The 55872-nt window shown below is 71.6% G+C and carries 55 protein-coding genes, 1 pseudogene and 1 riboswitch (2 of these 57 only partly in view); of the genes and pseudogenes, 25 read left to right on the top strand and 31 right to left on the bottom strand.

Features of this window, described 5'->3' with window-relative positions; translation table 11 throughout:
- Window positions 1-609 carry the 3' portion of a class I SAM-dependent methyltransferase gene (locus WHN02_RS07440; RefSeq protein WP_434742661.1) on the top strand. It extends 150 nt beyond the left edge of the window, so 609 of the gene's 759 nt are visible here — the last part of the coding sequence; its start codon lies off the left edge, out of view; it ends in the stop codon at window positions 607-609.
- Window positions 610-692: 83 nt separating this feature from the next.
- Here the strand turns inward: WHN02_RS07440 and WHN02_RS07435 are convergent, their stop codons facing one another.
- From WHN02_RS07435 to WHN02_RS07415, 5 genes are all read right to left on the bottom strand, one after another.
- A complete protein-coding gene (locus tag WHN02_RS07435; RefSeq protein WP_434742660.1) occupies window positions 693-1568 on the bottom strand; it encodes a DUF3152 domain-containing protein in 876 nt (291 codons plus the stop codon).
- A gap of 245 nt (window positions 1569-1813) precedes the next feature.
- The gene (locus WHN02_RS07430) at window positions 1814-1987 is read right to left on the bottom strand and encodes a CsbD family protein (RefSeq protein WP_434742659.1); all 174 of its coding nucleotides are present in this window, start codon (window positions 1985-1987) and stop codon (window positions 1814-1816) included.
- A 111-nt stretch (window positions 1988-2098) separates the two neighbouring features.
- The gene (locus WHN02_RS07425) at window positions 2099-4357 is read right to left on the bottom strand and encodes a heavy metal translocating P-type ATPase (RefSeq protein ID WP_434742658.1); all 2259 of its coding nucleotides are present in this window, start codon (window positions 4355-4357) and stop codon (window positions 2099-2101) included.
- A gap of 11 nt (window positions 4358-4368) precedes the next feature.
- Complete coding sequence (locus tag WHN02_RS07420; protein ID WP_434742657.1) at window positions 4369-5334, bottom strand: hypothetical protein; 966 nt, start codon at window positions 5332-5334, stop codon at window positions 4369-4371.
- 89 nt (window positions 5335-5423) lie between these two features.
- Window positions 5424-5633, bottom strand: a complete 210-nt coding sequence (locus tag WHN02_RS07415; RefSeq protein ID WP_434742656.1) for a heavy-metal-associated domain-containing protein — start codon at window positions 5631-5633, stop codon at window positions 5424-5426.
- Between the two features lie 119 nt (window positions 5634-5752).
- On the opposite strand from WHN02_RS07415, the gene WHN02_RS07410 reads away from it, so the two are divergent.
- The 3 genes from WHN02_RS07410 to WHN02_RS07400 all read left to right on the top strand — a co-directional run bounded on the left by WHN02_RS07410 (window position 5753) and on the right by WHN02_RS07400 (window position 9024).
- Window positions 5753-6055 (top strand): metal-sensitive transcriptional regulator, encoded by a 303-nt coding sequence (locus tag WHN02_RS07410; RefSeq protein ID WP_434742655.1) that lies wholly within the window; start codon window positions 5753-5755, stop codon window positions 6053-6055.
- A gap of 310 nt (window positions 6056-6365) precedes the next feature.
- Window positions 6366-7715 (top strand): YibE/F family protein, encoded by a 1350-nt coding sequence (locus WHN02_RS07405; RefSeq protein WP_434742654.1) that lies wholly within the window; start codon window positions 6366-6368, stop codon window positions 7713-7715.
- A 166-nt stretch (window positions 7716-7881) separates the two neighbouring features.
- Window positions 7882-8012, top strand: a riboswitch (cyclic di-AMP (ydaO/yuaA leader).
- Between the two features lie 4 nt (window positions 8013-8016).
- On the top strand, window positions 8017-9024 hold the full coding sequence (locus WHN02_RS07400) for a coiled-coil domain-containing protein (protein WP_434742653.1): 1008 nt from the start codon (window positions 8017-8019) through the stop codon (window positions 9022-9024).
- A gap of 127 nt (window positions 9025-9151) precedes the next feature.
- Here the strand turns inward: WHN02_RS07400 and WHN02_RS07395 are convergent, their stop codons facing one another.
- Window positions 9152-9814 (bottom strand): carbonic anhydrase, encoded by a 663-nt coding sequence (locus WHN02_RS07395; protein WP_434742652.1) that lies wholly within the window; start codon window positions 9812-9814, stop codon window positions 9152-9154.
- A 180-nt stretch (window positions 9815-9994) separates the two neighbouring features.
- Here WHN02_RS07395 and WHN02_RS07390 point away from each other — a divergent pair, with 180 nt between their 5' ends.
- A complete protein-coding gene (locus WHN02_RS07390) occupies window positions 9995-10732 on the top strand; it encodes a hypothetical protein (protein WP_434742651.1) in 738 nt (245 codons plus the stop codon).
- A 69-nt stretch (window positions 10733-10801) separates the two neighbouring features.
- On the opposite strand, the gene WHN02_RS07385 is transcribed toward WHN02_RS07390, so the two are convergent.
- Window positions 10802-12019, bottom strand: coding sequence for a helix-turn-helix domain-containing protein (locus tag WHN02_RS07385; RefSeq protein WP_434742650.1), 1218 nt, complete (start codon window positions 12017-12019; stop codon window positions 10802-10804).
- On the bottom strand, window positions 12009-12251 hold the full coding sequence (locus WHN02_RS07380; protein ID WP_434742649.1) for a hypothetical protein: 243 nt from the start codon (window positions 12249-12251) through the stop codon (window positions 12009-12011). The genes WHN02_RS07385 and WHN02_RS07380 overlap by 11 nt, the downstream gene beginning before the upstream one ends.
- Before the next feature lie 321 nt (window positions 12252-12572).
- Between WHN02_RS07380 and WHN02_RS07375 the strand changes: the two genes are divergently transcribed.
- The 8 genes from WHN02_RS07375 to WHN02_RS07340 all read left to right on the top strand — a co-directional run bounded on the left by WHN02_RS07375 (window position 12573) and on the right by WHN02_RS07340 (window position 19667).
- On the top strand, window positions 12573-13787 hold the full coding sequence (locus WHN02_RS07375; protein WP_434743858.1) for a helix-turn-helix domain-containing protein: 1215 nt from the start codon (window positions 12573-12575) through the stop codon (window positions 13785-13787).
- Between the two features lie 94 nt (window positions 13788-13881).
- On the top strand, window positions 13882-15183 hold the full coding sequence (locus WHN02_RS07370; RefSeq protein ID WP_434742648.1) for a hypothetical protein: 1302 nt from the start codon (window positions 13882-13884) through the stop codon (window positions 15181-15183).
- Window positions 15184-15618: 435 nt separating this feature from the next.
- Window positions 15619-16443 (top strand): transposase family protein, encoded by an 825-nt coding sequence (locus WHN02_RS07365; protein WP_434739292.1) that lies wholly within the window; start codon window positions 15619-15621, stop codon window positions 16441-16443.
- Between the two features lie 45 nt (window positions 16444-16488).
- A complete protein-coding gene (locus WHN02_RS07360) occupies window positions 16489-17226 on the top strand; it encodes a hypothetical protein (protein WP_434742647.1) in 738 nt (245 codons plus the stop codon).
- A 134-nt stretch (window positions 17227-17360) separates the two neighbouring features.
- Window positions 17361-17720 (top strand): hypothetical protein, encoded by a 360-nt coding sequence (locus WHN02_RS07355; RefSeq protein ID WP_434742646.1) that lies wholly within the window; start codon window positions 17361-17363, stop codon window positions 17718-17720.
- A 255-nt stretch (window positions 17721-17975) separates the two neighbouring features.
- Complete coding sequence (locus tag WHN02_RS07350) at window positions 17976-18767, top strand: hypothetical protein (RefSeq protein ID WP_434742645.1); 792 nt, start codon at window positions 17976-17978, stop codon at window positions 18765-18767.
- Between the two features lie 137 nt (window positions 18768-18904).
- A complete protein-coding gene (locus WHN02_RS07345) occupies window positions 18905-19249 on the top strand; it encodes a DUF1232 domain-containing protein (protein ID WP_434742644.1) in 345 nt (114 codons plus the stop codon).
- A 7-nt stretch (window positions 19250-19256) separates the two neighbouring features.
- A complete protein-coding gene (locus WHN02_RS07340) occupies window positions 19257-19667 on the top strand; it encodes a PPOX class F420-dependent oxidoreductase (RefSeq protein ID WP_434742643.1) in 411 nt (136 codons plus the stop codon).
- Window positions 19668-19781: 114 nt separating this feature from the next.
- On the opposite strand, the gene WHN02_RS07335 is transcribed toward WHN02_RS07340, so the two are convergent.
- The 3 genes from WHN02_RS07335 to WHN02_RS07325 all read right to left on the bottom strand — a co-directional run bounded on the left by WHN02_RS07335 (window position 19782) and on the right by WHN02_RS07325 (window position 22079).
- Window positions 19782-20012: a ferredoxin gene (locus tag WHN02_RS07335; RefSeq protein WP_434742642.1), complete on the bottom strand. Its 231-nt coding sequence runs from the start codon at window positions 20010-20012 to the stop codon at window positions 19782-19784.
- A gap of 14 nt (window positions 20013-20026) precedes the next feature.
- On the bottom strand, window positions 20027-21232 hold the full coding sequence (locus WHN02_RS07330; protein WP_434742641.1) for a cytochrome P450: 1206 nt from the start codon (window positions 21230-21232) through the stop codon (window positions 20027-20029).
- Window positions 21233-21908: 676 nt separating this feature from the next.
- On the bottom strand, window positions 21909-22079 hold the full coding sequence (locus WHN02_RS07325; protein ID WP_434743857.1) for an antitoxin: 171 nt from the start codon (window positions 22077-22079) through the stop codon (window positions 21909-21911).
- Between the two features lie 167 nt (window positions 22080-22246).
- On the opposite strand from WHN02_RS07325, the gene WHN02_RS07320 reads away from it, so the two are divergent.
- Entirely contained in the window at window positions 22247-23503 is a 1257-nt protein-coding gene (locus tag WHN02_RS07320; RefSeq protein WP_434742640.1) for an AI-2E family transporter, read from the top strand.
- A gap of 13 nt (window positions 23504-23516) precedes the next feature.
- Here the strand turns inward: WHN02_RS07320 and WHN02_RS07315 are convergent, their stop codons facing one another.
- Window positions 23517-24170: a dienelactone hydrolase family protein gene (locus WHN02_RS07315; protein ID WP_434742639.1), complete on the bottom strand. Its 654-nt coding sequence runs from the start codon at window positions 24168-24170 to the stop codon at window positions 23517-23519.
- Between the two features lie 238 nt (window positions 24171-24408).
- On the opposite strand from WHN02_RS07315, the gene WHN02_RS07310 reads away from it, so the two are divergent.
- Window positions 24409-24582, top strand: coding sequence for a hypothetical protein (locus WHN02_RS07310; RefSeq protein ID WP_434742638.1), 174 nt, complete (start codon window positions 24409-24411; stop codon window positions 24580-24582).
- Between the two features lie 58 nt (window positions 24583-24640).
- Here WHN02_RS07310 and WHN02_RS07305 read toward each other — a convergent pair whose 3' ends face one another.
- The 7 genes from WHN02_RS07305 to WHN02_RS07275 all read right to left on the bottom strand — a co-directional run bounded on the left by WHN02_RS07305 (window position 24641) and on the right by WHN02_RS07275 (window position 35103).
- Window positions 24641-27004, bottom strand: coding sequence for a glycoside hydrolase family 65 protein (locus tag WHN02_RS07305; RefSeq protein WP_434742637.1), 2364 nt, complete (start codon window positions 27002-27004; stop codon window positions 24641-24643).
- On the bottom strand, window positions 27001-27771 hold the full coding sequence (locus WHN02_RS07300) for a beta-phosphoglucomutase family hydrolase (RefSeq protein ID WP_434742636.1): 771 nt from the start codon (window positions 27769-27771) through the stop codon (window positions 27001-27003). Before WHN02_RS07300 ends, WHN02_RS07305 begins: the two co-directional genes overlap by 4 nt.
- A 120-nt stretch (window positions 27772-27891) precedes the next feature.
- Window positions 27892-29253, bottom strand: a complete 1362-nt coding sequence (locus WHN02_RS07295; protein ID WP_434742635.1) for an ABC transporter ATP-binding protein — start codon at window positions 29251-29253, stop codon at window positions 27892-27894.
- 58 nt (window positions 29254-29311) lie between these two features.
- Window positions 29312-31525 (bottom strand): bifunctional glycosyltransferase/CDP-glycerol:glycerophosphate glycerophosphotransferase, encoded by a 2214-nt coding sequence (locus tag WHN02_RS07290; protein ID WP_434742634.1) that lies wholly within the window; start codon window positions 31523-31525, stop codon window positions 29312-29314.
- Between the two features lie 18 nt (window positions 31526-31543).
- A complete protein-coding gene (locus WHN02_RS07285; protein ID WP_434742633.1) occupies window positions 31544-33535 on the bottom strand; it encodes a DUF5941 domain-containing protein in 1992 nt (663 codons plus the stop codon).
- On the bottom strand, window positions 33532-34275 hold the full coding sequence (locus tag WHN02_RS07280; protein WP_350898465.1) for an ABC transporter ATP-binding protein: 744 nt from the start codon (window positions 34273-34275) through the stop codon (window positions 33532-33534). Before WHN02_RS07280 ends, WHN02_RS07285 begins: the two co-directional genes overlap by 4 nt.
- The gene (locus WHN02_RS07275) at window positions 34276-35103 is read right to left on the bottom strand and encodes an ABC transporter permease (RefSeq protein WP_434742632.1); all 828 of its coding nucleotides are present in this window, start codon (window positions 35101-35103) and stop codon (window positions 34276-34278) included.
- Between the two features lie 278 nt (window positions 35104-35381).
- On the opposite strand from WHN02_RS07275, the gene WHN02_RS07270 reads away from it, so the two are divergent.
- Window positions 35382-35591 carry a PspC domain-containing protein gene (locus WHN02_RS07270; RefSeq protein WP_350898463.1) on the top strand — a complete coding sequence of 70 codons (210 nt, stop codon included), beginning with the start codon at window positions 35382-35384 and terminating at the stop codon, window positions 35589-35591.
- 148 nt (window positions 35592-35739) lie between these two features.
- On the opposite strand, the gene WHN02_RS07265 is transcribed toward WHN02_RS07270, so the two are convergent.
- From WHN02_RS07265 to pdxH, 6 genes are all read right to left on the bottom strand, one after another.
- Window positions 35740-36480 carry a DUF4230 domain-containing protein gene (locus WHN02_RS07265; protein ID WP_434742631.1) on the bottom strand — a complete coding sequence of 247 codons (741 nt, stop codon included), beginning with the start codon at window positions 36478-36480 and terminating at the stop codon, window positions 35740-35742.
- Between the two features lie 127 nt (window positions 36481-36607).
- Window positions 36608-36913, bottom strand: a complete 306-nt coding sequence (locus WHN02_RS07260) for a type II toxin-antitoxin system VapB family antitoxin (protein ID WP_350898461.1) — start codon at window positions 36911-36913, stop codon at window positions 36608-36610.
- 204 nt (window positions 36914-37117) lie between these two features.
- Complete coding sequence (locus tag WHN02_RS07255; protein ID WP_434742630.1) at window positions 37118-37720, bottom strand: nitroreductase family protein; 603 nt, start codon at window positions 37718-37720, stop codon at window positions 37118-37120.
- A gap of 16 nt (window positions 37721-37736) precedes the next feature.
- Entirely contained in the window at window positions 37737-38666 is a 930-nt protein-coding gene (locus WHN02_RS07250; protein WP_434742629.1) for an aldose 1-epimerase family protein, read from the bottom strand.
- Window positions 38667-38712: 46 nt separating this feature from the next.
- A complete protein-coding gene (locus WHN02_RS07245) occupies window positions 38713-39975 on the bottom strand; it encodes an MFS transporter (protein ID WP_434743856.1) in 1263 nt (420 codons plus the stop codon).
- Window positions 39976-40085: 110 nt separating this feature from the next.
- Window positions 40086-40751 carry a pyridoxamine 5'-phosphate oxidase gene (gene pdxH, locus WHN02_RS07240; protein ID WP_434743855.1) on the bottom strand — a complete coding sequence of 222 codons (666 nt, stop codon included), beginning with the start codon at window positions 40749-40751 and terminating at the stop codon, window positions 40086-40088.
- 274 nt (window positions 40752-41025) lie between these two features.
- On the opposite strand from pdxH, the gene WHN02_RS07235 reads away from it, so the two are divergent.
- From WHN02_RS07235 to sepH, 3 genes are all read left to right on the top strand, one after another.
- Entirely contained in the window at window positions 41026-42132 is a 1107-nt protein-coding gene (locus WHN02_RS07235; RefSeq protein ID WP_434742628.1) for a citrate synthase 2, read from the top strand.
- Between the two features lie 200 nt (window positions 42133-42332).
- Window positions 42333-43460, top strand: a complete 1128-nt coding sequence (gene serC, locus WHN02_RS07230; RefSeq protein ID WP_434742627.1) for a phosphoserine transaminase — start codon at window positions 42333-42335, stop codon at window positions 43458-43460.
- A gap of 231 nt (window positions 43461-43691) precedes the next feature.
- Window positions 43692-44771 (top strand): septation protein SepH, encoded by a 1080-nt coding sequence (gene sepH / locus WHN02_RS07225; protein WP_434742626.1) that lies wholly within the window; start codon window positions 43692-43694, stop codon window positions 44769-44771.
- A 126-nt stretch (window positions 44772-44897) separates the two neighbouring features.
- Here the strand turns inward: sepH and WHN02_RS07220 are convergent, their stop codons facing one another.
- The 3 genes from WHN02_RS07220 to WHN02_RS07210 all read right to left on the bottom strand — a co-directional run bounded on the left by WHN02_RS07220 (window position 44898) and on the right by WHN02_RS07210 (window position 48453).
- On the bottom strand, window positions 44898-46181 hold the full coding sequence (locus tag WHN02_RS07220) for an MFS transporter (protein WP_434742625.1): 1284 nt from the start codon (window positions 46179-46181) through the stop codon (window positions 44898-44900).
- A gap of 140 nt (window positions 46182-46321) precedes the next feature.
- Window positions 46322-46771, bottom strand: a complete 450-nt coding sequence (locus tag WHN02_RS07215; protein WP_434742624.1) for a MarR family winged helix-turn-helix transcriptional regulator — start codon at window positions 46769-46771, stop codon at window positions 46322-46324.
- A 203-nt stretch (window positions 46772-46974) separates the two neighbouring features.
- Entirely contained in the window at window positions 46975-48453 is a 1479-nt protein-coding gene (locus WHN02_RS07210; RefSeq protein ID WP_434742623.1) for an NCS2 family permease, read from the bottom strand.
- Between the two features lie 115 nt (window positions 48454-48568).
- On the opposite strand from WHN02_RS07210, the gene WHN02_RS07205 reads away from it, so the two are divergent.
- Window positions 48569-48823: a DUF2530 domain-containing protein gene (locus WHN02_RS07205; RefSeq protein ID WP_434742622.1), complete on the top strand. Its 255-nt coding sequence runs from the start codon at window positions 48569-48571 to the stop codon at window positions 48821-48823.
- Window positions 48824-48839: 16 nt separating this feature from the next.
- On the opposite strand, the gene WHN02_RS07200 is transcribed toward WHN02_RS07205, so the two are convergent.
- Window positions 48840-49679: a DUF3027 domain-containing protein gene (locus tag WHN02_RS07200; protein WP_434742621.1), complete on the bottom strand. Its 840-nt coding sequence runs from the start codon at window positions 49677-49679 to the stop codon at window positions 48840-48842.
- Between the two features lie 98 nt (window positions 49680-49777).
- On the opposite strand from WHN02_RS07200, the gene WHN02_RS07195 reads away from it, so the two are divergent.
- The 4 genes and pseudogenes from WHN02_RS07195 (at window position 49778) to WHN02_RS07180 (ending at window position 54439) form a co-directional block, all read left to right on the top strand.
- Window positions 49778-51496: an MFS transporter gene (locus WHN02_RS07195; RefSeq protein ID WP_434742620.1), complete on the top strand. Its 1719-nt coding sequence runs from the start codon at window positions 49778-49780 to the stop codon at window positions 51494-51496.
- Window positions 51493-52140: pseudogene (locus tag WHN02_RS07190) on the top strand (futalosine hydrolase); the annotation flags it as partial. The gene WHN02_RS07195 and the pseudogene WHN02_RS07190, both read left to right, overlap by 4 nt.
- A 351-nt stretch (window positions 52141-52491) precedes the next feature.
- A complete protein-coding gene (locus tag WHN02_RS07185; protein ID WP_434742619.1) occupies window positions 52492-53304 on the top strand; it encodes an SAM-dependent methyltransferase in 813 nt (270 codons plus the stop codon).
- 295 nt (window positions 53305-53599) lie between these two features.
- Window positions 53600-54439, top strand: a complete 840-nt coding sequence (locus WHN02_RS07180; RefSeq protein WP_434742618.1) for a 1,4-dihydroxy-6-naphthoate synthase — start codon at window positions 53600-53602, stop codon at window positions 54437-54439.
- Here WHN02_RS07180 and WHN02_RS07175 read toward each other — a convergent pair.
- Together WHN02_RS07175 and WHN02_RS07170 are read right to left on the bottom strand one after the other, a co-directional pair.
- Window positions 54400-54786: a cold-shock protein gene (locus WHN02_RS07175; protein ID WP_350897530.1), complete on the bottom strand. Its 387-nt coding sequence runs from the start codon at window positions 54784-54786 to the stop codon at window positions 54400-54402. The genes WHN02_RS07180 and WHN02_RS07175 overlap by 40 nt on opposite strands.
- A 29-nt stretch (window positions 54787-54815) precedes the next feature.
- Window positions 54816-55439 (bottom strand): HAD family hydrolase, encoded by a 624-nt coding sequence (locus tag WHN02_RS07170; protein WP_434742617.1) that lies wholly within the window; start codon window positions 55437-55439, stop codon window positions 54816-54818.
- Window positions 55440-55522: 83 nt separating this feature from the next.
- On the opposite strand from WHN02_RS07170, the gene WHN02_RS07165 reads away from it, so the two are divergent.
- Window positions 55523-55872, top strand: the 5' portion of a protein-coding gene (locus tag WHN02_RS07165) for a helicase-associated domain-containing protein (RefSeq protein ID WP_434742616.1). 2122 nt of this gene lie beyond the right edge of the window; 350 of the gene's 2472 nt are visible here — the first part of the coding sequence; the start codon lies at window positions 55523-55525; the stop codon falls past the right edge of the window.

The following is a 55872-nucleotide window of genomic DNA, read 5'->3' as shown; positions in this document are numbered from 1 at the left end:
CTGGCCGGCGGCACCGGGTCGATCAGCCTGCGCGCCCTGGACCGGTTCCCCGAGGCCCGGCCCACACTCGTCGACCTCGACCCGGTCCTGCTCACCATCGCCGAGGCGTCCCTGGCCGACCGGGCCACCATCGTCACCGCCGACCTGCGGAACCCCGACTGGGCGGACAACCTGCCGCAGACCGGGTACGACGCGGTCTGCACCGCCACCGCCCTGCACTGGCTCCCCGCCGACCGGTTGACCACGCTGTACGCCGAGATCCGGGCGGTCCTGCGTCCGGGCGGGATCTTCGTCAACGTCGACCGCATGCCCGACGACGGGCTGCCCGGCCTCACCGAGCGGCTCACCGGTCAGGCGCGTGACCGGCGTAACGCCCGGTACCGGGCCGGTGCGGTGCTCTCCTGGGACGACTGGTGGAAGCAGGTCGAGACCGACCCGACCCTCGCCCCGCAGGCCGAGAAGCGCCGACAGATCTACCCGGGCGACCACAGCCAGGAGTGGCTACCGCCGGTCAGCTGGCACCTGGACGCCCTGCGTACGGCGGGCTTCTCCGAGGTCGGCACGGTCTGGCGGGGCGGGGCCGATGCCGCCGTCGCGGCCCTGCGCTGACCGTCCACCGGCGGTCGGCACCCACCGACCCCACCGGCCGGTCGGCACCCACCGACCTCGGTGGCGGTCGGCGCCCGCTTCGGTCAGCTGCCGGTGGGGATCGGGTCGTCGTACTGGCCGGAGGGGCCGGTGTGCGACCGGCCGGAGACCATCGGCCAGGCGTTGGGGGCGCAGCCGTGCAGGCCGAGCGTCTGCTGCTGCATCACCGGTGCCGGGCCGCCCGCGCGGGGGCACAGCTCGTGTCCGCGCCCGAGGCGGTGCCCCACCTCGTGGTTGACCAGGTACTGCCGGTAGGTCTCCTGGTCGCCGTCGAAGTGTGGGACCCCGTCGACCCACCGGGCCACGTTGAGCACCACGTCGTCGCCGTTGCGGCAGGAGGTGTAGAGGTCGGTGAGGTCCCCGCAGAGCCGGCTGCGGGTGACCGGGGTGGAGAGCCGGACGGTGAAGTCGGCGGCACCGTCCGGGCCGACCCGTTGCAGCCGCCACCGGCCGTCGGCGGTCCAGCCCCGCTCGTCGGCGAGGATCGCGGCGACCTCCCGGCCGAACCGTTCCACGTCGAGGTTCTCGATTCCCTCCTCGACCGTCACCCGGTAGCGCAGGAGTCGGCCGCCGTTGCCGGCGACAGCGCCCCGGGCGGTGGCGGTGTAGAACCGCCCGGTGCCCCGGCGGGGGAAGGTGACGGCGGGCTCGGGTGGCGGGGTCGTCGCGGCCGCCGACGGGACGGGGGCGGCCGTCACCGGTTCCGTGGGTGGGGGTGGTGCCTGCGCCCGGACCGGTCCGGGGGTGGTCACGCCGTCGAGCAGGAGGGCGTCGAACCCGCCGTTGCCCGCCGTCCAGACGCCGCCGCCGATCAGTACCACCGCCGCGACCAGCGCCACCGGCAACGCCCCGACGCCCCTGGAGCGACGACGGTGTGAGCGGGGCAGAGCCCTCTCGCTGTCGGTACGTCTGCCCGCCATGAGTCCCGTCCTCGTCCACACCGCCGATGACCTGGGGTACGGATTCGCCGACGGAATCGGTTGCCCGGCAACCGGTCTCCTCGCCACACCTCACCCGTGGACCCACGACGCGAAGCCGTCTCACGCCCTGCGTCGGAGGTGGACGCTACACGGGAAGCGGGACGGTCACCGGAGCGGGCACGGGGGACGACGACACGTCGGGCCGACCACTCGCCAGTGGTCGGCCCGACGTCGTACGGGATATGTCAGCTCTTGAAAGCGTCCTTGATCTTTTCGCCGGCCTGCTTGAGCTTGGCACCGGCCTGCTCGTTACGGCCTTCGGCCTCAAGGCGCTCGTTGTCGGTGACCCGGCCGGCCCCCTCCTTGAGCTTGCCCGAGGCGTTCTGACCCGTGTTCTCCACCTTGTCGTCGAAACCCATCGGAAGACCTCCTCGCTGTCAAGCTCTCAACGTCTCGCTTGCTCTGTTCCTTACCCTCCCGCGCGACGGCAAACCCTGATCTGCGATGTGAGCAGCGCCAACCTGCGGGCCTCAGCCGGTGGCGGCGGTGAACCGGCGCAGGCGGAGGCTGTTGGCCACCACGAAGACCGAGGAGAAGGCCATCGCGGCCCCGGCGATCATCGGGTTGAGCAGACCGGCGGCGGCCAACGGGATGGCGGCGACGTTGTAGGCGAACGCCCAGAACAGGTTCCCCTTGATGATCCGCAGGGTGCGTCGGGCCAGCCGGATCGCGTCGGGGGCGGCCAACAGGTCCCCTCGGACCAGGGTCAGGTCGCCGGCCTCGATCGCCACGTCGGTGCCGGTGCCCATCGCCAGTCCCAGGTCGGCCTGGGCGAGGGCGGCGGCGTCGTTGACCCCGTCCCCGACCATCGCCACCACCCGCCCCTCCTGCTGGAGGCGCTCGACCACGGCGACCTTCTCCGCCGGGAGCACGTCGGCGATCACCTCGTCGATGCCGACCTCGGCGGCGACCACCCGGGCGACGGTGGCGTTGTCCCCGGTGAGCAGGACCGGTCGCAGTCCGAGGGCGCGGAGCCGGGCCACTGCGGCCCGGCTGGTGGGCTTGACCGCGTCGGCCACCACCAGCACTCCCCGGGCCTGCCCGTCCCAGGCGACGAGCACCGCCGTCCGTCCCGCACCGGCCGCCTCGGTCGCCGCCCCGGAGACCTCCGACGGTACGTCGACGTCCCGCTCGTGCAGCAGTCGGAGGCGACCGACCAGCACGGTACGGCCCTCGACGGTCCCGGTCACGCCGAGCCCTTCGACGTTGGCGAAGCCGGTGACCTCCGGTACCGGACCCTCCTGCGTCGCGGCGGCGACGACGGCCCGACCGATCGGGTGTTCGGAGCCGGCCTCCAGCGCCCCGGCCACCCGGAGCAGTTCGGCCCGGTCCTGCCCGGCGGCGGGCACCACGTCGACCACCGACATCCGGCCGGTGGTGACGGTGCCGGTCTTGTCGAGCACGACGGTGTCCACCTGCCGGGTGGACTCCAGCACCTGGGGTCCCTTGATCAGGATCCCGAGTTGGGCTCCCCTGCCGGTGCCGACGAGCAGGGCGGTCGGCGTGGCGAGCCCGAGGGCGCAGGGGCACGCGATGATCAGTACGGCCACCGCTGCGGTGAACGCCGCCGCCGGCCCGGCACCGGCCCCCCACCACCAGCCGAGGGTGCCGACGGCGAGGGCGATCACGACGGGTACGAAGTTCCCGGAGATCCGGTCGGCGAGTCGTTGCACGGCGGCCTTGCCGCTCTGCGCCTGCTCCACCAGACGGGCCATCTGGGCCAACTGGGTCTCCGCGCCGACCCGGGTCGCGGTGACCACCAGTCGGCCGCCCGCGTTGACCGTCGCCCCGACCACCGCGTCACCCGGCCCGACCTCCACCGGCACCGACTCGCCGGTGAGCAGGCTCGCGTCGACGGCGGAGGTGCCGTCGGCCACCACCCCGTCGGTGGCGATCTTCTCGCCGGGACGCACCACGAACCGGTCTCCGACGACGAGTCGGTCGGCCGGGATCCGGGTCTCCATCCCGTCGCGGAGCACCGCCACGTCCCGGGCGCCCAGCTCCAGCAGCGACCGCAGGGCCGCCCCGGCGGTGCGCTTGGCCCGCGCCTCGAACCAACGTCCGGCCAGGACGAGGGCGGTGATCCCGGCCGCCGCCTCCAGGTAGACGTGCCCGGACCCGTCGGTCCGGCTGACCACGAGGCTGAACGGGTGGGTCATGCCGGGCTCCCCGGCGGTACCGAGGAAGAGCGCCCAGAGCGACCACCCGAACGCGGCGAGGGTGCCGAGGGAGACCAGGGTGTCCATGGTCGCCGCGCCGTGTCTGAGGTTGACCCAGGCGGCCCGGTGGAACGGCAGCCCGCCCCAGACCACCACCGGGGCGGCCAGGGTGAGGGAGAGCCACTGCCAGTAGGTGAACTGGAGGGCCGGGACCATCGCCAGGACCACCACCGGCACGGAGAGGACCACCGAGACCCAGAACCGGGTCCGCAGGGTACGCAGTTCGTCCACCGGCTCGGCGGGGGCCGGGGCGTCGGCCGGGGCGGGTGGGGGTGGCAGGGCGGCGGTGTAGCCGGTCTTCTCCACCGTGGCGATGAGCTCCTGCGGGGTGACGCCGTCGGGGTAGTCGACGGTCGCCTTCTCGGTGGCGTAGTTGACCGTCGCGCTCACCCCGTCCATCCGGTTGAGCTTCTTCTCCACCCGGGCGGCGCAGGAGGCGCAGGTCATCCCGCCGATGGCCAGCTCGATCCGGTGCGGCGCGGTCTGCCGGGGGTCGTTCGTGGTGGTCATCGCGACTCCTGTCAGTCGTGCCGGTGGCCGGGGGACCCGTGCCCGTCGTCGGGCTCGGCGGATGCCGTCGTCGCCGGTGGGCCGTCGGTGGCCGACCCAGTCGGTGCCGGTCCGTCCGGGTGCGGCGCGACCACTGTGAACTCCGCGGTGCGGACGGTGCCCCCGTGCTGGAAGTCGAGGTACAGCCGGTAGGTCCCGGGGGACGGGGCCGCGACGTGGAAGGTCACCTCGGGACCGGCGGGGGTCCGTCCGTCACCGGGGGTGCCCTCCGGGTGCGCGTGCAGGTACGCCAGGTCACCCTGGCGCAGCGCCACCAGATGACCGTACGCCCCGAGGTAGGGCTCCAGGTCGGTGACGGGTACGCCGTCCCTGCTCACGGTGAGGGTGAGCCGGGAGTCGTGGCCGGGTCGGAGCCCCCCGTCGAGGGTGACGTCGTACCCGTCGACGGCGACGGTACGGGTGGGCGGGGGCAGCGGGGTCGGGGTGACCGGGCCGGGCACCGTCACGTCGACCCCGAGGGTGAGCGGGTCCGCTCCGGTGGGTTGGAAGTCGGCGAACGCGCGCCAGGTGCCGGGCTCGCCCATCGGGGTGGGGAGCCGCCAGGTCCCGTCCTCCGACAACCGGGGGTGGACGTGCCGGAATCCGCTGAGGTCGCGCCGGGCCACGATCAGGTGCATGGGCCGGTCGTGGTTCACGTCGTACCCGGTGACGGCCTGTCCGTCCGGCCCGGTGATCCGGAAGGCGAACTCCCCCGGCGGGGCGGTGACCGGGTCGAGGGTGTAGCCCTGCTCGGAGACGAGCAGCCCACCCGGTGTCCCGCCGACCGGGCCGCCGGGGTCGCCGTCGTGGCCGCCGTGCTGGTGTTCGACAGCGGCCGGCGGGCCGATCGGCCCGACCAGGTGCCCGACGCCGTACGCGGCACCGAACACCCCCACCAGACCGAGGACGAACCCGGTCATCCTGCCCACCGTCCGCATCCCTCTCCCCTTCCACCCTTCCCGCCCGACCCGACACCCGCCCGCATTCACCGACCCCTGAGCCCTGAGCCCGTGCCGGGGTGGGTCGGTCAGGCGTCGACCAGTTCGTAACCGGCTTCGTCGACGGCGGCGCGCACTGCCGCCGGGTCGAGGGGGCGACTGCTGGTGACGGCGACCTCACCGGCGGCCAGGTCGACCCGGACGTCGTCGACCCCGTCGAGCGCGCCGACCTCGTCGCTGACCGACTTGACGCAGTGTCCGCAGGTCATGCCCTGCACCCGGTAGGTGGTGGTGACCATGTCCCGTTCTCCTCTCGACAGGCTTCCGTGTGTCTCCGGCAGCCTATCCTACTCATACCCCGTACGGGTATGTCCCGCAACCACCTCATACCCGTCGGGGGTAGGCGTACGCTGGCTTCATGACCACTCCTGCACCCGGCACCTCCCGGGGGTACACCGCCAGCAAGGACCAGCTCCTCGCCCGGCTGCGCCGGGTCGAGGGCCAGGTCAGGGGAATCGAGAAGATGGTGGACGAGGACCGCTACTGCATCGACGTCCTCACCCAGATCTCCGCCATCCAGGCGGCCCTGGACAAGGTGGCCCTGGGCCTGCTCGACGGACACACCCGGCACTGCATGCACGAGGGGGCCGCCGACGGCCGCGCCGAGGACATGGCCACCGAGATGATGGCCGCCGTCGGCCGCCTGATGAAGCGGGGCTGACCCCCGCCCACCCCTCCACCCCCTGCCACTGAGCCGCCGGCCGCCCACCGCCGGCCACCCACCCCCGCCCCTGCGCGCCCGCCGCCCACCCGGGGCCGGCGTGTGGCGACCTCCACCACCAGCCCCGACCCGTCCCCGCGACCACATCCGGTGACTACCATTCCCGGTTGGACCTCCGGGCACCTCGCATTCCGGTCACCCTGGGTGATCGAGGGGTACCCGACTGCGCCGTTGCGGGCATTTTCACGGGCGGGGTGAACCGACCGGCGTACGCACACGTAATCCGCCGTGGATCGTTTGGAGAGTCGCAATGGGAGCCGACCACACACGTCACGCCCCGTCCGCCCCACCCCGGGTCCGACGGGTCCTCGTCGCGACGGTGGTTCCCCTCTTCGTAGCCACCCTCGTCGCCGCCCTGCTGCTCTGGCCGGAGCGGACGCCGACGGCGGACGGGGGTGAGGACGTACCCCGCTATCACGGGACCGTCACCCAGGTGTTGACGGTGCCCTGCCCGCCCGTCGAACCGGGACCGGAGGGCACCCCGGAACGGGCCGACCGGCCCTGCGGAACGGTGACCGTCCGGGCAGACAGCGGCCCGGACGCCGGGCAGGAGGTCGAGACCCCGATCCCGGACGGCCCGGGCGCCCCCCGGGTGGCGGTGGGTGACGAGATCATCCTGGTCGAGCTGGTCGACCCGGCCGATCCGGAGACCAGCAGCTACAACATCGCCGAGCACCAGCGCGGCAAGCCCCTGATCTGGCTGGTGGTCCTCTTCGCCGCCGCGATCGTGGCGTTCGGCCGCTGGCGGGGCCTGGCCGCCCTGGGCGGGCTGGCGGCGAGCTTCGCCATCCTGCTCACCTTCGTGGTGCCGGGGATCAGCGCCGGCCGGTCCCCCCTGCTGATCGCCGTGGTCGGATCAGCACTGATCATGTTCATCGTGCTGTATCTCACCCACGGGATCAGCGCCCAGACCTCGGTGGCGGTCCTGGGCACCCTGGGCAGTCTGGTGCTCACCGGACTGCTCGCCGCCGCCGCCACCGCCGCCACCCACCTGACCGGGTTCGGTGACGAGGACGCCACCACCCTGTCGATGTTCCAGTCCGACGTCGACCTGCACGGACTGCTGCTGGCCGGGATCGTGATCGGGTCCCTGGGCGTCCTGGACGACGTCACCGTCACCCAGGCCGCCACGGTGACCGAGGTGGGCAACGCCAACCCGAAGCTGACAGCACTCCAGCTCTACAAGGCGGGCACCCGGGTCGGGCGGGCCCACATCGCGTCGGTGGTCAACACGATCGTGCTGGCGTACGCGGGTGCCTCACTGCCACTGATGCTCCTGCTGGTCGCCGACTCCCGGCCCACCGGGCAGGTCCTGACCAGCGAGTTCCTCGCCCAGGAGATCGTCCGCAGCGTGGTCGCCACGCTCGGACTGGTCGCCGCCGTACCCCTGACCACAGCCCTGGCCGCGGTGGTCACCGCCGCCGGACGCCGTACCCCCGAGAAGAAGACGGGCCGGCCCGACGGCGCCCCCCGACCCCGGCCCCCCGCTCAGCGCGACGACGCCCTCGAAGCCCTGAGCGACCCCCGGGCCGGAAGTCAGTCCCCCGACGCCCCCGCAGGGTGGCGCAATCGAGAAGGAGGTTCCGACCCCGCATGGTGACACTCCTCAGTGTGACCGCCGACGCTTCCCAGAATGAGAAGCTCATCACTGGTCACCCGCCGCTACGGCGAAAATACGCGTTTAGTCGGCTTCCGGACGTAGATCCCAGAGTCGACTCTCGGGTAACCTCGCTGCCGGTCACCGCCGAAGGCGCGCACCGGCGCCAGCGGGACCGCCGCCCAATCGCCGCGAGGCGAATCGGGGACCCAGGTACGTGGGGTGAATCCGCGCAAGCGGTAGGGGCCACTTCCGTCCCGAACCCGTCAGCTAACCCGGTCGGCGGCCGACGGAAGGGACGACTGTGACGGCACCCCTACGCCGCTGGCTGACGCCGGTGGTGGCCGTGATCACCGCGCTGGCCATCTTCTCCGGGTCAGCGCCGGCCATGGCCCAGCCTCGGCCCTCGGGGCACGAGGACGGTGACTCGAAGCTCCTCAACGATGTCATCGAGACGACCAACCGCAACTTCACCCAGGCCCAGAACAAGCTTGAGAAGTCCAAGAAGCGGCAGCTCCAGCTCGACCTGGAGGTCCGTCGGGCGCAGAGCGAGCTGGACCGGTTGGCACCCCAGGTGGGGCAGATCGCCGCCCAGTCGTACCGCAGCGGGCGGATCGGCGCGATGGCGATGCTCCTCGACAGTGACCAGCCCGACTCGTTCGTCAAGCGGGCCCAGGCGCTCGACGAGCTGAACATGGTCAACGCCCGGAAGCTGGCCCAGGTCCAGGAGGTCAAGGACGAGGCGGCCGAGGCCAAGGAGCAGCTCGACGCCGAGGTCACCGAGCAGCAGAAGCAGCACGCGCTGATGGCCAAGCAGAAGCGGGACGCCGAGAAGTCGCTCGCCCTGGTCGGCGGCACCGGCCTGACCGGCGGCCTGGTGGTGGCCGAGTCACCGGTGGCGAAGGTCGCGCCGGGGCGGGATTCCAACGGCAACTGGCGGCCGCAGGGTTGCACCGAGAACGACCCCACCACCTCCGGCTGCATCACCCCGCGCACCCTCCACATGTACAAGGAGGTCAAGCGGGCCGGGTTCGACAGGTTCGTCGGTTGTTACCGCCCCGGTGGCCCGTGGGAGCACCCCAAGGGCCGGGCCTGCGACTGGTCCCTCCAGAACCGCGGGTTCTCCCCCTGGCACAACAACGACACCCGGATGTACGGCAACAACCTGACCGCGTTCCTGGTCCGTAACGCCGACCGGCTGGGTGTCTACTACGTCATCTGGAACCGGCAGATCTGGTTCCCGGCGACGGGCTGGAGTTCCTACAGCGGCCCGTCCAACCACACCGACCACGTCCACGTCTCCCTGCTCTAGCCGGGCGTCGTAGCGAAACCGGGCCGCCCCCCTTCCTTCGGGGGGCGGCCCGTTCGTCGTCGCAGGCGCAGACCGGTTCGTCGTGAGGGGCGCGCGGCCCGGTTCGCGATCCGGCGCGAAAGACCGGTCAGAGGGTACGCGGAACCGCCGCCACAGTCCGGACCCGACCGGCGTTGAGCTGGTACGACATCCCCACCACGGCACACCGTCCGGCAGCGATCTCACCGGCCAGGACTGCCGAGTCGCCGACCAGTTCGTTGACGGTCTGGGCGATGTGGACGTCGATGATCCCCGCCGGGTCCACGATGCCCTGGGCGGCGGCGTGCCGGAGGCTGGGCAGGACGGCGTCGACCACTGCCCCGAGGTGTCCGGCCGGGCGGAGCCCTCCGGCGGCCACCGCACCGGCCGCCGCCACCGCCCCGCAGGAGTCGTGGCCGAGGACCACCACCAGGGGGGTGTGCAGCACCGTCACCGCGTACTCGACGCTGCCCAGCACCTCGGGGCCGGTGGTGTGCCCGGCGGTCCGGACGACGAAGAGGTCCCCCAGCCCACGGTCGAAGATGATCTCGGCGGCCAGACGGGAGTCGGAGCACCCCACGATCACGGCGAAGGGGTGCTGCTCCCCGGCGACCGCCGCCCGGTGGCCGGCGTCCTGGTTGGGGTGGCGGGGTGTCCCGTCGACGAAACGCTCGTTGCCTGCCTGAAGCTCGGCGAACGCCTCCTGGGGAGTCTCCGGCTGACGCAAGGTCCCACCTACCCTTGAACGAACTACCTGGTCAAACCCCCACATCAGGGGACAGGGTCCGGTCCTCACCGTCACACGCAGCGTGAGGCACGTCAAGCTACAAGTGATCTACGTTTCAGCCGCCCGACCGGGTCCCGGGATACGGGAAGGCCGGTCGGACCTGAACCGGGGACTCCTTCCGACCGTCGTCAGGTCGCCCGACCCCCTACCGAGGAGGAGACCACGATGCCCCCGACGAATGACCCCCGGAAGAGACTTGAGGACGCCCTGTTCATCGAGGACAAATTCATCGTCTCGAATCTGACCTCGGAACAGGCGGCCGACATCGCGAACACCGTTTCGAGGGATCTCGAACGGGCGGAGAGAGAGCGTGCTGCTTTCGCCGGCACGCCCGCGTGGGAGCTGAACAGGCCGGATCCGAATCACCACAAATCCCCCACCCAAGAGACTCTCAGCAACAAGGTGTGCGACATCATCGAGTCGCGGAAATACAACATGCCGAAGAACCCCTGGAGGGCGGAGAACGCCGAGGCGCGAAAGGAAGAAGTCGGACGGAACGCCAGGGACCGACTTCAGGCCGCCCTTCCGTCGACGCACCGCCACATGGTGACGTACCTGACCCCGAGTACGGCCACGAAGCTCCAAGCGGCCGTCATCGACCAGTTCCGCGAACTCAGTCAGGGTCACCGCACCGACAACACCGAGGAGGTGGGGAGGAGGCTCGTCGCCGACCTCACCACCGACAGGATGAAGGCGTTGGGACTACCGATTCCGACGAACCCTGCGGCCACCTCGTCGACGGCGGCCGGACGGGGGACGGAGTCCACGTCGGCCCAGGCCATGACGGCTGGTGTCGCAGGTCTCGGGCTCGGTGGCGACCGGCCCGCCACCCATTCGGGGTCGGCCGGGCCGGTGACTGACAGGTTCTCTTCCCCGGTGCAGGCCCAGGGGCGGTCCCGCTAGACGAGGCCCCCGCCCATCATCCGAGCCGCCGTGCCGATCGACCCGCCGACGGGCGCCCGGCACGACGGTTCAAAGGGCTATCCGGAGAGTTTCGGCGAGGCGGGTGAGTTCCGGGTCCGGGCGGGACGCCCGGCGAAGCAGCGTACGCAGGGTGGCGAGGGCGGTGGGACGATGGCGTACCTCGGTGGGGGCGGTCCGGTCGGCGAGCAGCAACGCCCGCGCGGCCTCGGGGAGGTCGTTGCGGCGCAGACACCCCCGGGCCACGTCGACCAGGTACGCCGCCCTCCGTTCCACGGTCAGCCGGGCGAAGGCCACGGTGTCGAGGACTTCCCGGTGTGACCGGAGCGGATCGCGGTCCCGGTCGAGGGCGAGTGCGGTGGTGACCCGGGCCAGCCCGACCGCCGTCGGACCGAAGCTCGTCCGGCAGTGGTGGTCGTCGCCGAGTCGGGCGGCGACGGCGGCGGCCTGGTCCAGCAGGTCGACGGTTCCCGGGTGGTCACCACTGGCGGCGGCGGCCCGTGCGGCCTGCACCAGCAGGGTTCCGTACCCGCAGTGCCGCTCTGGTGTGGCGGTCTGCGGATCGGGTGGGCCGATCCGGTGCGCCACGGCGACAGCGACCTCCAGGGCGTGCCGGGGCCGGTCCAGTGCCCGCAGGACCCGGGTCAGGGTGACGGCGGCCGACGTCGGGTCGGCGGTCCGGCGGCCGATCGTCATGGCCCGGTCGGCGGCCAGCCAGGAGGTGGCCAGCTCGCCCAGCTTGCACAGCACCGCCGAGACCAGTTGGGTGACCTGCCCCAGCAGGTGGACCGCGACCGGGTCGTCCGGGTGGGCCGCCCGGCTCAGTTGTGCCTGGCAGAGCAGCCCCGGAAGGATCCGCACCAGTAGCCGGTAGTCGGCGTGCCCGTACGCCGACCAGGCGTGCTCCACCCCCGCCCGGAGCCGGTCCGGCGTCGGGCCGGTCGGGTCGACCCCGGCCAGGGCGGCGTCGAACCGGAACAGGGCCGCCCGCAACGGGTCCAGCTCGGCGCCGGTGAGCGGCCCGTCGGCCTGGTCGGCCCGCGCGACGGGTGCCGCCGGGCCGGTGCCGAGCAGGAGGTCCACGTCGATCCGGAGCGCCCGGGCGACCTCCCGCAGGGTGGAGAGCCTGTCCAACCGGCGGACACCCCGCTCCACCTTGTCCACCCAGCTCTTCGACATGCCCAGCGCGTCGGCGAGGGTCTGCTGCGACCATCCCCGCCGACCACGCCAGTACGCCACCCGCCGCCCGACGGGCAGGTCACCGCTCACAGCGGTATCCCCGCCGCTGTCCGTACGTCAGCAGTGGGGCCTGCCTGGTCAACGGGGTGAGCCGGATCGTCGGCCCGTCGTTCCACCGGTGCCGCCCCAGGTCCTCGGGGGTGCCCCGCTGTCGGCCCACCTCGGGGGCGTCCCGCCGCCACCGGTCTTCGGGGGTGCCCCGCTGTCGGGCGGCTTCGGCCAGGATCCGGCGCTTCGCGGCCTCGTACTCGGCCTCCTGCATCGCCCGCCACCTGTCGTCCGACCGCCTCGTGTGGCGGCCTCGACACCAGTTGCGGAATCTCGTCCACATGAATTGACCACCCTCTTCTTCTTCGGCTGTGCATGGGGTTATGGTGAGACGACTTCCTGGTTCCTCGGCGCGCCAACGCCAAGATCTGCCAATCACCCGGAATTCGAAAGCGTCTCACTTTCTTGGAGGCTGCCACGGCCGGACGGGGGCTCTCCCACCAGCGGCGACACGGACAGCGTCGCCGAGGCGGCGACGTGCCGGACAGCGGTACACCGTTGGCACACAGACCAGGAAACGGAGTCGAGGGTGACCATGGAAAAGGTCGGGGACATTCTCCGGAGGCACCGCAATGCCCGCCATTTGTCTCTCCGACAACTCGCGAGCGCCGTCAACTTCACCTACACCCACATCTCCCAGGTCGAGAACGGAACGAAGCGCCCGTCGGCGCAGTTCGTCGAGGCCTGCGACCGAGCCCTACAGGCCGACGGCGCGCTGATCGCGGCGTACGTCAACCAGGAAGGAGATCCGGACATGCGTAGACGCACGGTGTTGTGGTCGATGAGCACCCTGGCTGCCGTATCGGCGGCCGGTTCCTCGGAGGGGTTGGAGGCCCTCCGGCAGATGCTGAGCGACGCGGTCCGGGCCGGGCACGACGAGTGGGACCAGATCGTCGCCGACTACGGGGTGGCGAACTACCGGCTCTCCGCCGAGGAGCTGACGGACCACCTGCGGATCGACCTGGCCGTCCTGCACGGCCTCCTCGCCTCGTCGACCGAGCCGGCCCGGTCACGCCTGTTGCAGGCCGCCGCCCGGCTCTCCCTCCTCGTCGCACTGAAGACGACCTCCACGGGGCAGTCGATGCTCACCCGCCGGTGGTGGTCGACGGCCAACCGCCTCGCCGACGAGTCGCAGGACCCGGAGACGATGACACTGGTCCGGGGCTGGGAGGTGGTGGACGGCTGCTACGGGGGCCGGACCCCGGAGCAGCTGGTGGCCCTCTCCGACCGGGTCCTGCCGATCCTCACCACCGATCCCACGGTGGCGAACTGCAAGGTCCTTTCCGGTCGTGCCCAGGCCCTGTCGGCCGCGGGTCGGCACGCCGAGGCGGTGGCGACCGTCGAACGGCTCGGCGACCTCACCGAGAAGCTCCCCGCCTCGGTCCTCGGCAACGACGAGTCCCTCTGGGGATGGGCCGAACACCGGCTCCGGCACACCCAGTCGTGGGTCTACTCCCACAGCGGGGACCTCGCCCGGGCCGAGGCCGTCCAGGACCGGGCCGCCCAGCTCTACCCGCAGTCACACCGCCGACTCCGGGCCCAGGTCGAGCTGCACCGGGCCGCCTGCCTGGTCCGGACCGGGCACCTCACCGACGGGCTGCGCCACGCCACCGCCACCCTCGACGGCCTCCCCCGGCAACACCACAACGAGTTGGTACGCCGAGTCACCCGCCAGGTCACCGAGGCGGTCCCCGCCACCGAACGCACCCGCGCCGACTACGACGACCTGCACCAACGCCTCAACGCCTGACCCCGGTCCGGCCGTCTCCCACCGGTGACCAACACCATCGGCATGTCCTGCACGACGACTGAACCACCACCGACTCCTGCTCGTCGGTCAGGGCATGCCAAAGGAGACCCCGGAAACCTTCGCGAAGCTTCACGCCGCACTCGAAAAGCATCTGAACGCCGATCCCAGGCACTGGCACGAACCCCTACCGTCGACCGGAAAGGAGGTCGATGGAATCAACCTGAGCATGAAGGTGGCCCACTACCGAAGAACGAAGATCCCGGACGCCTGCCCCCTGCCGACACGAAACCTCATTGCGACCTACCTCAACGTCGAGGCAGAACTGAGAGGCGGCCCTCGCCAGTGGGAGTTCCTCCACAACGGGCTCGTCACCCACTTCGACAACGCGTACGAATGGGGCCGACCGCTGCCACGCTATCTCAAGTCGGCGGTGCTGGCCCTCATCAGAACCGATCCCGGTCAGGTGGGCTACCCGACGAGCACCCGAAACGTGGTCGCAGGCTACGTCGCCATGAAGGCGATAAACAGGCATTTCCTGCCGCAGGAGGCAGCGGTGACCCAGTTCCTGGCCGCTGCGGAGCAGAGTCGGGGCGAGGTCACCGACCTCTCCGGCCCCCCTGCACCCATGGGCGACCCGTCCGCGATCAGCGGTCACGGTGCACTGACGTTCCGTCCACCGCCACCCGCAAGCCCCCCTTCGCCCCGGATCTCCGAAGAACAACGACGGGTGGTCAGAACGACTGGTGAATGGGAGGAGTATCAGGATGCCATTCACCGCCACCTCTGCGCCGATGACAGGAACCGGCAAGCCTCGCTACCGGAGAGGCTGACCACGAGGAGCGGGCAAACCATCTTCCCTCGACGAAACGTCGACCACTGGAGAGATTCGGGCTTCCCGGCGGCCATGCCCGAAAGCCTTCGAGACCTCATCACGACCTACCTGGAAAGGGGTAACTCACCCGACAAGATCGTCCGCAACTGGACAGATCTCGGTAACGTGCTCAACAACCACTTCGACGACCCGAACAACTGGGGTGAACGCTTACCCGACCAGGCGGTCGACGCACATGGCAGACTGATCCACCCGTACAGCATGGTCATGAACATCGTGGTCAGCGGATCATATCCACAGCTGTGCCCGATCGACACGCGGTTGGCCATCCACGAGTATCTGAGCAGCGGAGCGATCGACGTCGCCCCTTTCGAGGAGGCACACGCTCGACTCATGGCTGCGGGCCGACCCTCGGGAGCCCACCACCATTCGCATGTCGCCACCCTGCAGACCCCGACGGGGGCCGGCCCCGGACCGGCGACCTCCACCTCCGCGACCCGACCGGCCGCCGTCCCCCAGTGGCCCGGTGCCACCGGGGCGCACCACCCTCACCACTCCCGATGACCTCCGCCGACCCGGGTGACCAGAAATCCGCCTCCTCGACTGAACCAGCGCCCGGGTCGACACGTCGGGACGAACATGCCCTTGAGAACCAAGGAACAGTGGAATGCCCTTGAGGCGTATGTCGTGGATCGCCTCAGCACCCCGGACAACTGGCAGAGAAGCATGCCGAGCACGGCAACAGTGAACGGCGTGTCGCTCGTCCCGAACTCCGCGATTCACTATTTCAGAACCCGCGGTTTCCCGACGGCCTGCCCGTCGGAGCTCCGGGAAATCTCCAGTGAGGTGATCTCAGCAACGCAAAGGGTTTGATTGGTGCGACACGGGCGAAGGACGCGAGTCGGGCGGCAGTGGAAACAGGCGTGGAGCCATCGATAGACATGTCCTTGCGACAGATCCACGTCTTCGAGAGGGCTCCACGTGATTGCCTATCGTGCCATGGTCGACGTCCCGAGGGAACTCGTGCAGCACCTCGCGCATCTGTTGTACGCACAGCGACGGGCCTGCGGTACCCGCCGTGGCACCCGGGCGTTGACCTGCTTCTACCAGGCCTTGATGGTGCTCGTCTGGTTCCGCAAGGCCGAGGACATGGCCCTGCTCGCCGCCGGCTTCGGCATCTCCAGGGCGACCGCCTACCGCTACCGCGACGAGGGCGTCGCCGTGCTCGCCGCCCAGGCCGGCGACCTGCATGCCGCTCTGCGTCGGGCTGCGGCCGACGACTGGTCGCATGTGATCCTCGACGGCAAGCTGTTCGACTGCGACCGGCTCACCGAGACGACCCTGTCGGTCAAGGGCGAGGTGATCGATGCCTGGTTCTCCGGAAAGCACCGCGACTTCGGCGCGAACGTCCAAGCGATCATTCGACCCGACGGGCTGCCGATCTGGACATCGGCGGCGCTGCCCGGGCATCTACACGACACCAGTTGCGCTCGCGAACTCGGGATCACCGCTGCCCTGAACTGGTCCGCCGCCGAACTCGACCTACCGACCCTGGCCGACTCCGGCTACGAAAGCGCAGGTCACGGCATCATGACCCCGGTCAAGCAACCCGCCGACGGCCGCCGACTCGCACCTGACAACCGCGCCTACAACCGACTGCTACGCGGTCTACGTTGGCAAGGAGAACGAGGATTCGCGATCCTGATCGGACGCTGGAAGACGCTACGCCACACGACCGTCAGCCCACGCCGAATCGGCGACATCGTTACCGCAGCCCTGCACCTGACCCACTTCGAGTACAAATACCTACCGCAAAGTCGCTGAGATCACTTCAGTGCCTACATCACACATCACGAGAATGACGGCTTCGTGGCAGCTCAGGACGACCCCGCAGAGTGGGCCGCCCTGCAGGTGGCCCTGCACCGGCACATCGGCGATCCGAGCACGTCGAACAGACCCCTGCCCCACTACGTGGTCGTCGAACCCGGAAGGTGGGTGGATCCCAACTGCGCTGTCGAGAGCATCCTCCGGGACGGCAGGTTCCCGTCGTCCTGCCCGGTGTTGGCCCGCATCCTCATCAAGGACCACCTGCAACGGAATTACTTCGACCGAAACGGGGTGGCCCGGGATCCCCGGGCCTCCACCATCGTGCCCGACCCACTCGGGCGGACGAGCTCAAGCCGCCTGAACAGCTGGATGCTCCTGCACGAATACCTGCTCAGGCGTTTCGACGATCCTGCCAACTGGTCCACGCCGCTACCGGCTGTCGTAGCCGTCACACCGAGCGTTCAGATACGCACGGAGACCATGATCCAGCACGCCGTGGTCGCCGGAGGGTTCCCGGCGAACTGCCCGGTGGACACGCAGCAGCTCATCAGGAGCTACCTGCGGATGGGCATCATCGATGTCGGCCCTCTCAGGGGGCACCCGGGACACGGGAGGCTCCTGTGGCCGGAGCTGCACGTCTCCCCCTCCCAGGTCTCCGACCTCGGTTCCCCCTTCGGGCAGACCCCCGGACCGGCCTCCCCGCCGTCCGCCACCCGCCCGGGCACCCCCCATCAGTGGCCCGGTCCCCCCGGCCCGCAACACCCCCACCACTCCCGCTGAACCTCACGCACCGGACGGCAGGCGCCACCCGTTCGTCCTCAGTGGACCGACGGAGGGTGGTGCCGTGGCCGCAGTCACGTAACGGATCCCCGCTGCCGCATGCGATCCACGCGCCGTACCGCTAGGTTGTTCAGATGCCTCCCGCGACAGCCACCCATCCGACGTGGTGGGCGGCGCTGTGCGCGCTGCGGGATCTGACCCGCCTGGCGGCGACCGTCCTGGTCCTCGCCGTCGGCCTCGGAGGTGCGACCCTCGCCCTGACCGAGGCCACCGCCACCGCGTCGGTGGCCCCGACTGTGGTGACGAGTCACGTCGCCGACCTCCGCCCGGAGCCGTCGGCGGTGACCACGGCCGCAGAGCCGGCCCCGCAGGACCAGTCGACGGCAGGCGAGCCCGAGTCGCCGCCGCCCGCGATCGTCGCCGAGGCGGCCCAGCGGGCGGGGTCGCCCCTGACACCGGGGGTTCCCGACCGGCGCGGCCCGCCGCAGCACTGACCGGCGGTCGCCACCGCAGCACTGACCGGCGCGGCCCGCCGCAGCACGGACCGCCGCAGCACTGACCGGCGGTCGCCGCCGACCAGGAGCAGCCCCCCGACACCACCGGCGACCGGTCGCCGACCGTCGCCCGAGGGGCACCCCGCTGACGAACGCACGGCCCGGTGTCCGCCCGTCCGGGACACCCCGATTCTCTTGTTCTACCCGCCCTTTCCCCGCCGCCCTTCCCCCTCCGTCGAACCCGAGGTGCTGGTGATGCAGACCGTCCTCTCATCCTTCATGATCGATATCCCGCAGGCCGCCGTGATCTGGCTGGCGCTGCTCACAGTGGTCGGCGTCGCCGTCGCCGCGCTCCTGGCCCGCCCCGGAAGACTCCGCCTCGGCGTGGCGAGTCGGATCAGCCAAGCCGCCATGCCGAGCAGGCGCGACGACGACGGGGCCGACGAGGAGGAGCGGGAACGGGACCGCTACGCCCAGGAGATCGCGGTGGCTGCCGACCGGGCGGGCACCACCGCCCAGCGGCGTCGGGCCGAGTGGCTGGCCGCCCAGGAGGAGGTCGAGTCGGCCTGGACGGCGTACCAGGAGTCGGAGGAGAACGTCGGTCGGCTCATCACCGCCGCCTCGATGCCCCTGCCCCACACCGCCCAGACCCCCTCCGAGTACGCCGACCGGGAGCGTTTCATGCACCGGACGGCGCTGGACGCGTACTGGCGGCGGGAGATCTCCGTCGAGCAGCTCAGCGACGTCTTCGGACACCGCAACGGGTGGGACCCGCGTCGGCACCCCGTCGAGCAGGAGCTGTTCCTGCACCAGGCGGTACGCGACAACCTGTTCGCCCGCCACGAGGCGGCCCGGGAGCAGGAGCAGGCCGCGTGGCGGACCGCCGAGATGGCAGTCGCCGCCGCGAACAGCCTCCGCGCCGAGGCGATCGCCGCCGCCGAGCCGGCCCCGGTCGCCGAGCAGCCGTTGCTGCCCTTCTCCGACACCATGGAGGTGCCGGTGGTCGCCCCCCGCCGACGGGGACGCGCCACCGCCCCGGCCTTTTGACGAGGTTGGACGCACCCGGGCGGCGAAGTCCGCCCGGGTAGAGGACGGGCGAGCTGACGACGGGCAGACGGGGGCGCGGGGGCCGGAAGGCGCGGCGTACCGGTGGCGGTGTCGGTGGGCTGAGTTAGCGTGGTGTCATGTCCCAGGAGACGTGGCTGTTCGTCGTTCTCGGTGGTGTCCTGGCCGTGGCGACGCTCGTCGGTGCGGCGCTGTTGGCCTTCCGGCTGTGGAAGACCCGGCAGATGCTCGGTGCCCTGGGGGCCAAGGGGAAGGTGGCCTTCTACGGCGCGCTGGCCTACACCATCCTGCCGGTCGACCTGCTGCCCGACCCGATCTACCTGGACGACATCGGGGTGCTGGCCGCCGCCCTGCTCTACCTGGCCCGGCTGGCCCGCAAGCGGGGCGATGCCAACCCCACCGACTCCGCCCGTCCAGTCTCGGCCGCGCCGGACGCCGGACGGCTCACCAGGCCCGTGCCATGATCGGTAGATGTCACCGAACCGGGCCGACCACCGGCTGGACCCGCGCGACGACCGGGTCACCCGGTTCTGCGCCGAACGCCACCTCGCCACGCTGACCACCCTGCGGCAGGACGGGACGCCGCACGTCGTACCGGTCGGGGTCACCTTCGACGGCGAGTCCGGCATCGCCCGGGTGATCACCTCGCGGACGTCGCTGAAGGCCCGCAACGTCGCGGCCACCCCGCAGTCCCCGGTGGCGGTCTGTCACGTCGACGGGCGGCGGTGGCTGACCATCGAGGGCCGGGCCGTCGTCCGCGCCGACGCCGACTCGGTCCGCGAGGCCGAGCAGCGGTACGCCGACCGTTACCGCACCCCACGCCCCAACCCGGACCGGGTGGTCATCGAGATCACCGTGACCCGCCTGCTCGGCAGCCTCTAGCGACACGTCTCACGCACGTCACCCCGAGGAAACCCGGCCCGGCGACGACGGTCGGCGCGCTGACAGGGTTCCGGTGGGACGACCCGGCCTGCCCGGTGGCAGGCCGGGTCCGACTCAGGGTTGCGGGGCGACAGGGTCGCCGGTCTCCGCGTCGGTGACGGTGATCGCCTCCATCGGGCAGGAGTCGGCCGCGTCCCGTACCTCCTCGGCCGGGTCGACCAACCCGGCCAACGGCTGTGACAGCCCGTCGACGAGTCTGAAGTGGGCCGGGGCGGTGCTGGCGCAGATCCCCGCCCCGATGCACTGGGCCTGGTCGACGCGGACCCGCCAGTCGTTCTCCCCCATCGGGATCCTCCTCGCTACCAGGCGACAGGCAGGGCGGTCAGGCCGCGTACCAACAGCCCGGTCTTCCAGGTCAGTTCCGACTCGGGCACCGCCAGGCGCAGGTCCGGGGTACGCCGTACCAACGTTTCGAGCATCACCTGCAACTCCATCCGGGCGAGCTGAGCCCCGACACAGTGGTGTGCCCCGTGACCGAATCCGACGTGCGGGTTGACCACCCGGGACAGGTCGAGGGTGTCCGGGTCGGTGAAGACCCGCTCGTCGCGGTTGGCCGAGTGGATCGAGGCGATCACCGGTTCACCGGCCCGGACCAGGACCCCGCTCAGCTCGACGTCCTCCAGTGCGTACCGGGGGAACGCGGCGGTCGCGCCCAACGGGATGAACCGCAGCAGCTCCTCGACCGCCCCGGGGATCAACTCCGGCTCGGTACGCAGACGCTTCCAGCCGCCCTCCTCGGTGAGCAGGACGTACACGAAGTTGGGAATCTGGGTCACCGTGGTCTCGTGCCCGGCGGCCAGCAGACCGGCGGCGAGCTGGACGACCTCCTCCTCGGTGAGCCGGTCGGAGTCGGCGTCGCGGGCCTGCACCATCGCGGTCAGCAGGTCGTCGGTCGGCTCCTGCCGACGGCGGGCGATCAGCCCGGCCATGTAGTCGAAAAGGTTCTGGATGTACGTCTGCGTCTGCTCGGCGCTCAGCGAGGTGGTGGAGACGATCGCCTCCGCCCAGGTGTGGAACCTGTCCTGGTCGGTGACCGGGACACCGAGCAGGTCGCAGATCACCCGGATCGGCAGCGGCGTGGCGAGGTGTGCCACCAGGTCCGCCGGGGGACCGGCGGCGAGCATCCCGTCGACCAGTTCCTCGGCGACCGCCCGGGTCCCCTCCCGCAGCCGCTCCACCCGGCGGGCGGTGAACGCCTTGGCGATCAGTCGACGCAGCCGGGTGTGGTCCGGCGGGTCCATCCCGAGCATCCCGGAGGCGGGGAGACGCTCGGTGTTTCGGGGCTCGTCACGTCCGGCGGCGGCGGCCCGGCTGAACCGGGGGTCGCCGAGGACGGTTCGCACGTCGGCGTACCGGGTGGCGAGCCAGACCGGCTCACCGTAGGGCAGACGCACCCGGACCAGCGGCTCGTCCCGACGCAGCTGGGCGTACCGGGGGTCGAGGTCGAGCCGGTGGGGCGGGCTGAACGGGTAGCTGGGCGCAGCGGTCTGGGGTGCAGCTGTCAACGAGGACTCCCTGTGGCTGTGCGGCACCGTCGATGGGCGGCGTCGGTCCGTCGACACGACCCCACAGTGGGTCATGCCTCGACTGCGCATGGTAGCGACAGTCCTCGATCGCCGCCAGGGCGTCATGACCCGGCGGCCCGGGTGGTGACCCGGCGGCCTGCGTCCTGATCCGGCGGCCCGCCTCCTGGCTGGGCGGCCCGCGGCCTGGCCCGGCGGCCTGGCCCGGCGGCCTGGCCCGGCGGCCTGGCCCGGCGGCCTGCGTCATGGCCCGGCGGGGCCGTCGGCGGGCCATGCTGACGCCTCGGGTCGTCCTTCCCCGCCGACATGTCGTCCGTGCTCACTGTGGAGCTGCCCTCACGAACGGGGCGACCCACAGATCCCTTTAAGAAGGGGGCGTTCGGGGCAAACGTGAATGCAGTAGCCGCTACCCGGGTCAGCCGACTCGGCGTCGGCGGACACGGTCACAGCGGGAAGCACCCACGCACCGGGCGGGCCGGGAAACGCGGCCGCCGTCGACAGTATTGGTGGCGGTCTCACAGACGGGGCAGCTCCACAGCGAGCCGACGACGTGTTCCCCGCCGCCGGCTCGCGGGGAGCGAAGGCGGGGAACGAAGGTCCGGTGTGAGGTGCGAGGTGTGAGGCCCCGCGAGGGCTCGGGAGCAGCCGGGCGGCGAACTCAGCGCGCCTGGTCACCGTCCCCGGTACGCCGCTGGGCCTGGTCCACGCCCTTGTCGATCTGCTCGTCGTACTTGCCGCCGGTCCGCTTGTCCGCCAGGTCCCCGGCCTTCTCCAGCCCCTGGTCGACCTGCTTGTCGTGCTTGTCGGCGACGTCCTTCGCCCGGTTCATGAAATCGCTCACGACGATCTCCCCTCAGCTCGGTTCCGACAAATGCCTTCCCTGCCCGGGATTCACGAAACCCGCTGCCCGATCGGATCGGACACCCGACCGTCGCTGTGGGTGTCGACGGTACTCCGGGCGGGTAACGCCATCTCCGGACACCGAGGAGGCCCGGCGTGAAGCGGGACGATTCAACGGGGCGTAGGCCCGGCACGGCGGGGACAGACACCTCCGCGACGTCCGCCGACCCGTCGGCGGAGAGCGACGCGACGCGCACCGAACCGTCGGAGGCCGGCGAGGCGACGCCACCCGGCCCGTCGGAGGCAAGCGACGCGACGCGCACCGGCCCGTCGGTGGCGGCCGGGTCGCCGCCCGAGGTGGTCGACGGGACCGGGCCTCGGCAGACCTGGGCCGCCCTGCCCTGGCTGGTACGCACGGCGGTGGTGTGGAGCACCTGCCTGGTGCTGATCGCCGCCGGGCTCTACCTGGTCGGCAGGATCGCGGTCCTGCTCGCCCCGCTGGCCATCGCGCTGGCCGTCACCGTCTTCCTCACCGCCCTGCTCGACCCGGTGCAGTTGCTGCTGCGTCGGCTCCGGCTGCCGGGTGCGCTGGCCGCGCTGCTCACCGTCCTCCTCCTGCTCGGGATCCTCGGCGGCGTCGGCGCCCTGGTCTGGACCCTGACCGCCGACCAGTTCGGCGAGCTGAGCGACGAGTTGGGGCAGGGGCTGGAACGCACCCGGGACTTCGTCACCTCGACGCTGCCGGTGACCGACGAGCAGCTGAACCGGGTGGTCGAGCAGGCCCGGCAGGCGTTCGGGCAGAGTTCGCTGGACCCGGTGGCCGGGGTACGGACCGCAGGGGAGGTCCTCGGAGCCACGCTGCTCGCCCTGGTCCTCTTCTTCTTCATGCTCAAGGACGGCCGGTCGATGTGGCAGTGGGTGCTGCGTCGGATGACCGGCCCGAACCGGGAGGTCACCGCCGAGGCCGGTCGGGCGGGATGGCGGACCCTGGGGGCGTACAGCCGGGGCACCCTGGTGATCGCGGCGATCGACGCGATCGGCATCGGACTGGCCCTGGTCCTGCTCGACGTGCCGCTGGCCCTGCCACTGGCGCTGATCACGTTCTTCGGCGCGTTCGTCCCGATCATCGGAGCGACGGTGGCCGGGGCGTTCGCGGTCCTGGTGGCACTCGCCGCGCAGGGTCCGACGGTGGCGCTGCTGACCCTGGGGGCGGTGATCCTGGTCCAGCAGACCGAGGGTAACTTCCTGGAGCCGTTGATCATGAAACGGCAGGTCCGGCTGCACCCGGCGGTGATCCTGGTGGTCGTCACCGCAGGCACCCTCGTCGGCGGGATCGCCGGGGCCTTCGTCTCGGTGCCGATCGCGGCGGTGGCCTACCGGGTGGTGGACACCGTGCACCGCCACCGCCGGTGACGAACGGGGCACCTCACCCCAGGTGACCGGCGAACCAGTCGGCGGCGTCGTCGGCCACCCGGTCCAGGGTCCCCGGCTCCTCGAACAGGTGGGTGGCGCCCGGCACCACCCGCAGCTCACCCACCCCCTCCGGGAGCTGCGCGAGCGCCTCCTCGTTGAGCGTCAGCACCTGCTCGTCGAGGCCGCCCACCAGCAGGAGGGTCGCCGCGCGTACCTGGGTCAGGGCGGGACCGGCGAGGTCGGGCCGTCCACCCCGGGAGACCACCGCCGCCACCGTGTCGCTGCGACGAGCGGCGGCGACGAGCGCCCCGGCCGCCCCCGTACTGGCCCCGAAGAGCCCCACCGGCAGTCGGCGGAGAGCCGCCTCGGTCCGCATCCAGTCCACGGCTGCCGTCAACCGGTCGGCCAGCAGGTCGATGTCGAACCGCAGTTCCGCGGTCCGGGCGTCCACGCGTTCCTCCTCCGGGGTGAGCAGGTCGACCAGGACCGTGCCCAGGGAGCGTCGGTGCAGCACCCGGGCCACCGCCGTGTTCCGTGGGCTGTGCCGGGAGCTGCCACTACCGTGCGCGAAGAGGACCACCCCGGTCGCGTCGGTGGGCAGCACGAGGTCGGCCGGGAGTCCCGCCCCGGCCACCGGGATCGGCACCGCGCTGGTCAACGTGTCCATCTCCGACCTCCGCAACCACCGGCCGCCAGTCGGCCGCGCCGGGGTTACCCGCCTCGGGCCTGGAACTCACCAGTCATCCCACCCCGGGCCGATCCGGGTCCACCCGGCCCGGGAGTGGAACCCGTCCGGGCGGTACGCCCCCTTCCCGCCGACGGCTGGTCCCGTTTGCCGGGTCCACCGACGGGTAGGCCCAGTCGTCCCCGATCGGGGACGACTCGTCAGGAGCGGGGGATCGGCGATGGCGAAGCGACAGGGCAAGGACCGTAAGACCGACGACCAGGAACAGCGCCGGATCGACGCCGAACGCGGCCGGGACTGGGCGGACGAGGCCGCGCAGGCGCGGACCGCCGACGACCCTCGGGCCGTGGCCCCGCACGACGCCGCCGGACGCCCCTCCACCGGCGGACGCTGACCGCCGCCGGACGCCCTTCACGGCACGGACGCCGCCCGCCGTCGGGTCCGGCGCGCCGTCACTCCGGGGCGTGAGTGAGCGGTGCCCGACCGGCGGGCTGCTCGGGTACGGGTGCCGACGGCTCGGCCGGCGGATTCGGCAGGATCGTCGGCTGTGCCCGGGTGACCTGCACCGACTCCCCGTGGTGACGCAGCTCGATGGCGGCCACCGGACCACCGGGACGCAGGGCGTACGTCGTCTGGTGTGACCGCACGTCGACGTGCACCCGAGACTGCCGCCACTGGAGGGAGAACTCCAGTCGGGTCAGCCCGGAGGGCAGCCGGGGCGTGAACGAGAGCGTCCCGTCGTGGTCACGGAGCCCGCCGAACCCGGCGACCAACGCGATCCAGGCACCCGCCAGGGACGCCATGTGCACCCCGTCGCGGGTGTTCTCGTTGAGGTCGTGCAGGTCCATCAGGGCGGCTTCCCGCAGGTAGGCGTGGGCCAACTGGAGGTCGCCGACCTCGGCGGCCAACACCGCCTGGGTGCACGCCGACAGGGACGAGTCCCGCACCGTACGCCGCTCGTAGTAGTTGAAGTTGCGGGTCTTCTGCGCGGCGGTGAACGCGTCCCCGCGCCAGTGCATCGCCAGGACCAGGTCCGCCTGCTTGACCACCTGCTTGCGGTACAGGTCGAAGTACGGGAAGTGCAGCAGGAGCGGGTACTTGTCGGCCGGGGTGTGCTCGAAGTCCCACTCCTGCAACCGGGTGAAGCCCTCGACCTGCTCGTGGACGTCCAGTTCCTCGTCGTACGGGATGGTCATCGAGTGCGCCGCGTCCCGCCAGGCGGCGGCCTCCTCCTCGGTCACCCCCAGGTCCAGCGCCTCGTCCCGCAGCCGCATCGCCACCTCGGCGGCGGTGAGGAGGTTCCGCTGGGCCATCAGGTTGGTGTAGATGTTGTCGTTCTTGACTGCGGTGTACTCGTCGGGTCCGGTGACCCCGTCGATGTGGTACCTGCCGTGCCGGTCGTGGTGGCCCAGCGACCGCCACAGTCGGGCGGTCTCCACCAGCAGCTCCAGCCCGATCTCCCGTTCCAGCTGGGTGTCCCCGGTGGCCTGGACGTAGCGGCGGACCGCGTCGGCGACGTCGGCGGCGATGTGGAAGGCGGCCGTCCCCGCCGGCCAGTACGCCGACGACTCGGCTCCCTCGATGGTGCGCCACGGGAACGCGGCCCCGCGCAGGTTGAGCGTCCGGGCCCGGTCCTGGGCCTGGTCGAGGGTGGAGTGCCGCCAGTACAGGGCGTCGCGTACGGCGTGCGGCTGGGTGTAGGTGAGCACCGGGAGGACGAACATCTCGGTGTCCCAGAAGGCGTGTCCGTCGTACCCGGGACCGGTCAGGCCCTTGGCCGAGATGGGTCGCCGTTCGGCCCGCGCACCGGCCTGGAGCACGTGGAACAGCCCGAACCGGACGGCCTGCTGCACCTCCGGGTCCCCCTCGACCCGGACGTCGGCGGCGTCCCAGAACTCGTCCAGGTGCTCCCGCTGCGCCCGACGCAGCCCGTCCCAGCCGTCCAGTCGGGCCGCCGCCAGTGCCGCCCCGACCTGGTCGCGCAGCGCCGGCAGGGACCGCCGGGAGGACCAGCCGTAGGCGAGGTACTTGACCACCCGCAGCTTCTGTCCGGGGGCGAGGACACATCCGATGGTGGTACGCACCCAGTCCTCGTACCCCTCGCTGTCGACGGTGGTGTGCTCCGGGCCGGTGACCTCGTGCGCCATCGCGGCGGCCACCCGCAGCCCGGAGACCTTCGTCCGGTGGATCAGCAGACCCCCGTCCTTGGTGGTCAGCTCCTCCTCGGCCAGCAGGGGTGATTCGAGGACCGCCGCCACCCGGGGGTCCTTGCTCTGCGCAGGCAGCGCCTCGTTGGCCACCAACTGCGACTGGAGGATCAGCCGCAGGGGGCCGCCGACGGCCTCCACCTCGTAGCTGATCGCGGCGACCGACCGCTGGGTGAAGGAGACCAGCCGGGTGCTGCTGACCTTCACCTCCCGTCCGGCCGGGGAGCGCCAGTGCAGGCGCCGGTGCAGGGTGCCGACCCGCAGGTCCAACACCCGCTCGTGGTCGAGGAGTTCGCCGTACCTGACGTCCAGCGGCTCGTCGTCGACGAGCAACCGGATCAGCTTGCCGTTGGTGACGTTGACGACGGTCTGCCCGGACTCGGGAAACCCGAACCCCGCCTCCGCGTACGGCAGCGGACGCAGCTCGTAGAAGGAGTTGAGGTACGTCCCGGGCAGGCCGTGCGGCTCGCCCTCGTCGAGGTTCCCGCGCAGCCCGATGTGCCCGTTGGAGAGCGCGAAGACCGACTCGGACTGGGCCAGGACGTCCATGTCGAGCCGGACCTCCCGGACGTGCCACGGATCGACCGGATAGGCCCGCTCGCGGATCATGTCCCGCCCCCCTCGCCCTGCGGTGTGCCGTCGTCGAGCAGGTCGGCCAGGTCCGTGACGACGACGTCGGCACCGTGTGCCCGCAGTTGGTCGGCCTGACCGACCCGGTCGACCCCGACCACGTACCCGAATCCTCCGGCCCGTCCGGCGGCCACCCCGGCCTGGGCGTCCTCGAAGATCGCCGCCTGGGACGGGTCGACCCCGAGCACCTCGGCGGCGCGCAGGAAGGTGTCCGGGTGCGGCTTGCCGCGCAGCCCTTCGGCGCGGGCGACCAGGCCGTCCACCCGTACCTCCAGCAGGGGTGCCAGCCCGGCGGCCTTGACCACCTGCTTGCAGTTGGCGCTGGCCGAGACGACGGCCCGCCGCATCCCGGCGGCGGCGACCTCGGTGAGGTACCGCACCGATCCGGGATAGACCTGCACGCCGTCCCGGTTCAGCCGGTCGAGCAGGACGGCGTTCTTGCGGTTGCCGAGCCCGTTGACGGTCGCGGCGTCCGGCGGGTCGTCGGGGCCGCCCTCGGGCAGCACCACCCCCCGGGAGGCGAGGAAGGCCCGCACACCGTCGGCGCGGGGCCGACCGTCGACGTAGCGGTGGTAGTCCGGCCCCGGGTCGAAGGGCACGAACGGCACGCCGGTGGCCTCCGCGTGGGCGCGCAGGAACGTGTCGAAGGTCTGTTTCCACGCGGCGTTGTGCACGAGGGCGGTCTGCGTCAGCACACCGTCCAGATCGAAGAGACAGGCGGTCACACCAGCGGGTAAGCCCAGCACGGTCTGACACTATCCATCCGACGGACCCGGCAAACGCCGTTCGGGCCTTGATCACCCAGGGTGTCGCCTCCGGCACGGCGCGTCCGGGAGGTCCCGCGACCGGCGACGGCGTCGTCCCGCTCACCGCCGACCGACGTCGATGCGCTCCCCCCGCTCACCGAAGAAGTGCACGGCGTCCATCCGGACCGCCACGGCCAGGGGGTGTCCGCCGGAGACCGCCGGGTACGGGGCGAGCCGGACCGCCAGTTCGGCGGGACGGCGGTGGTGGCGGCCCCCGTCGTCGAGGACGCTCCCGCCGTTGCCGCCCCCGGTCCGACCCGGCTGCTCCGCGGCGGGGGCCTGTCGTCCGGTCAGCCGGGACATCACCTTCCCGAACCGGCGCAGTCCCCGCTGGCCGGGCACCCCACCCGACACCGGGCCGCCCATCTCGTCGACGAGGACGGCGGTGGCCCCGATGTCGAGGTACGCCAACGACTCGTGTCCGTGGTGCTCCAGGTAGCGGATGCGGCCCCGCAGGACGTCACCCTGGGCGTCCGGGACCACGGGGGTCAGCGCCTCGGCCCGCATCCCGACGACGATCCGCTCGCCGTGGTAGTGGGCCACGGCCCGACTGCGGATGTCGGTCCAGGGCAGGTAGAGCGACTGCTCACCGATCCTGAGCTGGACGTACCGGTCCAGGTGCACGTAGACCGACGCCTCCAGCAGGTTCATCCGGGGACTGCCGAGGAAGGCCGCGACGTGCAGGGTGGCCGGACGGCCGTACACCTGGGTGGGGGTGCCGACGTCCTGGAGGACCCCGCGCCGCATGATGGCCACCCGGTCGGCCATGGTGAGCGCCTCGGCCTGGTCGTGGGTGACGTAGATGGTGGTCACCCCCAGCTCCCTGGTGAGGGCGGAGATCTCGGCCCGCAGCTCGGCCCGGAGCCCGCTGTCCAGGTTGGACAGTGGCTCGTCCATCAGGAACAGGCCCGGCCGACGGACGATCGCCCGACCCATGGCGACCCGCTGCCGCTGCCCGCCGGAGAGCTGGCTCGGCTTGCGTCCGAGCAGGTCACCGATGCCGAGGGCGGCGGCCACGTCGGCGACCCGTTCGCCCCGGGGCGCCGGTTGGACCCCGGAGAGCCGGAGCGGGAACGCGATGTTCTCCCCCACCGTCATGTGCGGGTAGAGCGCGAAGTCCTGGAAGACCATGGCGATCCCCCGGTCCCCGGGGGGCAGGTCGTTCGCCAGTTCACCGTCGAGGAGCACGTCACCGCTGGTCGGTTCCTCCAGCCCGGCGACCATCCGCAGCAGGGTGGACTTCCCACACCCTGAGGGTCCCAGCAGGACCATGAACTCGCCGTCGGTCACGTCCAGGTTGACAGCGTCCACCGCCAGTGCTCCACCCGGGAACACCTTGGTGACGTCCTTCAACGCGACGGTGGTCACCGTCACCTCCCCGCAACTGGTCGCCGAAATTGGAATGACTGTGACCAGTTTCATGTCATCCGCACATCGGGTGAACGTGCCATGTTGCCCGCGTGACAGCCGTATTACGGATCTACCCCTCGGTAGCCGACAGCTCACCGAGGAAGACCCGGCGTACCACCCGTTCGGCCGCGTGCCCGTCGTCGAGACCGCAGAACCGCTCCCGGAACCGGTGCCGGGCCGCAGCCGCCGCCGCCGACCACACCCCACCGGACCGGAACAGGTCGAGCAGCCCGTCGAAGTCGACGGCCACCGCCCCCGGGGCCTCGGCGACCACGTCGAGGTAGACCCCCCGGGCCGCCCGGTACGCGTCCCAGTCCGGGGCGTACACCACGATCGGCCGGTCCAGGACCGCGTAGTCGAACATCGCCGACGAGTAGTCGGTGACCAGCACGTCGGCGACGAGATAGAGGTCCTCGACCCGGTCGTGGTCGCTGACGTCGAGGACCCGGCCGGTGGACACCTGCCGACGTCCCCGCTCCCGGTCGTGGAAGTAGTGGCTGCGCAGCAGGAGCCGACCGGTCGGCCCGAGGACGTCGAGCAACGCCTCCGGACGCAACGGCGGGTGGTACCGGGGCAGGTGCTCGCGGTGGGTGGGGGCGTACAGCACCACCGGGCCGGGACCGGTCAACCCGAGCCGGGCACGGATCCGGTCCACCTCCTCGGCGGTGGCGGTGACCAGCCGGTCGTTGCGGGGGTAGCCGTACTCCAGGGTGGTGTACGCCGCCGGGTACGCCCGCTCCCACATCTCGGTGGAGAACCGGTTCGCGCTGACGCTGAAGTCCCACCGGTCCACCCGGCGCAGCAGCCCGGCGAAGTCCATCCCGGTGGCCCCGACCGGATACCGCTGCTGGTCCAGCCCCATCACCTTCACCGGAGTCCCGTGGTGGGTCTGCAGGTGCACCGACCCCTGCCGCTTGACGACGAAGTCGGGGAAGTTGACGTTGTTGACCAGCCACCTGGCCCGCGCCAACACCCGGTGGTACGCCGCACTGCCCGCCACCACGTACTCCACCCCGGAGGGAAGACGGTCCACCCGGTCCCGCCGGACGATCCACACCCCCCGGATCTGGGGGGCCAGCCGACGGGCCGCCTCGTACACGGCGGCCGGGTTGCAGGCGTAGCCGCGATACCAGTAGGCCGCGTAGACGGCGAGGTCCTCGTCGATCGGGCGGCTCAGTTGGGCGCGGTAGTAGCCGTACCCGAGGGCGTTGCGGCCGGTCCGCAGCGCCGGCACCGCCCGACGGCGGACCACCCGGACGGTCCGACGGGCGGTCCGGCCGACCTTGTTCGCCCGGCGGAGGGCGGCGAAGGTGCCCCAGTGGCCGCCGGTCACCAGGCGGTGCCGGACCCCGGCGACCCCGGGCGGGACCGGTGGGCCGCCCGGCGGCGACCAGCGCCGCACGTCGGCGGTGATCCGGGCGAAGAACCCCTGACGCAGCCGTGGCGCGATCCGCTCGCCGTTGCCCAGCACCGTCAGGTAGTGCCAGACCATCCGCTCGAACACCACCGGACGCAGCAGCGCCACCCGGGCGGCCCGGTCCGGGTCCCCGGCGGCCTCCTGTCCGTCCAGCCACCGGAACACCCGGTCCCACTGCTCGAAGACCTCGAAGTGCCGCTCGCCCCGGGTCCTGGTGATCGCCCCGGTGCGCCGCTGGCGGTAGTTGACGCAGACCCGGTCCAGTACGCCGATCCGCTCGGCGGCGAGCATCACCGGGTACGTGAACGACACGTCCTCGTACCAGCCGGGGGCGAAGCGCAGCCGCGAGTCGAGCAGGAACTCCCGACGCAGCACCCGGTTCCAGGCGACGTGCAGCAGGCGCAGCACCTCCGGGCGTTCGACCAGGTCGATGGTGTCCTCGTCGACGCGGGTGGGGAGGACCTCGGCCCACGCGCTGTGGCCGGCCGAGTCGTTCCACTGCCGCCGGACGTGGTCGACGACGAGGACGTCGGGGGTGGTGGCGCGCAGCCGGGCGGCCACCTCGGGGAGACAGTCCGGGGCGAGCCAGTCGTCGGAGTCGAGGAACCAGACGTAGTCACCGGCGGCCCGGTCCAGCCCGGCGTTGCGGGCCGGACCGAGGCCGACGTTGTGGGGCAGCCGGAGCACCCGGACCCGGGGGTCCCGGTCGGCGTACCCGGCGAGGATGTCACCGCTGGAGTCCGGTGACCCGTCGTCGACCCCGATCACCTCGAAGTCGTCGAAGGGTTGGTCGAGGATCGAGTCCAGGCACTCCCGCAGGTACGCCTGGACCCGGTAGGCCGGCACGACGAAACTGACGAGTGTCATCGGGCCGGCTCCTCCTCGTCAGCCGGGCGGGCGGCTCCCCACGGTCTCCGTGGCGGCGGCCGGTCGCACCGTCCGGGTCGGCCGGACCACCCAGGCGAGGACCACACTCGCCACGAAGGCTGCCAAAAGGTACACACTCAGTGTAGCCATCCCGAAACTGGTAATTCCGGCGATCGACACGATCGTCAGCAGCGCCGAGCGACCCTCCCAGCCCAGCGTCACCCCGTGCAGCGGAGGCGCGGCCTGTCGCTTCTCCAACCGGGCCACCAGGTCGTAGTGGTGCAGGGTCAGGACGAAGACGTACCCGAAGATCAACCACGCGGGTACGTCGCCGATCACCCCGACCGCGATCGCGAAGAGGTACTCCCCGGCCCGCAACGCCGCCGGGACCAGCCAGTCCAGCGGCCCGTTGTGCGCCGCCCCCGCACCCAGCCCGGCCAGCAGCAACACCAGGAAGGCCACCGGCACCATCCACCGCGGCCCGGACGGCTCCCCGACCAACCCGGCCACCAGCAGCCCCGCCGCACCGAGCGCCCCGAGGGCGGCCAGGGTCAGCGGACCCACGGCCCGCAGCACCGGCAGCCGGGCGGCCAACGGACCGTCGTCGCGGTGCAGGGTCGCGTCCACGGTGTCCAGCACCGGCACCCACATCCACCGGGCCCGCAGGGTCCGCAGCGCCCCGGTGTACGCCAACGCCAGCGTCCCCCAGACCAGGACCGCCACCAGGGCCACCCGAGGGCTGAACAGGGCGGTCGCCAGCGCGATCAACGCCCACCGCTCCCCGATCGGGAAGACCACCGTCCGCTTCAACCAGTACGACACCGAACCGGTGTCGGCCTGCACCCGGTTCGACGCGGCGTTGAGCCGGTCGCCGATCCCGCCCCCACCGGTGGCGACGGCCTTCGGTCGACGGGCCGCCTCGTCGTGCAGGACCCCGTACCAGGCGTCGGTCATGTGCCGGACGGTCTGCAACGTCATCGCCGCGACGGCCAACGCCCAACCCCAGCGGAACCCGGCCTGGGTGGCCCCGAACCCGAGACCCGCATAGACCAGGTACTCCTTGGCCCGGTCGGCCATCGTGTCCAGCCAGCCACCCCAGGCGCTGAAGTGCCTGGTGTAACGGGCCAGCTGACCGTCCACGCAGTCGAGCACGAACCCGAGGTAGAGCAGGACCCCACCGGCGACGAGCGCCGGACGGTCCCCGGTGGCGAACAGCAGCGCGGCGGCGGCCGCGAAGACCACCGAGATCATCGTGACGGCGGTCGGACCCAACCCCACCCGGGCACAGACCTTCGTGACCTGCGGCGACCAGGTGCTGACGAAGTAGGTGGTGAAGAAGTCGTCCTTCTCCTTGACCGACAGCCGCAGCTCGGCCCGGTCCTCGTCGACGGCACCGACGGCCGACTCGGCGGCGGCCAGTCCGGCGGCGTCGGAGACCCGGTGCGCGACGAGCAGGCGTACCCGGTGGGCGAAGGTCAGGGTCCCCAGCGCGGTGAGTCCGGCGAAGAGCCGGTCCACGGCCGGGGCCTCCTCGGTGGCCATCCCCCCGGCGAGCGCCCCCACCCCGGTCGCTGCGGCCCGGGCGGCGGCGGCCAGCGTCGGCAGGTCGTCGACGCCGACCCGGACGGCACCGCCGAAGATCCCGGTCGCCCCGTCGGCCAACTCCTGCGCCGGCCCGGCGTCGACCACCTGGCCGCGCTCCTCCCGCACCGACGTCCGACCCGCCCCCGGCGGGTCGGTGAGCACCAACGCCACCGTCGGCCCCACCGGGCTGGTCGCCAGATGCCGCAGTACGGCGGTGTGCGCGACCAGATCCGCCCCGCTGACCAGCACCGGACCTGTCGCCCCGGCCACCAGTTCGGCCAACTCGACGAGGTCGGCGGCGTACCTGACGTCCCTCGCCCCGGCCTCCCGCCACTGGGTGGCCAACCGGTCGGCGAGCGGCTGACCGGTCCCCGTCTGCAGCCCCGCCGCGGGCGTACCGGCGGCGAGCACGATCGCGAGCGTCACCGGGCGACCGCGTCGTGGTACGCGCTCAGCGCCTCGTCGACAGTGCCGTCCACGGTGAGCCGACCGGCGTCGAGGTAGAGCCCTCGACGGCAGAACCTCGTCAGGTCCTTTTCGTTGTGTGACACCAGCACCAGTGTGCGTCCCTCCCCGAGAAGTCGGTCGATCGTCGCATAGCACTTCTGACGGAACTCCGCGTCCCCGACCGCTGTCACCTCGTCCATGAGCAGGATCGGGTGCGGCAGGTGCGAGATGATCGCGAAACCGAGTCGGACCTTCATCCCCGACGAGTAGTGCCGGACCGCCGTGTCGATGGCCTGTTCGACCTGCTCACCGGCGAAGGAGACGATCTCGTCGAAGTGCCGCCTGAGGTAGCCGGTGGAGAGCCCGTGCAGCCCGCCGACGAGGTACAGGTTCTCCCGGCCGGTCAGGTCGTTGGAGAACCCGGCGGACAGTTCCAGCAGCGGGGCGACGTCGGCACCGACCCGGATCCGCCCCTCGTCGGGGATCAGCACCCCGGCGATCAACCGCAGCAGGGTGCTCTTGCCGGTGCCGTTGCGCCCGATCACACCCACGGTGTCCCCGGGAGCCACCTGGAAGGAGACGTCCCGCAGCGGCCAGAACCGGTCCGTGGACGCCCCCGCCTGGCGGCGGATCAGCAGGTCACGCAGGCGGAGCTGACGACGCCGGTTGCGGACGAAGCGGATGCCGAGCTGGTCGGCCTCGATGATCGGCTCGGCCATCTACAGTTCCTTGAGGACGGCGGGTTCGAGTCGACGGAACGCCCACCAGCCGACCACCAGCACCAGGACGCTCCCCGCGATCGTGGTGGCCAGCAGCCGGGCCGAGGGGAACTCGTCCGGATACCAGATCGCGTGGTGCAACTGGAAGATCCCGACCAGCGGGTTCAGTTCGTACCCGAGCTTGACCCAGCCGGGCAGGTCCGAGTCGCGGACCAGGGCCAGGGGATAGATGATCGGCGACGCGTAGAACAGCACCCGGATCACCAGCCGCATGAACCGTTCGATGTCGCGCATCAGCACGTTGAACGCCGACAGCAGCAACGCCAACCCGATCAGCAGGACGCCCTGCACCAGGACGGCCAACGGCAGGGACAGCAGCGACCAGCCGAACTCGATCCGCCCTGCGACGGCGAAGGCGACGGCGATCGCGACCAGGATCGGCAGTCCGGCGGCGTACTCGGCGAACCGTCCTGTCACCCGCCCGATCGGGAACACCTGACGGGGCACGTTCATCGTGGTGATCAGCCGGGCCTGGCCGGTGAGGGCGTTCGTCGCCTCGCTCAACGCGGAACTGGTCCACATCCAGGCGAAGATCCCGGTGATCAGGAACAGCGGGTACGAGTCGGCGGCCTCACCCAGGTACCTGCCGGTGTCCCGGGAGTAGAGCACCCCGAAGACGAAGAAGTAGATCGCCCCCATGCCCAGGGGCTCGATCAGCGACCAGAGGTACCCGAGGACCGACTGCTGGTACTTCACCGCCAGATCCCGCTTGACGAGGATGCGCAGCGCATTGCGGTGCGACCACAACGCCCCGACGCCAGACGTCACCGTCGCCTCCTCATGACCGCGACAAAAGGCTAACAGCCCCACCCGGCAGATCTTGGAAAGTTGTGGCCCCCCGAGGGGCCGCCGACCTCCGGGAACTCCCCTCCCGGTCGGCCTGCCGCACTGGGGAACCGCTCCGGTCGGGAGTTGGACGGAGGGTGCCGGGGTAAGCACCTACGGGGACGGGACCGACGGGTCCTCCTCGGGGGCGAGGGCGGGGACCCGGGGATTTCCTACCGTGGAGGCAGAGGCGGCGTGACGCCGCAGAGTGGGAGACGACGATGAGTCGCAAACTGGTCCGGCCCCGCGAGGGGCGCATGTTCGCCGGTGTCTGCGCCGGCCTGGCCCAGCGGTTCGGCATGTCCGCCGGCATGGTCCGGCTGCTGTTCCTGCTGTCCCTGCTCCTGCCCGGCACCCAGGTCATCATCTACCTGGTGCTCTGGGTGTTGATGCCCAACGAGGACCGCTACGCCGCCCGCACCGGCTACTGACCCGTCCCGCCGCGACACCGGGCCGCTTCGGCCCACCGCGACACCGCATGACCCGTCGCGACACCGCATGATCCGGACGTCGCGACACCGGGAGACCACGACCGCCCGCCCCGAGTGCGCGGGGCGGGCGGTCGCTTCGTCTCCGGGATCAGGGGGCGGTGTAGGTGACGGTGACCTTCTCGTACCCCAGCGACCCGAGCAGCTGCTCCAGCATCTTGCGGGTGTTCTCCTGGGCCCGGTCGGCCAGCCCGCTGTCCCGGGCGGCGGTGGTGATCCGCTCCTCGGCCATCCGGTAGACCTGCTGCTGGCGGTTCGGGTCGCCGTCGACCAGGTCGCCGATCCGGTTGAGCAGTCCACGCTCCCGGGCGACCACGTAGCTCTTCTCCATGTCGAGGTTGGTCTTGCCGAGCTCCGGCGCGGGAAGCTTGATCTCCACCGACGTGCCGTCCTCGGTGGGGACCACGGCACCCTCGCCGATCTTGGCGAAGTCGACGTACGCCTCGACGCTGCCCGCCCCGACGAAGAGGGTCCGCTCACCCAGGAGGAAGTCCGGCACGTTGCGCCTGTCGTTCTCCAGGTCGACGACGACCTGGAAGTTGCCTTCGGCGGCCACGTAACGGCTGAGGTCCTGAATCGACTTGAGCAGCGTCGGACCGGTCCGGTCGGTCTGCTCCTCGGCGAACGGGTTGCGGAAGTTGGGCAGCAGGTTGGTGGTCTGCAATCCGAGCAGGGCCACCACCGCCAGGGCGGCGGCACCGAGCACCACCAGCAGCCCGCGCCCGGAACCACGCGACGACCCACCCGGGGCGGGGGGCGGTGGTGCGGCCGGCCGGGAACCGGAGTCGCCCGGGAACTCGCCTGTGGGCTGGTCGTCCCGCTGTCGCGACATCGCCCTCACCGTCCTCCTGCCGACAGGTCACCGCCGTCGATGACCTCCTGAGGATGACGGTACGTCCTCCGTACGACAGCCGCCCGTCGACCCGGTCGGGTACGCCGGGATCAGCCCGACGCTCGGGTCACTCCGGATGCCCGGAGTAGACGAACACCCGGGCGTGGATCTGGTTGCGCTGCTGGAGGGCGGCGCGCAGGGCCCGGTGCAGCCCGTCCTCCAGGTAGAGCCCGCCGTTCCACTGCACCACGTGCGGGAAGAGGTCACCGTAGAAGGTGGAGTCCTCGGCGAGGAGCTTGTCCAGGGCCAGCTCCCGCTTGGTGGTGATCAGTTGGTCCAGCCGCAGCGGACGGGGTGGAATCTCCGCCCACTGCTTGAGCGTCAGGTGGTGCTCCGGGTAGGGACGCCCGTCCCGGACCGCTCTGAAGATCACGACGAACGCTCCCCTCCCCTGGTCAGGTCGACCGACGACACCGGGCAGGGTCGCGGTACGGCGCCGGGGTACGCGGCGCCGATGACCACGCCAGCCTAACCGCCCTCGGCACGCCGCGTTCTGCTCCCTCGTCCGACGTCGGCCCGCGCCGTCGGTGTCGACCCTGGTCGACACCGCTGGTAGCCCTGTCGACACCGGAACGAGTCAGCCCCACCGACCCCGGTGGACCACCTCGTCGACCGGGCGACGCCCCCGCTTCAACGACGGTGACCGATGGTCGACGGCACGGTAACCGATGGTCACCGCGCCGATCGGATCGTACTCGTTCGGCACCCCGAACGCCGACCGGTAGGCGGACGTCCGCTGCGGGGGGATGCCGAAGAAACACGCCCCCAGCCCCTCGTCGACCGCGGTGAGCAGCATCAACAGCGCCGCGAACCCGGTGTCGACGTACCAGTACGGCACCGGCCACCGCTCGGTCGACCGGTCCGTCCAGCCCTTGTCCGGCTCGGCGTAGCGCTCCAGGTAGGCGGAGCGGTTGGCGTGCGGAACGATGATCAGCGGGGCCCGCCGCATCCCGGTCAGCCACCGCGCTCGGCCGCCGCCCTCCGGGGTGGCCGCCGCCCAGAACCGGTCCCGGTCGGCCGACTCCTCCAGCACCAGGAAGGCCCACCCCTGGGCGAACCCGGCCGACGGGGCACGGGTGGCGTGTTCCAGCAGCCGCTGGACCAGTTCGGGCGGCACCGGGCGGTCCGGGTCGTAGTTGCGTACCATCCGGCGACGCCGGACGACCTCGGTGAACTCCATGCCGGTCCCGACCTGCTCAGACGCCGGGTCGGATGCCCCAGGCACCCCGCCAGGTCTCGCCGGGGGCCAGCTTGATCAGATCCCGGCCGGACCGGAACGCGTCCGGCGGGCAGGTCATCGGCTCCACCGCCACCGACCGGCGGTGCCGCTTCCCGGTGAGAGCGTCGCCGGTGAACACCTGCCACCACCCGAACTGCCGATCCGCCCAGACGGTGACCCCGGCCGAGCCGTCCGGGCCGGTCAGGCTCACCGCCGAACCCCCGTCGGCGTCCCGGACGATCTCGCCGAAGGCGGCGTCGAGCTGGGCGTCGCCGATCCGTCGGGGCTCGGTGTAGTCGTACTCGGTGCCCGCGACCGGGGTCGCCCCCACCGGCAGCAGGCGGCTGTCCACCACCAGCCGCTTGCGCGCCGGCACCACCAGGGTCAGGTCGTCCACCGCCACCCCGGGCAGGCGCAGGTACGGGTGGACGGAGAAGCCGAACGGGGCGGTCGCGGCGGCGAGGTTCGTCGCCTCGTGCTCGACCCGCAGCCCGTCCGGGCCGACGCTCCACCGGCCCCGGACCCGAAGCGCCCACGGGTACGCCGGCTGCGGCGGCAGATCGTACTCGACGGTGACCGCGTCGGGGGTCTGCTCCACCAGCCGCCACCGGGACCAGTTGACCAGCCCGTGCAGGGCCACCCCACGCTCCGGCTCGGTCAGCGCCAGGCGGTAGCCGACCCCGTCGAAGGTGTACCGGCCGTCCCGGATCCGGTTCGGCCACGGGGCGAGCACCTGGCCGGCGCTGCCGGGGCAGACCTCGTCGACCGCGTACCCGTCGAGGTAGTCGACGTCGTCGTGGCGGTACGCCCGCAGCCCACCGCCCACCTCCACGACGACCGCCTCGTGACCGGAGGCGGAAATGGTCCACTGTGCCCCGGACGCAGGGCTCGGCTCGACGTTGTTCATCCCGGGACCTTAACCAATCGGTGTCGCTCCGCGCCGACCACGTCACCTACGGTCCGGGCGGGGAGGACGGCGGGTCCCCCGGATCGGTACGGCGGTACCGGCGCAGGGCCGGGAAGGCGACCGCCAGGAGCACGGTCAGCACGACGGCGGCCAGCCCGCCGCCGACCCAGGCCACCCCGGCACCGCCGAACCCGGTGGCCATCGCACCCGCCCGGAGGTCACCCAGCCGAGGCCCCCCGGCCACCACCGCCGTGTTCACCCCCTGGAGTCGACCGCGCATCCGGTCGGGGGCGTACACCAGGAGCATCGACTGCCGGACCACCGCGCTGACCAGGTCGGCGACACCGGCCACGGCGAGCAGGGCGACCATCAGCCAGAGGTGGTGGGCGAGCCCGGCCAGGGCGACGGCCGCGCCCCACCCGACCACGGCGAGGATCAGGGCCAGGCCCTGCCGACGCAGTCTGCCGATCCACCCTGAGGTGAGCCCGCCGAGCATCGCCCCGATCGCCATCGCGCTGTAGAGCCACCCGACCGCGGCGCCCCCGCCGAACCGCCCCTCGGCGACCTCCGGGAAGAGCGCCCGGGGCATCGCCATGATCATCGCCACCAGGTCGACGGCGAAGGAGAGCAGCAGGATCGGGGTGGTGGACAGGTATCGGAGCCCGTCCAAGACGCCCGCCAGGCCACCCCGGGTCGGCTCCCCGTCGGCCGCCGGGGCCGGGGGCATCGCCGGGAGCCGGAGGGTGGCCACCACCAGACCGAGGAAGAGCACGGCGTCGAGCGCGTACGCGATCGGCAGGCCGGTCTCGGTGCCGAAGACGGCGAAGACCACCCCGGCGCCGAGGGGACCGACCACGGCGGCGGCGGTGAACGTGGTGAAGTTCAGCGTGGTCGCCGCCGGCAGGAGGTCCGGGGGCAGCAGCCGGGGCAGGGCGGCGCTGCGCGCCGGGGAACTGATCGCGAAGGCGATCGAGTGGACGGTGACCAGGGCCAGCAGGAGTGCCGGGCTGCCGACCCCGAGCACCGCCTGGGCCAGCAGCCCCAGGACCGACGCCCAGAGCAGGACCGAACCCGCGAGCAGGACCCGCCGTCGGTCCCGGGAGTCGGCCACCGCACCGGCCCAGAGCCCGAACACCAGCAGCGGTACGAACGACGCCACCCCCAGCAGGCCGACCCAGAACGAGTCCCGGGTCAGGGCGTACATCTCGACCGGAACGGCGACCGCCGTCATCTGGAACCCGAACATCGCTATCGCGTTGCCGAGCCACAACCGTCGGTACGCCGGCACCCGCAACGGCCGCAGGTCGATCGCCCACCGTCGCGGTGCCCGGGTCCGCCCCGCCCCGTCCCCGTCCCCGGACGCGGCCTTGGAACCGGACGCCGACCCGGCCGACCCGGACGTCTCGGACTGGACGTCCGTCACGGGGCGAGTCGTTCGACTGTCCACCCACCGGTGCCGGTACGCCGGTAGCGGAGCCGGTCGTGCAGCCGGTCGGGGCGGCCCTGCCAGAACTCCACGGTCTCGGGGAGCACCCGCACCCCGCCCCAGTGCGGCGGGGCGGGGATCGGGTCGACGTCGGCGAACCGGCACTCCGCCGCCAGGTAGCCCTCCGTCAACTCGGACCGCTCCCCGATCACCCTGGACTGGGGGCTGGCCCAGGCTCCCAGCTGCGAACCCCGGGGTCGGGTGGCGAAGTACGCCTCGGTCTCCGCCCGGGTCAACCGGGCCACCCGACCGGCGACCACCACCTGCCTGTGGATCGGGAACCAGGGGAACACCAGGCTGGCGTACGGGTTGGCGGCCAGTTCGGCACCCTTGCGGGAGTCGTAGTTGGTGAACAGGACGAAGCCCTCGGGGTCGTACCCCTTCAGCAGGACCGTACGGGCGCTGGGCCGCCCGGCGGCGTCGGCGGTGCCGAGCACCATTGCGTTCGGTTCGGGGAGCCCGGCGTCCGCCGCCCGGCGGAACCACCTGTCGAACTGGGTCCACCAGTCGGCGGCGAGATCGGCTCGGGAAAGCGTTTTCTCCTCGGCATACTCGTTGCGCATCCCGGCTGGCAGCGCTGTGTCGCCCGTCACATCAATCCTCTCTCCCGCCGCCCGATCCGCGCCGAATCGAGTTGACCAGGGCATTCTGCCCAGCGTCACCGGGGCATTGCAGACCGGCACCGGCGGTGGTGTCGCACGTAGCACACCGGTAGCGGGTCGCGTCCCTGGTTACTCACCAGGCAAGATGTCACGAACACATCCATGAGGATCGCCTGAGACGCTCGTCCGGCCAGGCCGGACCTCGTATCCGGCCGGGCGCTCCGACCAGACAGGTACCCGCGCGTACCGACTCCAGGTACAGGAGAGCGACATGGCTGACTTCAAACCCGGACTCGAAGGTGTCGTCGCGTTCGAGACCTCCATCGCCGAGCCGGACCGTGAGGGCGGCGCGCTGCGCTACCGGGGGGTGGACATCGAGGACCTGATCGGCCAGGTGTCCTTCGGCAACGTCTGGGCGTTGCTCGTCGACGGTCGGTTCGGTCCGGGCCTGCCCCCGGCGGAGCCGTTCCCGGTGCCGGTGCACTCCGGCGACATCCGGGTCGACGTGCAGTCCGCCGTGGCGATGCTCGCCCCGTACTGGGGGCTCGACCAGTTCCTCGACATCTCCGACGCCCAGGCACGGGAGGACCTGGCCCGCGTCTCGGTGACCGCCCTCTCCTTCGTCGCCCAGTCCGCCCGGGGCCTCGGTCTGCCCGCCGTGCCGCAGAAGGAGATCGACAAGGCGGAGACGATCGTCGAGCGCTTCATGAAGCGGTGGCGCGGCGAGCCCGACCCCCGGCACGTCAAGGCGGTCGACGCGTACTTCATCTCCGCCGCCGAGCACGGCCTGAACGCCTCCACCTTCACCGCCCGGATCGTCGCCTCCACCGGCGCGGACGCCGCCGCCTGCATCTCCTCCGGGATCGGGGCGCTCTCCGGCCCGCTGCACGGCGGTGCCCCCTCCCGGGTGCTGACCATGCTGGAGGCGGTGGAGCGCAGCGGCGACGCCGAGGGGTACGTCAAGGGCGTACTCGACCGGGGTAAGCGGCTGATGGGCTTCGGCCACCGGGTCTACCGGGCCGAGGACCCGCGCGCCCGGGTGCTGCGCCGGACCGCCCGGGAGCTGGGCGCACCCCGGTTCGAGGTCGCCGAGGCGCTGGAGAAGGCGGCGCTGGCCGAGTTGCAGGCCCGCCGCCCGGACCGGGTGCTCGCCACCAACGTCGAGTTCTGGTCGGCGGTGGTGCTGGACTTCGCCGAGGTGCCGGCCCACATGTTCACCTCGATGTTCACCTGCGCCCGGATGGGTGGGTGGAGCGCGCACATCCTGGAGCAGAAGAGGCTCAGCCGACTGGTCCGCCCGGCGGCCCGGTACGTCGGTCCGGCCCCCCGCCGCCCCCAGGAGGTCGAGGGCTGGGACGCCGTCCCCCACGGCGTCTGAGAGGCGTCGCCCCCGGTTGACGCCGACTGTCGAGCGGGGCACCCCTCTCACACCCGACCTGCGCTGACGCGCCGTCTGTGGCGCAGGACTCACTGTGTGGTGGACACCTCAACACCCGGGCCGGGACCAGCCACCGGCCGACCCGTCCCGGGTGCGAACATGGAGGCTCGCCCGCCCATGCGGAAGGATCTTCGATAACCGTGGCTGACGTTTCGACCATTCGGATTCCCGACGACCTCAAGCCCGCCGACGGACGGTTCGGCTGCGGGCCGTCCAAGGTCCGTCCGGCGGCCGTCTCTGCCCTCGCCGACGTCTCGACCAGCGTGTTGGGCACCTCGCACCGGCAGAAGACCGTCCGCGACCAGGTCGCCCGCCTGCGTTCCGGCATCGCCGAGTTCTTCTCCCTCCCCGAGGGGTACGAGGTCGTCATCGGCAACGGTGGCACCACCGCGTTCTGGGAGGTGGCCACCTTCGGGCTGGTCCGGGACCGGGCCCAGTTCGCCAGCTTCGGCGAATTCGGCGCGAAGTTCGCCAAGTCCGTCAAGGACGCCCCCTTCCTGGGTGAGCCGACCGTCCGCAAGGCGGAGCCGGGCAGCGCCCCGGCCCTGGCCGCCGAGGCCGGGGTGGACGTCTACGCCACCCCGCACAACGAGACCTCCACCGGTGTCGCGGTGCCGATCAGCCGGGTCGCCGGTGCCGACCCGGGTTCGCTCCTGCTGGTCGACGCCACCTCCGGTGCGGGCGGGCTGGAGGTGAACGTCGGCGAGACCGACGTCTACTACTTCGCCCCGCAGAAGTGCTTCGGCTCCGACGGTGGACTGTGGCTGGCCCTGATGTCCCCGGCGGCCCTGGAGCGGGCGACCGAGATCAAGGGCTCGGGTCGCTACATCCCGGCCTTCCTCGACCTGGTCACCGCGATCGACAACTCGCGGCTGGAGCAGACGTACAACACCCCGGCGCTGGCGACCATCTTCCTGGCCGCCGAGCAGACCGACTGGATGAACTCCCAGGGCGGCCTGACCTGGGCGGCCAAGCGGACGGCCGAGAGCGCCTCGATCGTCTACGGCTGGGCCGAGCGTTCCAGCGTGGCGACGCCGTTCGTCACCGACCCGGCCCTCCGGTCGAACGTTGTCGCCACCGTCGACTTCGCCGACGGGGTGGACGCCACCGCGATCGCCAAGGCCCTGCGCGCCAACGGGATCGTGGACACCGAGCCGTACCGCAAGCTGGGCCGCAACCAGCTCCGGGTGGCGCTGTTCCCGGCGATCGAGCCGGCCGACGTGGAGGCCCTCACCGCCTCGATCGACTACGTGCTCGACCGGCTCTGAGCCGAAGCCGTACCCGGACCGGTGTCGTCACCGGGCACCGGTGAGGCGTACCGTCGAGGGGACCGTCGCCGCAGCACGGGTGGCGGTCCCCGACTGACTGATCAGGCTGGTCATCCGCGACATGCGGGCGCGGCATCCCCCATCGGCTGCCCGAGGGGCGTACCGTGGGGCGAGACGCCCGGGTGGCCGACTCGTGGCGTACGGCCAGCGAAGCGGGACGGAGGCAACGCTATGCGCCCAGTACGCTTCGTCGCCCTCTCCGAGGACGGCCAGGCCCTGGTGCTCGCCGACGAGGTCGGGCGACTGCTCGCCCTGCCCATCGACGAACGGATCGCTACCGCCCTGCACGCCGAACCCGGCGCTGCGCCGCTCACGGTGGCCAGCGCCAACCCGGCGGCGGAGATGGTGCCGTCCCTGTCCCCTCGGGACATCCAGGCCCGCATCCGGGCCGGGGAGTCCGCCGAGGACGTGGCCCGGATCGCCGGGGTCCCGGTCGACCGGGTCCTGCGGTACGCGGGTCCGGTGCTCCAGGAGCGGGCCATGCTCGCCCAGCACGCCCGGCGTACCAGGCTCAAGGGTGCCGACAAGCCGACTCCGCTCGCCGAGGTCGTCAACGGTCGACTGGCCCAGCACGGCATCGACACCGAGAAGATCTCCTGGGACGCCTGGCGTCGCGACGACGGCACCTGGCGGATCGTGGCCACCTGGCCCTCCGGCAAGGCCACCGCCCAGGCGGTCTGGGACCTGGACAAGACCCGACAGCACGTCGTCCCCCACGACGACATGGCGCAGTACCTGTGCGCCGAGCGCCCCACTCCGATCCTCGGCCAGGAGCCGGCACCGGAGCGCAGCGGACGCGCCCTGCCCGGCCCCTCGCGGGGTGAGCCGAGCCGGGGTGGCCACGGGCTGCCGACGCCGTCGGAGAACAGCCGGTCCGGCCGGGACCCGATCCGGGCCGGGCGGGACGCACTCCTCGCCTCCCTGGACCGTCCGCTCGGCTCGACCTCCGGGCGCGGGCTGGAACCGCGTACCCCGGCGGCGCTTGCCGGTGCGGACACCAACCGTCAGCGGGCGGTCGGCGGTGGAGCTGCCGCCCTGCTCGGCGGGGGTCAGGGTTCGGCGTTCGAGGACGACTCCGACGCGCCGAAGGAGGTCCCGGCCGTGCCGTCGCTCGCCGTCCTGCGGCCTCGACGTCAGGGCGCGGCGGCCGCCGAGTCCACCAACGAGAGCGCCGGGAAGCCCCGCAAGCGGCTGCCGAGCTGGGACGACGTCCTCTTCGGCAGCGGTCCGGCGGCCCGCGAGTCCTCCTGACCCACGGCCGACGCCCCTGACAGGAGTCGTCGTGCCCACGGGCCGACGCGCCCCTGACCCGATGTACACGTCAGACCTACGGCGACGCCCCCGACGGGATCCCGTCGGGGGCGTTCGCGGTTGCGGTCAGCAGTCCGCCGAGACGATGTAGAAACGGGGACGGGGCAGCACCCGCAGCCGGAGCCGGGCCCCCTCGCGGCGCAACTGCCAGGCCAACGCGAGTACGGCGGCGGCGAGCGAGATCAGACCGCCCATCCAGATGCTGGCCCCGGCCCCGAAGGTCTCCGCGATCCATCCGATCGCCGGCGCCCCGACCGGGTTCGTGCCCAGGAACACCAGCACCCACAGGGCCATCACCCGACCCCGGAACGCCTCGTCCACGCCGAGCTGGACCCGCTGGTTGGCCGCCTGGGCGAAGTAGACCATGAAGAACCCCGTCGGCAGGAGCAGCGCCACCACCAGCCAGTATCCCGGGGCGAGCCCGACTAGGGTGCCGCTGACGGCACAGGCCACGGCGGCGGCGAGCACCACCCAGACCGACGGTCGGCTGCGCCGCCCGGTGCCGGCGAGCGCCCCCGCCAGCGCGCCGACCGCCAGGGCGGAGCTGAACAGGCCGAACGAGGCGGCCCCGGTGTTGAACACGGTCTTGGCCAGCGCCGCCAGGGTCAGCTGGAAGTTGAACAGGGTCATCCCGATCACCGACATCAGTGCCATCGGCAGCAGCAGGTCCGGGCGACGCCAGACGTACCGCAGTCCGTCGACGACCTTGGCCTCGGCGCGGTCGGCGAGCGGCGGCAGGTCCTTGCGGTACAGGTCTGCCGAACGCATCCGGACCACGTTGACCAGCGGGGCGATCGAGCTGAGCGCGGTGACCAGGAAGACCGGGCCGGTGCCGACGGCGGCGATGGAGAGGCCGGCGACGGCCGGTCCGATGATCCGCGCCGAGTTGAAGACCGCCGCGTTGAGCGACAGGGCGTTCGGCAGCAGCGAGGTGCCGACCAACTCGGAGACGAACGACTGCCGGACCGGGGTCTCCACCGCGTTGGCCACCCCGAGCAGGGCGGCGAAGACGAAGACGTGCCAGAGCTGGACCAGGTCGGTGAGGACCAGGGCCGCCATGGCCAGCGCCAGCACCGTCCAGAACGCGTTGGCGACGAAGAGCAGCATCCGCTTGTCGTACCGGTCGGCGAGCCGCCCGGAGAGCAGGGTCAGCAGCAGCACCGGGGTGAACTGGAGGGCCACCACCACACCGAGGGCGGTGGCGGAGTCGTCCGAAAGCTCGAGCACGAGCCAGTCCTGGGCGACGAACATCATCCAGACACCGATCATCTTGATCAGCTGCCCGGTGGCGAAGAGCCGGTAGTTACGGACCTGTAGGGACTGGAACATCGTGTTCAACTTGGCCTGCACTCTCGGTGCGCCTCCTCGCCGTCGTACGCGTCATCGTCGGATGACGGCGCGGCGCGGTGGCGCGGCACGCGAGGGCACGCGCGGACCCGGCCCGCTCGGCGCGGGCTGGACCCGGTGGTCCGGGCGCGGTCGGGTGGCGATCAGCCTCGGGCAAGCCCCTGGAGGATCTCCGCGGCCCGCCGTAGCGTGTCGCGTTCCTCCTCGTCGAGTTCGGTCAGCCGACTGGCCAACCACTCGTCGCGGGCCCGTTGGAACCGGTCGAGCACGGCGTGGCCGCCCTCGGTGGGGGCCAGGATGACCTGGCGACCATCGGTCGGGTGAGGCGTACGTCGTACGAGGCCGCGTTCCTCCAGCTTGGCGACGATCCTGGTCATCGTGGGTGGTTGCACCCGTTCGACGTCGGCCAGTTCCCTGGGCGTCAGCGCACCCGCCAGCTGAAGGCTGGTGAGCGCGGAGAGCTGGGTGACCGTCAGGTCGCCGACCGGCCGGGCCTGGCGGACCCGTCGGTTCAATCTGGTGATCGCATCACGCAACTGGCTGGCCAGTTGCGCCGGTGGCACGCGTCTCGCCGTCACCGTCCGCTCCGTCACGATAGTTAGCCTAACTAATGAGCGGGCCGATGGCCGCCCCCTATGACCATCCTCACCGGTGCCCCCGATCGGGAACAGGGCGGGGTGGCCGGTACGGACCCCAGCCACCGGCGGCCCTTACCCAGGTCAGAGGCACACCCGCCAGGCGGCCCTTACCGGGGCCGGAGGGGGCACCCGCCAGGCGGCCCTTTCCCGTACCGGGGTCAGAGCAGCAGGGACTCCACCGGACCCCGCAGGAAGTAGCCGACGAAGAGCAGGGCCACCGCGTACAACAGCGGGTGCACCTGACGGGCCTTCCCCCTGGCGAGCTTCACCACCACGTACACGATCAGCCCCGCCCCGATCCCGTTCGAGATCGAGTACGTGAACGGCATCAACACGATGGTGAGGAACGCCGGGATGGCGATCTCGTAGTCCGACCAGTCGATGGTGCGTACCGCCGTCATCATCAGGAACCCGACCACCACCAGCGCCGTCGACGCCGCCTCGAACGGCACGATCACCACCAGCGGGGCGAAGAACATCGCCAGCAGGAACAACGCCCCGGTGACCAGGTTCGCCACCCCGGTCCGCGCCCCCTCGGCGACCCCGGCCGCGCTCTCCACGTACGCGGTGTTGCTGGACACGCTCGCCGCGCCACCGGCCACCGCGCCGATCGAGTCGACGAGGAGGATCTCCTTGGCCCGGGGCGGGGTCCCCTCCTCGTCGAGCATGTCCCCCTCCTGGCCGATCGCCACCATCGTGCCCATGGTGTCGAAGAAGTCGGTGATCAACAGGGTGAAAACGAACATCAACGCGACCAGCCAACCGGCCCGGCTCCACGAGTCGAGGACGTTGAAGTCGCCGAGCAGGGACAGGTCCGGCACGGCCACGACCGTCCTCGGGATCTCCGGCACGTTCAGCGACCAACCCTTCGGGTTGGACACCCCGTCGACCACTGACGGACCGATGTTGAACAGTGCCTGCATGACGATCGCCAACACCGTCGAGACGAGGATGCCGATCAGGATGGCGCCCCGGACCCGGCGCACCACGAGCACCAGGGTCAACAGCAGCCCCACCACGAAGACCAGCATCGGCCAGCTCACCAGCTTGCCGCCGATCCCCAGCCCGACCGGGACCGTGGTGTTCGCGGCATCCGGGATCCGGCGGACGAACCCGGAGTCCACCAGACCGATGATCGTCAGGAACAGCCCGATCCCCACCCCGATGGCGGTCTTCATCTGGGTGGGAACCGACCGGAAGACCGCCGTACGCAGCCCAGTCAGCACCAACACACCGATGATCAACCCCTCGATCACCACCAGGCCCATCGCGTCCGCCCAGGTCATCTCCGGGGCGATCTCGTACGCGACGAGCGCGTTCACCCCGAGCCCGGCGGCCACCGCCAGCGGGAACCGGCCGACCACCCCCATCAGGACCGTCATCAACCCCGCCACCAGGGCGGTCGCCGCCGCCAACGCCGGGATCGCCAGCCGCTGCCCGTCACCGTCCACCGCCGCACCCAGGATCAACGGGTTGAGCACCACGATGTAGGCCATCGTGAAGAACGTCGCCAGGCCACCCCGGACCTCCCGACCCATCGTCGAGCCACGGGCGGAGACCTCGAAGTACCTGTCGAACCCGCTCCGGGGACGCGCGGGCTCGGGCGGGGTGCCGTTCTCGGGTGGGGCTACTGCCATCGGGTCCCTCGCAGTGGTCGTCGGAAGATCGAACACATCGGCGGAGATCGAATCCTGCGCGCATCGTCGCAGATCGACGGCGGGCGGGAAAGGCCCGTCGCGTACCCTCGGTGCCGTGGGACAGCAGCAGAAGCCGCGGCCCGAGCCGCTCGACCCGCCGATGGTCCCCTTCGTCGTGGCCGGAATGGCGGCCTGGGCGGTGGCCGGCCTGGCGCTGTTACTCTTCCGCGACTGGCTGACCGAACATGGTCACCAGGATTGGCTCTGGACGTGCCTGGCCGGTTTTCTGTGGGGTATCCCCGGTCTGGCCGTGATGATGCGGCACGACGCGAAACGACGCCGTCGCCGGGCCGCCGCCGGACTCTCCTAGCTCGGGACCACTCCGGTCAGGGGTGCCCGTACGGCTCCGCCGGCTCGGCAGACTCCACCGAACCCGGCGCCCGGCTGACCGACATCGCCTCGACGGCACTGTCGTCGTAGACGGTCCGCAACTCGTCGACAGGGGTCTCCCCGGTCTCGACAAGGGTCTCCGAGTGCGCGCCGCACCCGTGGTCGGCGCTGACCACCCGACCGTCGTCGGGGGCGTAGAAGTTCCCGCACGCCCCGAAGGCCTGCCGGAGTTGACCGGCCAGCGGGAGGTAGAACCCGCAGCTGCCACAGCGGGCGGCGGGCGGGGCGGACGTCGAGATCGCGGCGTGCGGCCCGTGGTCACCGTCGTACCACCGCTGGGCCGTGTCGGCCCGCCCCTCCCGGGAGAGCACCCGGGGGCGACCGAGCCCCAGCTCCCAGGAGGCCTCCTCGACGGCCGGGTCGTCGGACATCACGTACCCCGGAGTGAGCCGGGAGTCGTCCGGCGCGGTCGGGAGCAGGTCACCGGGACCGAGGTCACCGGGCTTGAGCCGCTCCTGCCAGGGCAGCCAGCCGGGGGCGAGCAGCGCGTCCGAACCGGGCAGGAGGACCGTCTCGCAGACCGTCACCGCCCGACTGCGCGGAACCCGGGTGACCGTCACACCCCACTGCCAGCCCCGGTAGCCGGCGAGCCGGCACTCGAAGTAGTGGGTGACGAGTCGGTCGCCCTCGGCGACGGCCTTCACGTGCTCGCCGACGTCGTCGGGATCCACCTCGGTGATGCTGTCGCGCGCCACCTCGACGGCGGCGGCGCAGACCTGGTCGAGGCGGGGGGCGCGGCTGGCGGCGGGCCTGGTCACCCACCCATTGTTCCCCATGCTCGTCTCGGGACGCCAGGCACTCCCCGCTTCGGTCCGTGGCGGGACTTCTGCACGCACTGATGCGGTCGACGGGGCGGATGGGCGAGGATGTCCACATGCCGTTGTTCTCCCGCTCCCAGCGGTCCGTTCTCGGACGCACCGTGGGCACCGGCATCCGCGCCACCCGCGTGCTGCTGCGGGGCTCGGTCAGCGGAGGACGCTGGGTGACCCGCCAGGCCGGTCAGGCCCGGACCAAGGGCGCCGGCAACGAGACCGGCATGGTCCGGCTGTTCGACCTGCACGCCGTCTCCTGCGCCGGGGACACCCTGATCGCGATCGGCCTGGCCGGGACGATCTTCTTCAACGTCCCGTTGGGCGAGGCCCGCAGCAAGGTCGCGCTCTACCTGCTGGTGACGATGGTGCCGTTCGCCATGCTGGCTCCGGTGGTCGGCCCGCTGCTCGACCACTTCCGGCACGGCCGCCGGTACGCCCTGGCCGTCACCATGCTCGGCCGCGCCTTCCTGGCCTGGCTCATCTCCGACCACCTCCACGGGTTCGGCCTCTATCCGGCCGCGTTCGGCGTCCTGGCCCTGTCCCGGGCGTACGGGGTGGCCCGGTCCGCCGCCGTCCCCAGACTGTTACCCGAGGGGCTCGGCCTGTCCCAGGCCGGTGCCCGGGCCAGCGTGTACGGAACCATCGCCGGAGCGCTGGTGGCCCCGATCGGGTTGGCCGCGTTCTGGTTCGGGCCGCAGTGGCCACTCCGGGTCGCCTCGGTCATCTTCCTGGTCGGCATGGTGGTCGCGCTCCGGTTGCCGCCGAAGGCCGACTCCGAGCCGCCGGAGCGGGTCCCGAGGCCGCTGCGGGCGCTGTGGGGCCGCAACGGGGACCGGCCGCTGGGCCGGGGTCGCCCCGCCGGGCGGTTGGTGATCGCCACGCTGGTCGGTGCCGCGACGCTCCGCGCCGTCTACGGCTTCCTGCTGCTCTTCCTGGCCTTCGCCCTGCGCAAGGGCGACCTGGACACCAGCCTCCTCGGCCGGAGTCTCGGCCCCGAGCTGGCACTCGGGTTGATCGGCGGTGCGCTCGCCGTCGGCACCTTCCTGGCCACCGCCGTCGGCACCCGACTACGGATCCACCGGCCGGTCGCGATCCAGACCAGCGGCATCATCGTCGTGGCCGGGCTGGCCGTCCTGACCGCCCTCCAGTTCTCGCTGGCCATGGTCGCGTTGTTCTGCCTGGTCGCCGCCGCGATGAGCGGGATCGCGAAGCTGGCCGTCGACGCGTCGATCCAGGAGCGGATCCCGGAACGGCTCCGGGCCAGCTCCTTCGCCCACTCGGAGACGGCCCTGATGCTCGCCTTCGTCGCCGGAGGCGGACTCGGGCTCGTACCCTTCTCCGGCCGGATCGGCGTCGCCGTCGTCGCCGGTGTGGCGGTCATCGCCGCCGTCCGGGGGGTGGTGGTCGCGCGGCGACTCCGGGCCGAACGCCTCGCCGGTCGCCCCCTCGGCGACGACGAACTCGCCGAGGACGCCCAACCCACGGACGCCAAGCCCAAGGACGGCGATCCCGCCACCGCGCCCGTCACCGGCCCTCCACCGGGCGACCGGACCACCTCGATCCGACCGAAGCGGCAGCCGCAGCCCCAGCCCCAGCCGGAACGGGAGGATCCGACCCCGACCTCACCGGCGCCCGCCGGGGCCCGCACCGCCCCGGCCGAGGAGGCCCGACAGGCACCGCCGGGCTACCACATCTACCGACCGTCCTCGGCTGTCAGCCGAACTGCCGGTGCCGGTGCCGAGGACGGCGATCGCCGCGAGTCGCCGGGGCCGTCGACGTGACCGCGCTGCTCGTGGTGACCGCGGTCTCCGCCGAGGCGGAGGCGGTCCGGCGCGGTCTGCCGGATTCCGCCGGGGTGACAGTCGCCCCGGTGGGGGTGGGCCCTGCTGTCGCCGCCGCCGGCACCGCCCGCCTGCTCGCCCGAGCTGAGGCCGCCGGTCGCCCCTACCGGGCGGTGATCAGCGCCGGCGTGGGCGGTGGCTTCCCCGGCCGAGTGCCGGTGGGCGGCACCGTACTCGCGGAGTACAGCGTCGCCGCCGACCTCGGTGCCGACTCCCCGGCCGGGTTCATCCCCGTCGACGAGTTGGGGATGTCAGCCGAGGCTCTCGGCGCACCCCCCGTCATCCCCGCCGACCCGACTCTCCTGGCGACCCTGCGATCCCGGCTCCCCCACGCCGCCGTCGGCTCGGTGCTGACTGTCAGCACCGTCACCGGCACCGCCGCCGGGGCCGCCGCCCTGGCCCACCGGCACCCCGACGCGGTGGCCGAGGCCATGGAGGGGTACGCCGTCGCGGTCGCCGCCGCCGGTGCCCGGCTGCCCTTCGTCGAGCTGCGCACCATCTCCAACCCGGTCGGCCCCCGGGACCGGACGGCCTGGCGGCTCGCCGAGGCGTTCACCGCCCTCACTGACGCGGCGGCAGCCCTTGTGGACCTCGATCGAGGCCTCCTGGCCCCCGATCCGAACCTGCTGCACGCCGATCCGGGCCTGGACGTTCCAGTCTCACCGCCAGCAGGCGAAGGCCCTCCCGCCTGAAGCCCCAGACCAGCAAGAGTCGCATCTGCCCGTCATCGGCAACCGCCCGCTGAACCGCCCGGCCCTCTGCGTCACTTCCACCACCTACGTCGATTCGTCGCTGCGGCGGAAATGCGGCCCTGCGAAGCAGCGGTCGGCGTTCGGGCACGCCACGGTCGGCGGCTACCACGTGCGGCCACGGACTTGAGCCCTTGCAGGCTGCGGCGTTGTGCGAGACAGTTACCGCAGAAAGGAGGCGGGAGCATGGCTGAGCCAACCCCTCATGGTACAGCACATATCGATCGCGATGCGCACGAGACAGTCGCCAACCCAGCGAGGATGTATGACTACTTCCTCGGTGGCCACAACAACCTGCCCGTTGATCGCGAACGCGCGGAGAAGATAAAGGAATTCCTTCCGGAAACATCCAGCCTCGTCTGGGAGAACCGACGCTTCCTGCAGCGTGCAGTGCGGGAGCTGGCAGGTGCGGGCCTCCGGCAGTTCGTCGACATAGGACCCGGCCTCCCCACCCAGGGCAGCGTCCACCAGATTGCAAAGAACGCTGGGCACGACACGCGCGTGGCCTATGTCGACAACGACCCGACTGTGTTGCGCGTTGCCGGTGAATTGCTGACCGACGTCCCGGACGTAACTGTCATGCGAGGGGATGTGCGTCAGCCCGAATCGATCATTAGTGATCTTCGGCGGGGCGGGTTGATCGATCTGTCCCAACCAGTCGTTGTGCTGCTCGTTGCGGTGCTGCATTTCGTCGACGACAAGGATCGTCCCGAAAGAATTCTTGAAACGATTCGGGACGCGCTGGCCCCGGGCAGCTACCTCGTGCTGTCCCATCTCACCGATGACGGCCCGGACCCCGACGCGGTCGCCCGCACTGTGGCGGTCTACGAAAAAGCGAGTGCGCAGATCGTCTTCCGCAATGCCGACAGCATACGCAGCCTCTTCGCGGGCTGGCAGCTGGTCGATCCTGGCTTCGTCCAACCTGCCCAGTGGCGCCCGGACGAGAATACGGATCCGCCTACGGGATGGCTCCGTGCCGGTGTCGGGCGACTCGACTAGGGGCAATACCGGCTACTTCGATCGTTGGGGGTCGTTGTAGGGGTATGCCGCGTGCTGGTCAGGTGAAGTCGTCAAGTGAGCGTCTGTCGGATCGGATCGCGATCGGGGCGCTCACTCGTACGTCTTCGCCAGAGCTGGTCGATGAGCTTCGGGCAGGGCTATGAGGAGGTGCTGCGGCTGCTGACGCAGGATCTGCCCGGTCAGCGTCGGTGGGGATGCTGCTGCTGGCCAACTGAAGGCGGGCGGGGGCACGGGGGCAGGGCGTGGGTGGTGGGGGCGGGGATACCGTGGGGGTGTGGCGCTCTCTCTGGCGATCTCGCCCTGCCCCAACGACACCTTCGTCTTCCACGCGCTGGTACATGGTCGGGTGCCGGGGGCACCGCCGGTCGAGGTGACCTACGCCGACGTCGACGTGACCAACACGGCGGCCGAACGCGGGGCGTTCGACCTGGTCAAGGTGAGCTACGCGGCGCTGCCCTGGTTGCTGGACGACTACCACCTGCTGCCGTGCGGCGGGGCGCTGGGGCGCGGGTGCGGTCCACTGGTGCTGACCGGGGGCGGGGGCACGCCGGGGGCCGATCTCAGTGGGGCCACCGTCGCCGTGCCGGGGGACCGGACCACGGCGTACCTGCTGTTCCGGCTCTGGACGGCGGAGCGGCCACCGGCCCGGATCGAGGTGGTGCCGTTCCACGAGATCATGCCGGGCGTCGCCGCCGGGCGGTACGACGCCGGTCTGGTGATCCACGAGGCCCGGTTCACGTACCCCCGGCACGGGTTGACCGCCCTTGTCGACCTCGGCGAGTGGTGGGAGGCCGACACCGGGTTGCCGATCCCGCTCGGCGCGATCCTGGCCCGGCGCGGCGCGGTCGACCCGGAGGTCGCCGCCGGGTGGATCCGGGAATCCGTCCGGCAGGCCTGGGCCGACCCTGACGCCAGCCGTGACTACGTCCTCCACCACGCCCAGGAGATGGAGCCGGACGTGGTGGACCGGCACATCGGGCTTTACGTCAACGAGTTCACCGCAGACCTGGGCGTCGACGGCCTCGCTGCCGTGACGGCGCTGCTGGACCGGGCCGCCGACGCCGGGCTGACCCCTCAGACCTCCAGTTCGCGGGCGACCGCGTGGACCAGCTGAGCGATCTTCTGCGAGGCCTTGCGGTCGGGGAACCGGCCCCGGCGCAGGTCCGGCTGGACCTTCGCCTCCAGCACCTTGATCATGTCTTCGACCAGGCCGTGCAGCTCCTCGGCCGGCCTGCGCCGCAGCTCGGCCACCGAGGGCGGTGCCTCCAGCAGCTTGACCCCCATCGCCTGGGCACCCCGGCGGCTGTCCACCACACTGAAGTCGACCCGCTGGCCGCCCTTGAGGTCGGTGACACCCGCCGGTAGCGCGCCCTTGGGCAGGAACACGTCGCCACCCTCGTCACTGGTGACGAACCCGTATCCCTTGGCCGCGTCAAACCACTTCACTCGACCCGTCGGCACCTTCGGTTCCCCTGCTTCGCTCGATTCGACTACTCCGTCAAGGCTAGCCGGACCAAGCCTTCCAGCGCCCCCGGGAATTCGGTGAGATCATCCAGCACCACTTCCGCCCCGGCCGCAGCCAGTTCCTCCCGGGAACACGGACCGGTGGCCACCGCGATTCCCGGCACCCCGGCCGCGTGCGCGGCCACCATGTCGGCGACGTGGTCACCGACGTAGTGGGTCGCGACGTGAGCCCGCAGCGCAGTCGCCTTCTCCTCGGCGAACAGGTCCCCCGCCACCTCGTCGACGGTCAGCCCGAGGTGGTCCAGGTGCAGGCGGGCCAGGGCCCCCAGCTTCGAGGTGACCACCAGCACCCGGCCACCCCGGGCGCGTACCGCCGCGATCGCCTCCGCCGCCCCGGGCAGGGGTGCCGTCGGGGTGATCGCGTACGCCGGGTACAGCTCCCGGAAGGTCACCACCGCCGAGTCGACCTGCTCGGGCGGGAACCAGCGGGCGATCTCGACCCGGAGCGGTGGCCCCAGCCGGGAGACCGCCGCGTCGGCGTCGACGTACACGCCGGTGCGGGCGGTCAACGCCCGGTGCGTCGCGGCGATGCCGGGACGCGAGTCGACCAGGGTCATGTCGAGGTCGAAGCCGACCGTCAGTGCAGACATGCGGCGACGGTACCTCGCAGTCCCGGTTCACCCGGACGTCCGAGGGGCGCGAGAGGGTCCCGGCGGGCTAGCGTGGAACGACGATGAGCACCTCACTCGCCGACCAGCTACGGTCGCTGCCCGACGACGCCCTCGCCGCGCTCCTTCAGCTGCGGCCGGACCTGGTCGTACCGGTCCCGGCCGACGTCGGCGCGCTCGCCACCCGGGCCCTGTCACGGGTCTCGGTGACCCGGGCCCTCGACGGGCTGGACCAGTTCACCATCGGCATCCTCGACGCCGCCAGGCTGACCCGGCACCCCGAGGAGCGCACCACCGACACCCAGGCGATCCTGGCCATGGCCACCGCCGGTCCGCAGCCACCCGCCCCCACCTCGGTCCGCTCGGCGGTGCAGCGGCTGCGGGCGCTGTTCCTGCTGTACGGCCCGGAGAGCAG

Origin of the sequence: Micromonospora sp. SH-82 (assembly GCF_051132485.1) — a bacterium.
GTDB lineage: Bacteria > Actinomycetota > Actinomycetes > Mycobacteriales > Micromonosporaceae > Micromonospora.
This window is presented reverse-complemented; position numbering and strand designations above follow the sequence as displayed.

Excerpts from the sequence above, each read along its gene's own strand:
- WHN02_RS07210 (WP_434742623.1), bottom strand. The coding sequence starts at position 48,453 with ATGGCAGTAGCCCCACCCGAGAACGGCACCCCGCCCGAGCCCGCGCGT.
- WHN02_RS07350 (WP_434742645.1), top strand. The coding sequence starts at position 17,976 with ATGCAGACCGTCCTCTCATCCTTCATGATCGATATCCCGCAGGCCGCC.
- WHN02_RS07340 (WP_434742643.1), top strand. The coding sequence starts at position 19,257 with ATGTCACCGAACCGGGCCGACCACCGGCTGGACCCGCGCGACGACCGG.
- WHN02_RS07365 (WP_434739292.1), top strand. The coding sequence starts at position 15,619 with ATGGTCGACGTCCCGAGGGAACTCGTGCAGCACCTCGCGCATCTGTTG.
- WHN02_RS07325 (WP_434743857.1), bottom strand. The coding sequence starts at position 22,079 with ATGAACCGGGCGAAGGACGTCGCCGACAAGCACGACAAGCAGGTCGAC.
- WHN02_RS07415 (WP_434742656.1), bottom strand. The coding sequence starts at position 5,633 with ATGGTCACCACCACCTACCGGGTGCAGGGCATGACCTGCGGACACTGC.
- WHN02_RS07295 (WP_434742635.1), bottom strand. The coding sequence starts at position 29,253 with ATGAAACTGGTCACAGTCATTCCAATTTCGGCGACCAGTTGCGGGGAG.
- WHN02_RS07430 (WP_434742659.1), bottom strand. The coding sequence starts at position 1,987 with ATGGGTTTCGACGACAAGGTGGAGAACACGGGTCAGAACGCCTCGGGC.
- WHN02_RS07410 (WP_434742655.1), top strand. The coding sequence starts at position 5,753 with ATGACCACTCCTGCACCCGGCACCTCCCGGGGGTACACCGCCAGCAAG.
- WHN02_RS07170 (WP_434742617.1), bottom strand. The coding sequence starts at position 55,439 with ATGTCTGCACTGACGGTCGGCTTCGACCTCGACATGACCCTGGTCGAC.
- WHN02_RS07315 (WP_434742639.1), bottom strand. The coding sequence starts at position 24,170 with ATGGACACGTTGACCAGCGCGGTGCCGATCCCGGTGGCCGGGGCGGGA.
- sepH (WP_434742626.1), top strand. The coding sequence starts at position 43,692 with ATGCGCCCAGTACGCTTCGTCGCCCTCTCCGAGGACGGCCAGGCCCTG.
- WHN02_RS07270 (WP_350898463.1), top strand. The coding sequence starts at position 35,382 with ATGAGTCGCAAACTGGTCCGGCCCCGCGAGGGGCGCATGTTCGCCGGT.
- WHN02_RS07425 (WP_434742658.1), bottom strand. The coding sequence starts at position 4,357 with ATGACCACCACGAACGACCCCCGGCAGACCGCGCCGCACCGGATCGAG.
- WHN02_RS07345 (WP_434742644.1), top strand. The coding sequence starts at position 18,905 with ATGTCCCAGGAGACGTGGCTGTTCGTCGTTCTCGGTGGTGTCCTGGCC.
- WHN02_RS07335 (WP_434742642.1), bottom strand. The coding sequence starts at position 20,012 with ATGGGGGAGAACGACTGGCGGGTCCGCGTCGACCAGGCCCAGTGCATC.
- WHN02_RS07310 (WP_434742638.1), top strand. The coding sequence starts at position 24,409 with ATGGCGAAGCGACAGGGCAAGGACCGTAAGACCGACGACCAGGAACAG.
- WHN02_RS07185 (WP_434742619.1), top strand. The coding sequence starts at position 52,492 with ATGGCTGAGCCAACCCCTCATGGTACAGCACATATCGATCGCGATGCG.
- WHN02_RS07255 (WP_434742630.1), bottom strand. The coding sequence starts at position 37,720 with ATGGAGTTCACCGAGGTCGTCCGGCGTCGCCGGATGGTACGCAACTAC.
- WHN02_RS07265 (WP_434742631.1), bottom strand. The coding sequence starts at position 36,480 with ATGTCGCGACAGCGGGACGACCAGCCCACAGGCGAGTTCCCGGGCGAC.
- WHN02_RS07280 (WP_350898465.1), bottom strand. The coding sequence starts at position 34,275 with ATGGCCGAGCCGATCATCGAGGCCGACCAGCTCGGCATCCGCTTCGTC.
- WHN02_RS07200 (WP_434742621.1), bottom strand. The coding sequence starts at position 49,679 with ATGGGGAACAATGGGTGGGTGACCAGGCCCGCCGCCAGCCGCGCCCCC.
- WHN02_RS07305 (WP_434742637.1), bottom strand. The coding sequence starts at position 27,004 with ATGATCCGCGAGCGGGCCTATCCGGTCGATCCGTGGCACGTCCGGGAG.
- WHN02_RS07405 (WP_434742654.1), top strand. The coding sequence starts at position 6,366 with ATGGGAGCCGACCACACACGTCACGCCCCGTCCGCCCCACCCCGGGTC.
- WHN02_RS07395 (WP_434742652.1), bottom strand. The coding sequence starts at position 9,814 with ATGTGGGGGTTTGACCAGGTAGTTCGTTCAAGGGTAGGTGGGACCTTG.
- WHN02_RS07390 (WP_434742651.1), top strand. The coding sequence starts at position 9,995 with ATGCCCCCGACGAATGACCCCCGGAAGAGACTTGAGGACGCCCTGTTC.
- WHN02_RS07195 (WP_434742620.1), top strand. The coding sequence starts at position 49,778 with ATGCCGTTGTTCTCCCGCTCCCAGCGGTCCGTTCTCGGACGCACCGTG.
- WHN02_RS07355 (WP_434742646.1), top strand. The coding sequence starts at position 17,361 with ATGCCTCCCGCGACAGCCACCCATCCGACGTGGTGGGCGGCGCTGTGC.
- WHN02_RS07420 (WP_434742657.1), bottom strand. The coding sequence starts at position 5,334 with ATGCGGACGGTGGGCAGGATGACCGGGTTCGTCCTCGGTCTGGTGGGG.
- WHN02_RS07235 (WP_434742628.1), top strand. The coding sequence starts at position 41,026 with ATGGCTGACTTCAAACCCGGACTCGAAGGTGTCGTCGCGTTCGAGACC.
- WHN02_RS07380 (WP_434742649.1), bottom strand. The coding sequence starts at position 12,251 with ATGCAGGAGGCCGAGTACGAGGCCGCGAAGCGCCGGATCCTGGCCGAA.
- WHN02_RS07370 (WP_434742648.1), top strand. The coding sequence starts at position 13,882 with ATGCCAAAGGAGACCCCGGAAACCTTCGCGAAGCTTCACGCCGCACTC.
- WHN02_RS07290 (WP_434742634.1), bottom strand. The coding sequence starts at position 31,525 with ATGACACTCGTCAGTTTCGTCGTGCCGGCCTACCGGGTCCAGGCGTAC.
- WHN02_RS07250 (WP_434742629.1), bottom strand. The coding sequence starts at position 38,666 with ATGAACAACGTCGAGCCGAGCCCTGCGTCCGGGGCACAGTGGACCATT.
- WHN02_RS07375 (WP_434743858.1), top strand. The coding sequence starts at position 12,573 with ATGGAAAAGGTCGGGGACATTCTCCGGAGGCACCGCAATGCCCGCCAT.
- WHN02_RS07435 (WP_434742660.1), bottom strand. The coding sequence starts at position 1,568 with ATGGCGGGCAGACGTACCGACAGCGAGAGGGCTCTGCCCCGCTCACAC.